At 36.3% G+C, this 57,671-nt stretch carries 52 protein-coding genes, 2 pseudogenes and 1 riboswitch (2 of these 55 running past the window's edge); of the genes and pseudogenes, 22 read left to right on the top strand and 32 right to left on the bottom strand.

The window, feature by feature from the left end:
- A protein-coding gene (locus GQS55_RS00935) for a hypothetical protein (RefSeq protein ID WP_159817087.1) crosses the window boundary here: on the top strand, nucleotides 1-240 show its 3' end. 375 nt of this gene lie to the left of the window's left edge; 240 of the gene's 615 nt are visible here — the last part of the coding sequence; its start codon lies beyond the left edge, outside the window; the stop codon is at nucleotides 238-240.
- Between the two features lie 68 nt (nucleotides 241-308).
- Here the strand turns inward: GQS55_RS00935 and ilvA are convergent, their stop codons facing one another.
- The 5 genes from ilvA to ilvG all read right to left on the bottom strand — a co-directional run bounded on the left by ilvA (nucleotide 309) and on the right by ilvG (nucleotide 7,026).
- Nucleotides 309-1,862, bottom strand: a complete 1,554-nt coding sequence (gene ilvA, locus GQS55_RS00940) for a threonine ammonia-lyase, biosynthetic (RefSeq protein WP_159817089.1) — start codon at nucleotides 1,860-1,862, stop codon at nucleotides 309-311.
- Between the two features lie 88 nt (nucleotides 1,863-1,950).
- Nucleotides 1,951-3,813, bottom strand: coding sequence for a dihydroxy-acid dehydratase (gene ilvD / locus GQS55_RS00945; protein ID WP_159817091.1), 1,863 nt, complete (start codon nucleotides 3,811-3,813; stop codon nucleotides 1,951-1,953).
- A gap of 248 nt (nucleotides 3,814-4,061) precedes the next feature.
- The gene (locus GQS55_RS00950; RefSeq protein WP_159817093.1) at nucleotides 4,062-4,988 is read right to left on the bottom strand and encodes a branched-chain amino acid transaminase; all 927 of its coding nucleotides are present in this window, start codon (nucleotides 4,986-4,988) and stop codon (nucleotides 4,062-4,064) included.
- Nucleotides 4,989-5,102: 114 nt separating this feature from the next.
- Entirely contained in the window at nucleotides 5,103-5,360 is a 258-nt protein-coding gene (gene ilvM / locus GQS55_RS00955; protein ID WP_159817095.1) for an acetolactate synthase 2 small subunit, read from the bottom strand.
- A 1-nt stretch (nucleotide 5,361) separates the two neighbouring features.
- The gene (ilvG, locus tag GQS55_RS00960; protein WP_159817097.1) at nucleotides 5,362-7,026 is read right to left on the bottom strand and encodes an acetolactate synthase 2 catalytic subunit; all 1,665 of its coding nucleotides are present in this window, start codon (nucleotides 7,024-7,026) and stop codon (nucleotides 5,362-5,364) included.
- 493 nt (nucleotides 7,027-7,519) lie between these two features.
- Between ilvG and GQS55_RS00965 the strand changes: the two genes are divergently transcribed.
- Nucleotides 7,520-9,043 (top strand): YifB family Mg chelatase-like AAA ATPase, encoded by a 1,524-nt coding sequence (locus GQS55_RS00965; RefSeq protein ID WP_159817099.1) that lies wholly within the window; start codon nucleotides 7,520-7,522, stop codon nucleotides 9,041-9,043.
- Nucleotides 9,044-9,129: 86 nt separating this feature from the next.
- Here GQS55_RS00965 and ilvY read toward each other — a convergent pair whose 3' ends face one another.
- The gene (ilvY, locus tag GQS55_RS00970; RefSeq protein ID WP_159817101.1) at nucleotides 9,130-10,023 is read right to left on the bottom strand and encodes an HTH-type transcriptional activator IlvY; all 894 of its coding nucleotides are present in this window, start codon (nucleotides 10,021-10,023) and stop codon (nucleotides 9,130-9,132) included.
- Nucleotides 10,024-10,212: 189 nt separating this feature from the next.
- Here ilvY and ilvC point away from each other — a divergent pair, with 189 nt between their 5' ends.
- The 5 genes from ilvC (at nucleotide 10,213) to GQS55_RS00995 (ending at nucleotide 14,693) form a co-directional block, all read left to right on the top strand.
- A complete protein-coding gene (ilvC, locus tag GQS55_RS00975) occupies nucleotides 10,213-11,694 on the top strand; it encodes a ketol-acid reductoisomerase (protein ID WP_159817103.1) in 1,482 nt (493 codons plus the stop codon).
- 154 nt (nucleotides 11,695-11,848) lie between these two features.
- Nucleotides 11,849-12,166: a pyrimidine/purine nucleoside phosphorylase gene (gene ppnP / locus GQS55_RS00980; protein WP_159817105.1), complete on the top strand. Its 318-nt coding sequence runs from the start codon at nucleotides 11,849-11,851 to the stop codon at nucleotides 12,164-12,166.
- 12 nt (nucleotides 12,167-12,178) lie between these two features.
- Nucleotides 12,179-12,940: a sulfite exporter TauE/SafE family protein gene (locus GQS55_RS00985; RefSeq protein ID WP_159817107.1), complete on the top strand. Its 762-nt coding sequence runs from the start codon at nucleotides 12,179-12,181 to the stop codon at nucleotides 12,938-12,940.
- A gap of 257 nt (nucleotides 12,941-13,197) precedes the next feature.
- Nucleotides 13,198-14,172: an SPFH domain-containing protein gene (locus GQS55_RS00990; protein ID WP_159817109.1), complete on the top strand. Its 975-nt coding sequence runs from the start codon at nucleotides 13,198-13,200 to the stop codon at nucleotides 14,170-14,172.
- Between the two features lie 62 nt (nucleotides 14,173-14,234).
- Nucleotides 14,235-14,693 (top strand): NfeD family protein, encoded by a 459-nt coding sequence (locus tag GQS55_RS00995; RefSeq protein ID WP_159817111.1) that lies wholly within the window; start codon nucleotides 14,235-14,237, stop codon nucleotides 14,691-14,693.
- 106 nt (nucleotides 14,694-14,799) lie between these two features.
- On the opposite strand, the pseudogene GQS55_RS01000 reads toward GQS55_RS00995, so the two are convergent.
- The 4 genes and pseudogenes from GQS55_RS01000 to yegD all read right to left on the bottom strand — a co-directional run bounded on the left by GQS55_RS01000 (nucleotide 14,800) and on the right by yegD (nucleotide 18,681).
- Nucleotides 14,800-15,068: pseudogene (locus tag GQS55_RS01000) on the bottom strand (type II toxin-antitoxin system RelE/ParE family toxin).
- A 69-nt stretch (nucleotides 15,069-15,137) separates the two neighbouring features.
- Nucleotides 15,138-15,608 (bottom strand): hypothetical protein, encoded by a 471-nt coding sequence (locus GQS55_RS01005; RefSeq protein WP_159817113.1) that lies wholly within the window; start codon nucleotides 15,606-15,608, stop codon nucleotides 15,138-15,140.
- Between the two features lie 503 nt (nucleotides 15,609-16,111).
- A complete protein-coding gene (locus tag GQS55_RS01010; protein WP_159817115.1) occupies nucleotides 16,112-16,819 on the bottom strand; it encodes a hypothetical protein in 708 nt (235 codons plus the stop codon).
- Nucleotides 16,820-17,325: 506 nt separating this feature from the next.
- Nucleotides 17,326-18,681, bottom strand: a complete 1,356-nt coding sequence (gene yegD / locus GQS55_RS01015; protein WP_159817117.1) for a molecular chaperone — start codon at nucleotides 18,679-18,681, stop codon at nucleotides 17,326-17,328.
- A 130-nt stretch (nucleotides 18,682-18,811) separates the two neighbouring features.
- Here yegD and GQS55_RS01020 point away from each other — a divergent pair, with 130 nt between their 5' ends.
- Nucleotides 18,812-19,204, top strand: coding sequence for a Fis family transcriptional regulator (locus tag GQS55_RS01020; RefSeq protein ID WP_159817119.1), 393 nt, complete (start codon nucleotides 18,812-18,814; stop codon nucleotides 19,202-19,204).
- 30 nt (nucleotides 19,205-19,234) lie between these two features.
- Here the strand turns inward: GQS55_RS01020 and GQS55_RS01025 are convergent, their stop codons facing one another.
- Entirely contained in the window at nucleotides 19,235-20,491 is a 1,257-nt protein-coding gene (locus GQS55_RS01025; RefSeq protein ID WP_159817121.1) for a glutamate-5-semialdehyde dehydrogenase, read from the bottom strand.
- A gap of 61 nt (nucleotides 20,492-20,552) precedes the next feature.
- Nucleotides 20,553-21,656: pseudogene (proB, locus tag GQS55_RS01030) on the bottom strand (glutamate 5-kinase); the annotation flags it as partial.
- A 222-nt stretch (nucleotides 21,657-21,878) separates the two neighbouring features.
- Here proB and GQS55_RS01035 point away from each other — a divergent pair.
- On the top strand, nucleotides 21,879-22,796 hold the full coding sequence (locus tag GQS55_RS01035) for an acyltransferase (RefSeq protein ID WP_159817125.1): 918 nt from the start codon (nucleotides 21,879-21,881) through the stop codon (nucleotides 22,794-22,796).
- Nucleotides 22,797-22,799: 3 nt separating this feature from the next.
- On the top strand, nucleotides 22,800-24,056 hold the full coding sequence (locus tag GQS55_RS01040; protein WP_159817127.1) for a mechanosensitive ion channel family protein: 1,257 nt from the start codon (nucleotides 22,800-22,802) through the stop codon (nucleotides 24,054-24,056).
- Between the two features lie 122 nt (nucleotides 24,057-24,178).
- Here GQS55_RS01040 and ahpC (GQS55_RS01045) read toward each other — a convergent pair whose 3' ends face one another.
- The 4 genes from ahpC (GQS55_RS01045) to ahpC (GQS55_RS01060) form a co-directional block, all read right to left on the bottom strand.
- Nucleotides 24,179-24,742, bottom strand: a complete 564-nt coding sequence (ahpC, locus tag GQS55_RS01045) for an alkyl hydroperoxide reductase subunit C (RefSeq protein WP_201294546.1) — start codon at nucleotides 24,740-24,742, stop codon at nucleotides 24,179-24,181.
- Between the two features lie 484 nt (nucleotides 24,743-25,226).
- Entirely contained in the window at nucleotides 25,227-27,449 is a 2,223-nt protein-coding gene (gene katG, locus GQS55_RS01050) for a catalase/peroxidase HPI (RefSeq protein ID WP_159817129.1), read from the bottom strand.
- Between the two features lie 310 nt (nucleotides 27,450-27,759).
- Entirely contained in the window at nucleotides 27,760-29,325 is a 1,566-nt protein-coding gene (gene ahpF, locus GQS55_RS01055) for an alkyl hydroperoxide reductase subunit F (protein ID WP_159817131.1), read from the bottom strand.
- An 88-nt stretch (nucleotides 29,326-29,413) separates the two neighbouring features.
- Nucleotides 29,414-29,977 (bottom strand): alkyl hydroperoxide reductase subunit C, encoded by a 564-nt coding sequence (gene ahpC / locus GQS55_RS01060; protein WP_201294546.1) that lies wholly within the window; start codon nucleotides 29,975-29,977, stop codon nucleotides 29,414-29,416.
- Nucleotides 29,978-30,264: 287 nt separating this feature from the next.
- On the opposite strand from ahpC (GQS55_RS01060), the gene GQS55_RS01065 reads away from it, so the two are divergent.
- Complete coding sequence (locus tag GQS55_RS01065) at nucleotides 30,265-31,698, top strand: catalase (protein ID WP_159817133.1); 1,434 nt, start codon at nucleotides 30,265-30,267, stop codon at nucleotides 31,696-31,698.
- Nucleotides 31,699-31,846: 148 nt separating this feature from the next.
- Nucleotides 31,847-32,761, top strand: coding sequence for a hydrogen peroxide-inducible genes activator (locus tag GQS55_RS01070; protein WP_159817135.1), 915 nt, complete (start codon nucleotides 31,847-31,849; stop codon nucleotides 32,759-32,761).
- A gap of 275 nt (nucleotides 32,762-33,036) precedes the next feature.
- On the opposite strand, the gene GQS55_RS01075 is transcribed toward GQS55_RS01070, so the two are convergent.
- From GQS55_RS01075 to GQS55_RS01095, 5 genes are all read right to left on the bottom strand, one after another.
- Nucleotides 33,037-33,519: a hypothetical protein gene (locus tag GQS55_RS01075; RefSeq protein WP_159817137.1), complete on the bottom strand. Its 483-nt coding sequence runs from the start codon at nucleotides 33,517-33,519 to the stop codon at nucleotides 33,037-33,039.
- Between the two features lie 41 nt (nucleotides 33,520-33,560).
- Nucleotides 33,561-33,719 carry a hypothetical protein gene (locus GQS55_RS01080; RefSeq protein WP_159817139.1) on the bottom strand — a complete coding sequence of 53 codons (159 nt, stop codon included), beginning with the start codon at nucleotides 33,717-33,719 and terminating at the stop codon, nucleotides 33,561-33,563.
- A gap of 220 nt (nucleotides 33,720-33,939) precedes the next feature.
- Nucleotides 33,940-34,797, bottom strand: a complete 858-nt coding sequence (gene tesB, locus GQS55_RS01085) for an acyl-CoA thioesterase II (RefSeq protein WP_159817141.1) — start codon at nucleotides 34,795-34,797, stop codon at nucleotides 33,940-33,942.
- A gap of 242 nt (nucleotides 34,798-35,039) precedes the next feature.
- Nucleotides 35,040-36,884 (bottom strand): hypothetical protein, encoded by a 1,845-nt coding sequence (locus GQS55_RS01090; protein WP_159817143.1) that lies wholly within the window; start codon nucleotides 36,882-36,884, stop codon nucleotides 35,040-35,042.
- A gap of 156 nt (nucleotides 36,885-37,040) precedes the next feature.
- Nucleotides 37,041-37,123, top strand: a riboswitch (cyclic di-GMP riboswitch).
- 98 nt (nucleotides 37,124-37,221) lie between these two features.
- Nucleotides 37,222-38,991, bottom strand: a complete 1,770-nt coding sequence (locus GQS55_RS01095; protein ID WP_159817145.1) for a DUF885 domain-containing protein — start codon at nucleotides 38,989-38,991, stop codon at nucleotides 37,222-37,224.
- A 226-nt stretch (nucleotides 38,992-39,217) separates the two neighbouring features.
- Here GQS55_RS01095 and GQS55_RS01100 point away from each other — a divergent pair, with 226 nt between their 5' ends.
- Nucleotides 39,218-40,180 (top strand): GGDEF domain-containing protein, encoded by a 963-nt coding sequence (locus GQS55_RS01100; protein WP_159817147.1) that lies wholly within the window; start codon nucleotides 39,218-39,220, stop codon nucleotides 40,178-40,180.
- A gap of 6 nt (nucleotides 40,181-40,186) precedes the next feature.
- Here the strand turns inward: GQS55_RS01100 and GQS55_RS01105 are convergent, their stop codons facing one another.
- Nucleotides 40,187-40,648 (bottom strand): DUF523 domain-containing protein, encoded by a 462-nt coding sequence (locus tag GQS55_RS01105; protein WP_159817149.1) that lies wholly within the window; start codon nucleotides 40,646-40,648, stop codon nucleotides 40,187-40,189.
- Nucleotides 40,641-40,946: a DUF3630 family protein gene (locus GQS55_RS01110; protein ID WP_159817151.1), complete on the bottom strand. Its 306-nt coding sequence runs from the start codon at nucleotides 40,944-40,946 to the stop codon at nucleotides 40,641-40,643. The genes GQS55_RS01105 and GQS55_RS01110 overlap by 8 nt, the downstream gene beginning before the upstream one ends.
- Before the next feature lie 196 nt (nucleotides 40,947-41,142).
- On the opposite strand from GQS55_RS01110, the gene GQS55_RS01115 reads away from it, so the two are divergent.
- On the top strand, nucleotides 41,143-41,442 hold the full coding sequence (locus tag GQS55_RS01115) for a c-type cytochrome (protein ID WP_159817153.1): 300 nt from the start codon (nucleotides 41,143-41,145) through the stop codon (nucleotides 41,440-41,442).
- A gap of 139 nt (nucleotides 41,443-41,581) precedes the next feature.
- Here GQS55_RS01115 and recQ read toward each other — a convergent pair whose 3' ends face one another.
- The gene (gene recQ / locus GQS55_RS01120; RefSeq protein WP_236559715.1) at nucleotides 41,582-43,405 is read right to left on the bottom strand and encodes a DNA helicase RecQ; all 1,824 of its coding nucleotides are present in this window, start codon (nucleotides 43,403-43,405) and stop codon (nucleotides 41,582-41,584) included.
- Between the two features lie 151 nt (nucleotides 43,406-43,556).
- Between recQ and GQS55_RS01125 the strand changes: the two genes are divergently transcribed.
- From GQS55_RS01125 to GQS55_RS01140, 4 genes are all read left to right on the top strand, one after another.
- On the top strand, nucleotides 43,557-44,012 hold the full coding sequence (locus tag GQS55_RS01125) for a thioesterase family protein (protein WP_159817155.1): 456 nt from the start codon (nucleotides 43,557-43,559) through the stop codon (nucleotides 44,010-44,012).
- A 109-nt stretch (nucleotides 44,013-44,121) separates the two neighbouring features.
- Entirely contained in the window at nucleotides 44,122-45,033 is a 912-nt protein-coding gene (gene rarD, locus GQS55_RS01130; protein WP_159817157.1) for an EamA family transporter RarD, read from the top strand.
- A 206-nt stretch (nucleotides 45,034-45,239) separates the two neighbouring features.
- Nucleotides 45,240-45,914 (top strand): single-stranded DNA-binding protein, encoded by a 675-nt coding sequence (locus GQS55_RS01135; protein ID WP_159817159.1) that lies wholly within the window; start codon nucleotides 45,240-45,242, stop codon nucleotides 45,912-45,914.
- Between the two features lie 123 nt (nucleotides 45,915-46,037).
- A complete protein-coding gene (locus GQS55_RS01140; protein ID WP_159817161.1) occupies nucleotides 46,038-48,158 on the top strand; it encodes an SHOCT domain-containing protein in 2,121 nt (706 codons plus the stop codon).
- A 146-nt stretch (nucleotides 48,159-48,304) separates the two neighbouring features.
- On the opposite strand, the gene GQS55_RS01145 is transcribed toward GQS55_RS01140, so the two are convergent.
- The 3 genes from GQS55_RS01145 to ccoG form a co-directional block, all read right to left on the bottom strand.
- Nucleotides 48,305-48,952 (bottom strand): DsbA family protein, encoded by a 648-nt coding sequence (locus GQS55_RS01145; RefSeq protein WP_159817163.1) that lies wholly within the window; start codon nucleotides 48,950-48,952, stop codon nucleotides 48,305-48,307.
- Between the two features lie 87 nt (nucleotides 48,953-49,039).
- Nucleotides 49,040-50,017 carry a serine/threonine protein kinase gene (locus GQS55_RS01150; protein WP_159817165.1) on the bottom strand — a complete coding sequence of 326 codons (978 nt, stop codon included), beginning with the start codon at nucleotides 50,015-50,017 and terminating at the stop codon, nucleotides 49,040-49,042.
- Between the two features lie 40 nt (nucleotides 50,018-50,057).
- Entirely contained in the window at nucleotides 50,058-51,497 is a 1,440-nt protein-coding gene (gene ccoG / locus GQS55_RS01155) for a cytochrome c oxidase accessory protein CcoG (protein WP_236559716.1), read from the bottom strand.
- A 104-nt stretch (nucleotides 51,498-51,601) separates the two neighbouring features.
- Between ccoG and GQS55_RS01160 the strand changes: the two genes are divergently transcribed.
- Nucleotides 51,602-51,958 (top strand): hypothetical protein, encoded by a 357-nt coding sequence (locus GQS55_RS01160; RefSeq protein WP_159817167.1) that lies wholly within the window; start codon nucleotides 51,602-51,604, stop codon nucleotides 51,956-51,958.
- A 71-nt stretch (nucleotides 51,959-52,029) separates the two neighbouring features.
- Here the strand turns inward: GQS55_RS01160 and GQS55_RS01165 are convergent, their stop codons facing one another.
- From GQS55_RS01165 to flgA, 5 genes are all read right to left on the bottom strand, one after another.
- A complete protein-coding gene (locus GQS55_RS01165) occupies nucleotides 52,030-53,424 on the bottom strand; it encodes a formimidoylglutamate deiminase (protein ID WP_159817169.1) in 1,395 nt (464 codons plus the stop codon).
- A 36-nt stretch (nucleotides 53,425-53,460) separates the two neighbouring features.
- Nucleotides 53,461-54,249, bottom strand: coding sequence for an N-formylglutamate deformylase (gene hutG / locus GQS55_RS01170; RefSeq protein WP_159817171.1), 789 nt, complete (start codon nucleotides 54,247-54,249; stop codon nucleotides 53,461-53,463).
- Nucleotides 54,250-54,851: 602 nt separating this feature from the next.
- Nucleotides 54,852-55,280 carry a flagellar export chaperone FlgN gene (gene flgN / locus GQS55_RS01175; protein ID WP_236559717.1) on the bottom strand — a complete coding sequence of 143 codons (429 nt, stop codon included), beginning with the start codon at nucleotides 55,278-55,280 and terminating at the stop codon, nucleotides 54,852-54,854.
- Nucleotides 55,277-55,579 (bottom strand): flagellar biosynthesis anti-sigma factor FlgM, encoded by a 303-nt coding sequence (gene flgM / locus GQS55_RS01180; protein ID WP_159817173.1) that lies wholly within the window; start codon nucleotides 55,577-55,579, stop codon nucleotides 55,277-55,279. The genes flgN and flgM overlap by 4 nt, the downstream gene beginning before the upstream one ends.
- Before the next feature lie 126 nt (nucleotides 55,580-55,705).
- Nucleotides 55,706-56,464: a flagellar basal body P-ring formation chaperone FlgA gene (gene flgA, locus GQS55_RS01185; RefSeq protein ID WP_159817175.1), complete on the bottom strand. Its 759-nt coding sequence runs from the start codon at nucleotides 56,462-56,464 to the stop codon at nucleotides 55,706-55,708.
- Between the two features lie 106 nt (nucleotides 56,465-56,570).
- On the opposite strand from flgA, the gene flgB reads away from it, so the two are divergent.
- The 3 genes in view from flgB to GQS55_RS01200 are tightly spaced (at most 11 nt apart) and all read left to right on the top strand, a layout consistent with a single transcriptional unit that may run on beyond the window.
- Complete coding sequence (gene flgB, locus GQS55_RS01190) at nucleotides 56,571-56,942, top strand: flagellar basal body rod protein FlgB (protein WP_159817177.1); 372 nt, start codon at nucleotides 56,571-56,573, stop codon at nucleotides 56,940-56,942.
- Nucleotides 56,943-56,945: 3 nt separating this feature from the next.
- Nucleotides 56,946-57,362 (top strand): flagellar basal body rod protein FlgC, encoded by a 417-nt coding sequence (gene flgC / locus GQS55_RS01195; protein ID WP_159817179.1) that lies wholly within the window; start codon nucleotides 56,946-56,948, stop codon nucleotides 57,360-57,362.
- Between the two features lie 11 nt (nucleotides 57,363-57,373).
- Nucleotides 57,374-57,671, top strand: the beginning of a protein-coding gene (locus tag GQS55_RS01200; RefSeq protein ID WP_236559718.1) for a flagellar hook assembly protein FlgD. The gene runs 359 nt beyond the window's last position; only the first 298 of its 657 coding nucleotides appear in the window; the start codon lies at nucleotides 57,374-57,376; its stop codon lies off the right edge, out of view.

Consider the following 57,671-nt stretch of genomic DNA (forward strand, 5'->3'; position numbering starts at 1 on the left):
ATGTTGATAAAAGGCCGGTTACATTATGTGTTACTTATTGATGAAGTGCAGTTGGGTAATCTCGGTAATTTTGATGAAAGCCAATTTAATACGGCTGTTGTCTACCGCTCTGAAGGCTTTCATTATGTTAACAAGAAACACGAAGATCTGTTACCCGGATTAGTTCAAGGACTTCAGTTGGCAATTGAAAAATATGGGCCTTTAGTTAATCCTAATAAATCATCGCTTATAAAACTTTAAGTATTACCTTTAATTTTATAAACGATTGATATTTTAAATCAATCGTTTATTTTTTATTGGTATAGTAATTAGTTGAGAAATACTTGATAAGCCAGATTTTCTGTCGCTTCTTCAAATTGGTAACCTAAAGCATTCAAGTGCTCAAAGAAGTCATTTTCTTTGTCTGTATCCACATCAAAACCTGCAAGCACCTGCCCAAATGCAGCACCATGGTTGCGATAATGAAATAATGTAATATTCCAATGTTCACCCATGGCATCTAAGAACTTTTCTAATGCACCAGGATGTTCTGGAAACTCAAAACTAAAGATTCGCTCGTTATCATTATCAGCACTACTTTTACCGCCTATCATATAGCGAACATGTAACTTTGCTAATTCATTATCGGTAAAGTCGTTCACTTGATAATTTTCACTTGCCAATTCACCAAGGAGTTGTTGTCGCTCTGTTTCGTTACCGCCTAATCGAACACCCACAAAAACATTCGCATCTTTTTGACCGTTATAGCGGTAATTAAACTCGGTAATTGCTCTATTACCTAGCGTTTGACAAAAACGTTTAAAGCTACCTTTTTCTTCTGGGATAGTAACCGCAAGTACCGCTTCTTTATTTTCACCAAGTTCGCAACGTTCTGAAACATAACGTAAAGTGTGAAAATTCATATTGGCACCGGATAATATGGCCGCCAAGGATTCTTCGCCTTTACTTGTAGCACAGTATTTTTGTAAACCGGCTAAAGAAAGTGCACCAGCGGGCTCGGCAATGACGCGCGTTTGCTCAAAAATATCTTTTATTGAGGCACAAATTTCATCAGTATTAACGGTGATAACACCATCACAGTAGCGTTTAATCAAATTAAAAGTATTTTCACCAATACGTTTAACGGCAACACCATCAGCAAATAAACCTACTTGATCAAGATCTACAGGTGTTCCCGCGCTAAGTGCGGCTTTTAAACAGGCTGAATCTTCGGCTTCAACACCAATGATTTTAGTATTTGGACTCAGTTGTTTTAAATATACCGACATCCCAGCAAGTAAACCGCCACCACCGACAGGTATAAAAACTACGTCTGCATGAGGTAATTGTTGTAATAATTCTTTAGCAACAGTACCTTGACCGGCAATAACGTCGACATCGTCAAAAGGATGAATAATTGTTTTGTTTTCGGCTTTAGCATATTCGACAGAAGCGATTTGTGCTTCGTTAAAGCTATTACCGACTAAACGAACTTCACCACCAAAACGTCTAACATTATCAACTTTAATATCAGGTGTTGTTTTAGGCATAACAATTGTTGCTTTGATACCTAATTTATTTGCTGCTAGGGCTAAGCCTTGAGCATGGTTTCCTGCTGATGCGGCAATAACGCCATGAATACATTGTTCTTCGCTTAAACCAGACAGCTTATTATAAGCGCCGCGTAGCTTGAAAGAATGTACAGGCTGTTGGTCTTCACGTTTTAAGTATATTTGATTATTTAAACGTGCAGATAACTTTGTTAACGGAGTTAACTCTGTTTCTACCGCAACATCGTAAATAGGGGCAAGTAAGATACGTCTTAAATAATCTAGTTGTTCGGCATGCTCTGATAATAGCGCTTGGCTTTGTTTTTCGGTCATTGGATCTATACTTCACTTGCTGAGTTAAGTAAAAAACGCCATAACTAAATATAAGACGTTCTTTACTGTAGTACTTAAAAATTAATCGTTATTTATCTTCTAAACCATCTAAAAGTGCACGGTTACGTACCGCACCTTTATCAGCACTAGTTGCTAACATGGCATAATTTTTCAGGGCGTAGCTGATAGGACGAATACGATCAACAGGCTTCCAAGCGTCTTTACCTTTCGCTTCCATCGCAGCACGACGAGAGTTAAGCTCTTCTTCAGGAACTTGTAAGGTGATTTCACGCGTAGGAATATCAATGTGAATAATGTCGCCTTGCTCAACTAATGCGATAGTACCGCCATCGGCTGCTTCAGGAGACACATGACCGATAGATAAACCTGACGTTCCACCTGAGAAACGGCCATCAGTTAACAATGCACAGGCTTTACCTAAACCCATCGATTTTAAGTAAGTGGTTGGGTAAAGCATTTCCTGCATACCTGGACCGCCTTTAGGGCCTTCGTAGCGAATAACTACAACTTCACCTGCAACAACTTTCTTATCAAGAATTGCAGCTACTGCAGCATCTTGGCTTTCGAAAATGTGTGCAGGACCAGTAAATATTAAATTATCATCACTTACGCCTGCTGTTTTCACTACACAACCGTCTATAGCAATGTTTCCTGAAAGTACGGCTAAGCCGCCTTCTAAAGAAAATGCATTTTCAATACTACGAATACAGCCATTTTCTCTGTCGTCATCTAATGTATCCCAACGACAATCTTGGCTAAAGGCTTTAGTGGTACGAATACCAGCAGGGCCTGCACGATAGAATTTTTTAACATCTTCATCATCAGTAACTTTAATATCGTATTTAGCAATAACATCAGCAAGCGTTGTACCGAAAATATTTGGTACATCAGTATTTAATAAACCAGCACGAGCCAATTCACCTAAAATACCAATTACACCACCAGCGCGATGCACATCTTCCATATGATATTCTGGTGTAGAAGGTGCTACTTTACATAATTGAGGTACGATGCGAGATAGTTTATCCATGTCTTCCATGGTGTAATCTATTTCAGCTTCTTGTGCTGTCGCTAATAAATGTAAGATGGTATTTGTTGATCCACCCATGGCAATATCTAAGCACATAGCATTGTGTAAAGCTTCTTTGCTTGCAATATTACGAGGAAGGGCAGATTCATCGTTATCTTGATAATAACGCTTAGTTAACTCAACAATCTGTTTACCAGCATCTAAGAATAATTGCTCTCTATCAGCATGTGTTGCTAACATTGAGCCATTACCCGGTAAAGCTAAACCTAGTGCTTCTGCTAAACAGTTCATTGAATTTGCGGTAAACATACCAGAACATGAACCACAAGTAGGACAAGCAGAACGTTCAACTTTATCAGAATCTTCATCAGATACCGTTGGATCAGCGCCTTTGATCATCGCATCAACTAAATCAAGTTTGATGATTTGGTCAGAAAGTTTAGTTTTACCTGCTTCCATCGGACCACCTGAAACAAAAATTACAGGGATATTTATACGCATTGCTGCCATTAACATACCCGGAGTAATTTTGTCACAGTTTGAAATACAGACCATGGCATCAGCACAATGTGCGTTAACCATGTATTCAACTGAATCAGCAATAAGATCACGTGATGGTAAGCTGTAAAGCATGCCGCTGTGGCCCATAGCAATGCCATCATCAACAGCAATAGTGTTAAATTCTTTCGCAACACCACCGGCTTCTTCAATTGCGCCAGCAACTAACTGTCCCATGTCTTTTAAGTGAACATGACCAGGTACGAATTGCGTAAATGAGTTAACAACAGCAATAATCGGCTTGCCGAAATCACCATCAGTCATTCCAGTTGCACGCCAAAGCGCACGAGCACCGGCCATATTACGGCCTTGAGTTGAAGTTGCAGATCTTAATTTAGGCATGATGTTATGTTCCGTTTGAAAATAGTGAAGTAAATCTTATTTTGAAAACATATTAAAAGAATAGTGTCAGATAATAGGTTTTTAAAATCGAACTTTTGTACATTACTAACTTTTATTTTTTATATGTGACGGTGCAACTTACAGTCAGTGAATACTGTTGCGGCAAAGGAAATATAGCGCTTATGCTATAAGTGAATCTTCCTATACCGCTACAGCGTAAAATAACAATGAATAATCTTGTTATTAAACTATTTTACTGGGGCTAACCAAGTATCAGGTACTTCAGTTGAACCGTCAAAAATACCAAAGAAGGCTTCTTGAATCGCTTTAGTAATAGGACCACGTAAACCATTACCCACCGGTAAACCGTCTATCGATTTTACTGGTACAACTTCAGTGGCAGTACCACACATAAAGAATTCGTCAGCAAGGTATAATCCTTCACGAGCAATTGACTCTTCGCGAACTTCATAGCCTAATTGTTTGGCTAAATAGAATACCGCATCACGTGTTAAACCTTGTAAAATAGAAGCTGTTCCCGGCGGTGTGTAAATAATATTATTACGGATTAAAAATAAATTTTGTCCAGCACCTTCACTCACCATATTATTTATATCTAAGGCAATACCTTCAGCGTAGCCGTGGCGGGCTGCTTCTGTAGAGATAAGTTGTGAAGAAAGATAATTACCACCGGCTTTGGCGGCCGTAGGCATTGTGTTTGGTGCTAATCTATTCCAGCTAGAAACACCTACTTCAACGCCATTTTCTACAGCATCAGCACCTAAATATGCTTCCCAACTAAATGCTGCAATCATAAGATCGGCTTTTGCATCAATAGGCGGACGAAGACCCATACCAATATCACCCAAAAATGCTAATGGACGAAGGTAGGCCGATTTTAGGTTGTTTTTCGCAACAGCATCTTTACATGCTTGTATCACTTCCTCTTGTGTATAAGGAATATTCATACGATAAATTTTTGCTGAATCAAACAAGCGCTTGATATGCTCTTCTAAGCGGAAAATACATGTACCTTTATGTGTTTCATAAGCACGAATGCCTTCAAAAACCGAAGAGCCGTAATGTAAAGCGTGACTCATTACATGTACGGTGGCATTTTTCCACGGCATAAGCTCACCGTTGAACCAAATTAAATCTGCATTTACTTTTGCCATTATTTTTTCCTATGTTTTCTGTCGTTTTATTTATATTGAAATAAAACGACCTAAATAATAATTAAATTTTTTGTAAGGTAGTGCTTGGCTAACAATAAGTTAAACGCTACAACGTTAAGTGTTAGATAGCTGCGACGCGTTATTGTCTACCTTGACACTCTTGATGTCGACCAGTTTATTAATTTGATCAATTAACAACGTAATAGGGCGATCACTACTCACTAATAATTCAATAGTAGCAATATTATTCGTATTATTAACGCTGGCAGTAATGCCGTCGATTAAAAACCCTCGATAACGAGTAACTTGTAAAATTCGTTCAAGTACAACCTGCTTATCGTCGGTCATGATGATTAGTGTATAATTGTTCATGTTAAGTGCTCTCCATCATTTCGTTGTTAGCACTGTTTGGTGGTACTAAAGGCCATACGTTATCTTTGGCATCAATTTTTACTTGTAAAAAATAAGGACCGTCGTGATCTAGCATTTCTTTTATTGCAGCAGTCACTTCACTTTTTTGCGTGATTTGCTTGGCTTTTATGTCAAAAGCACGAGCTAACATACAAAAATCAGGGTTATCAGCTAAATCAGTTTCACTTAGTCGACCTTCAAAGAATAGGTCTTGCCATTGGCGCACCATACCTAGCTTCGCATTATCGATTAGTAAAACTTTTACTGGGATTTGATAACGCTTAATTGTCGCTAATTCTTGTACATTCATCATGATAGAACCATCCCCAGATACTGTGATAACTGTATCATGAGGACGACTGATTTGTGCACCAATGGCAGCAGGCAAACCAAAGCCCATGGTGCCCATGCTGCCACTAGTTAAGAAGTTACTTGGTTCATCAAAAACCATGTGCTGAGCAGCCCACATTTGATGCTGGCCAACATCTGTTGTAACACAGGTGTTTTTAGGCATTAAATCACTTACTTCTTTTAATACTGCGGGAGCAAAAATACTGTCACCTGGGTGATCGTAACGCCATACACAATCAGCTTTCATTTTTTGAGCTTTTGCTTGCCACTCTTCAATGTTTAGCGTCATAGTTAATAAAGGTAGGTTTTCTTTTAAGTCACCTAGAATAGGGGCGTCAGCCTCTCTACGTTTATTAATTTCAGCAGTATCTATGTCAAAATGAATCACTTTAGCATCAGGTGCAAATTGATCCAGCTTACCCGTTACCCTATCATCAAAACGTGCACCTACAGCAATCAATAAATCACAGTCGTGAACCGCTAAATTAGCTGCTTTCGTACCGTGCATACCTAGCATACCTAAATAGTTTTCATCAGTTGCATCAAGTGCGCCTAAACCTTTTAAGGTTGATACTGAAGGGATGCCTGTTTCACGTGCAAAGTTTCTTACTTCTTCAATGGCGTTTGCCATACCTACGCCGCCGCCAACATATAAAATAGGCTGTTTAGCATGAGTAAGTAAATCGAGTGCTTTACTGACATCAGCAAGTGGTAATTTTACTTTATTTTTAAGTGGTGCTGCCAATTTGAAATTTTGCACTACTGCGGCCATTTGTACGTCTTTAGGAATATCTACAAGTACCGGACCTTGTCTGCCTTCTAGAGCAATTTCAAAGGCTTGATGTAAAACTTTTTCTAAATCATCTACATGGGTAACTTGGAAAGAATGTTTAGTACAAGCGAGTGATAAACCGAAAATATCAGTTTCTTGGAAAGCATCACTACCCATCGCAGCGGTAGGTACTTGACCTGTAATAGCAATCAATGGAATTGAATCTGCAAGCGCATCAGCAAGGCCAGTAATTAGGTTTGTTGCACCTGGTCCAGACGTTGCCATACAAACACCAATTTTACCGGAAGCTCGGGCATAACCAACAGCTGAAAATGCAGCGCCTTGTTCATGTCTACAAAGAAAATGCTGAACATTGCTATCATACAATGCGTCATAAATAGGCATAATAGCGCCGCCCGGATACCCAAAAACATGATTAACGCCATGCTGTTCAAGTACATTAAATAGTAATCCGCCGCCAGTTAACGGTTTGCTGTCAGTCATGATAATTCCAAAGTTGTTTAGTGTTTTAAATTTTTCCCCAAAAACACAAAACCCTCGGTTCTTTCGAAGCGAGGGTTTATGTTTCTGTATTGCTTTTCTTTAGCTCAACGAAAACCCCCGAGATGATTTTACCACCACGACGAGCACGTTTATAATAATGAATAAAAAGTTAAAGTGTTGCATTATTGTCTAGTTTACTTTTCTTTAAGTGAAATATAAAGGATCATTTAGCTAAAAAGTGATGATTTATATTCTTATAGTGAATTTTTATTCACAGTTTTTATCTTCTATTTAAATTAGTACCATAGCTCTAATGTTTGGAGCAAGCTTTTTCTCCCAGTTTTTAGCTCTATCGAAAGAAGTAAAAGTTATATGGAAATTTTGATTTAACATCTTAAGCAACAATATGAGACAAAAACTTTGTGACTAAAAATTAGAATAACAAAGGATACTTTCCTACACTAAACAAGAGGAATCACTAAATGGAATTAATATGTCACTTGCCTGTGTTTATAGTCGTGCTCGTGTTGGTTTAGAATCACCGCTTGTTACCGTTGAAGTTCATCTTGCGAATGGTTTACCTGCTTTTCATATTGTAGGTTTGCCTGAAGCTTCCGTTAAAGAATCAAAAGACCGTGTTCGTAGCGCCATTATTAATTGTGGTTATGAATTTCCTGCAAAAAGAATAACCATTAATCTTGCTCCTGCAGATTTGCCAAAAGAAGGGGGGCGTTTTGATCTACCCATTGCCGTTGGAATATTAGCTGCTTCTGAGCAAATCCCTCAAGTTGACTTAGCACAATATGAATTTGCAGGTGAATTAGCTTTGTCAGGTGAGCTAAGAGCCATTATCGGTGAAATTCCTATGGCGATGGCTTGTTGTCAAAGCAAAAGAACCTTAATTGTTCCAAGGCAGAATAGTGAACAAGCGAGCTGGGTGAAAGAAGCCAAAATTCATGCTGTCGATCATTTAAGTCAACTGTACGCTCACTTTTCAAGACAAATGATATTACCTTTTGTGGAAGAAAAGGAACTCGAACAGTTTACGGATATTAATGAACTAGATATTAGTGACGTTATTGGGCAGCCTCTTGCTAAACGTGCACTAGAGATCGCCGCAAGCGGTAATCACAATTTGCTTTTTATTGGACCACCCGGCACAGGGAAAACTATGTTAGCGAGTAGACTGGCAGGTATTTTACCTCGCATGACTGAGCAAGAAGCGTTAGAAGTAGCGGCTATTCAATCAATAACGAATCAAAGGATTAATGCAAAATCATGGTTAACTCGGCCATTTCGTGCGCCTCACCATACTGCTTCATCGGCAGCTTTAGTGGGTGGTGGTGGTCAGCCTCAACCAGGAGAGATCTCGTTAGCACACAATGGCGTTTTGTTTCTTGATGAGCTCCCAGAATTTGAACGTAAGGTACTTGATGTACTTCGTGAACCGATGGAATCCGGAGAAGTGACTATATCTAGAGCGATGCACAAACAAAGTTTTCCTGCCAGATTCCAGCTTATTGCGGCCATGAACCCAAGCCCAACTGGCTTTTACAATGATAATCGTAGCACTCCCGAACAAGTTTTGCGTTATTTGAATCGTTTGTCTGGACCTTTTTTAGATCGAATTGATATTCAAATAGAAGTTGCGCGTTTACCTCGAGGCACCTGGGCCGGAGATACTGATATGAATGAAACCAATGACATTGTTCAGGCGCGTGTGCAGGCTTGTAGAATGAAACAATTAGCACGGCAGAACAAGGCCAACGCGCATTTAGGCACCAGTGAGTTAAAAAGTTATTGTCACTTATCCGTTGAAAATAATGAATTTCTTGAATTAGCAGTCGAAAAGTTGGGACTTTCTACTAGGGCTCATCATAAGATTTTAAAAATAGCTCGAACCTTGGCAGATATGGCCGATGAGAATGATATTACACATGCACATATTACTGAAGCCTTGTCATATCGAGCTATGGATCGTTTATTACGTCATTTAACTAGTTCGGTATCGTTATGATAACAGGATAGCAATATTTTTCGTTATTCCGTTGGTGACTTAATATAGAATCTCATGAGTTGTGTACTTAGAGTTTGACAAGCCTTTTAACTAATTGACGCAAAGAAAGCTTTAATTAACGGTTGTGATTTCGATTGATTTAAACAACACACGCCGATATCGAATGGTTCTATTTCACCAACATCTGCTAAATATTGAACGCGATCCTTTACTGGACTGTTCTCGACCACTACTTGCGGTACTAAGCCAACGCCACAGCCAAGCGCGACCATACTCACTAAGGCTTCATGACCAGAAACTGTCGCGTAAATATTAGCTTTACCTTGTTGCTTTTTTCTATACCAATATTCAAAACGTTTACGGGCGGTGCCGTGCTCTGGCAGTATAATTGGTACTTCTGACCAAGGTATTGTTTTGTTTTTTTGTTGATCAATCTGTAATAGTTGTAACACCCTACACTGCATTGTTGGTGCAATAACAGCTAACGGAATGGTGGCAAGGTGATGAAAGTAAACACTTCTGGGTAAATGTTCTGGGTAAGCAGCAATGGCAAAGTCGACTGATTTATTTTGTACGAACTCCAAGCCGTCGGCAGCATCGCCGGTTGTTAACATAATTTCAACTAACGGATGCTGGCTTCTGAAACGTTCAAGCAAGGGAGGTAAGTGACTGTAAGCCGCGGTAACCGAGCAGTAAATATGTAACTTTCCGGTTAGTAGCTCTTTTTTTTCATCTAAAGAGTTTTTGAAAAACTGCCATTGTTCCAATTGCTGTTCAGCATAAAGTTTAAATTTTCTACCTGCATCAGTTAACTCGACACTACGATTATCTCTATGGAGTAAATCGCTGTTAACTTCTTGCTCTAGGCGCTGAATCACTCTACTCAAGGTTGAAGGACTGACATGAAATGCCAGTGCTGTTTTACCAAAATGTAATGTTTGGCTCAAATGCACGAACATCGATAATGTTTTTTGTTCCATCATTTTCCCTTAAATAATTAATAACCTTGGCGACCATAAAATACATTGTTGCATAATATGAAACGTATGGATGCAAATATATCATTTTATGCAATGATGTATTTGCGTTATGCTCTATTCAACTTAAAACTATCGCTTAGCAACCTAACGATAGTTGACCATTATTTAGAAATACGAATAGGAAGAATCATGAGCAATTATTTTAATACATTAAGCCTACGTGAAAAACTTGGCCAATTAGGCAAATGTCGTTTTATGAAACGTGAAGAGTTTAGCGATGGCTGTAACTTTATTAAAGATTGGAACATTGTAATCGTTGGTTGTGGTGCTCAAGGTTTAAACCAAGGTTTGAACATGCGTGATTCTGGTTTAAATATTTCTTATGCTTTACGTGATGCAGCAATTGCTACAAAACGTCAATCTTGGCAGTGGGCTACTGAAAATGGTTTTACAGTTGGTACTTATGAAGAATTAATTCCTCAAGCTGATTTAGTATTAAACCTTACGCCTGATAAGCAACATACTGCAGCAGTTACAGCAGTAATGCCTCATATGAAGCAAGGTTCAACGTTAGCTTATTCACATGGCTTCAATATTGTTGAAGAAGGAATGCAAATTCGTTCTGACATTACCGTTGTAATGGTTGCGCCTAAATGTCCTGGTACTGAAGTACGTGAAGAATACAAACGTGGTTTTGGTGTTCCAACACTTATTGCTGTTCATCCAGAAAATGATCCACAAGGTAACGGTTTAGCTATTGCTAAAGCTTATGCAAGTGCTACTGGTGGTGATAGAGCGGGTGTTCTAGAGTCTTCATTTATTGCTGAAGTTAAGTCTGACTTAATGGGTGAGCAAACTATTCTATGTGGTATGTTGCAAACGGCAGCTGTATTAGGCCATAAGCAATTACTTGAGCAAGGTGTTGACGCAGCTTACGCACGTAAATTACTACAGTATGGTTTAGAAACTACCACTGAAGGCTTGAAGCACGGCGGCATCACTAACATGATGGATCGTTTATCAAACCCAGCTAAAATTAAAGCGTTTGATATGTCTGAAGAATTAAAAGTTATCTTACGTCCATTATTTGAAAAACACATGGATGACATCATTGAAGGTCGTTTCTCAGAAACTATGATGGCTGATTGGGCTAATGATGATGTGAACTTATTAACATGGCGCGCAGAAACTGCTGAAACGTCTTTTGAATTAGCACCTGATTGCGATACAGAAATTACTGAACAAGAATATTACGACAAAGGTATCTTTGTTGTAGCAATGATTAAAGCCGGCGTAGAGCTAGCATTTGAAGCAATGGTTGCTGCTGGTATTATTGATGAATCTGCGTATTATGAGTCTTTACATGAAACACCATTAATCGCTAACTGTATTGCACGTAACAAATTATACGAAATGAATGTAGTAATTTCTGATACTGCAGAGTACGGTAACTACTTATTTACTCATGCGGCAGTACCTTTATTAGCTGACTTTACTAGCAACTTAACATTAGAAGAGTTAGGTGGTGGTATTACTGATACATCAAATGGCGTTGATAACGTACGCTTAATTGAAGTGAATGAAGCTATTCGCAGCCATGGTGTTGAAGTGATTGGCAAAAAGCTTCGTGGTTACATGACTGATATGAAGATAATTGCTAGTGCTAAATAAACCTTGCGATTAGTTCTTATCTCTAATTATTAGTGATAAGTAAAAAACGGCATTTGGGCTTATTACTTGAATTCAAGAGTTAGTTCAGTGCCGTTTTTTATTTATAGCCTTTTCATTTTATTTAACAATTAACAAATTTAATAAGGAAGACATTATGTCTGATTTTAAAGAAGTAAGTATTAACAGAGCAGCAAACGTCTATTTCGACGGTAAAGTTGTAAGCCGCACTATCACTTTTAAAGATGATAGTTTTAAAACATTAGGTGTTATGCAAGCGGGTGATTACCGTTTTGATACTAAAGAAGCCGAGTTAATGGAAATTACTGCCGGTGATTGTGAAATTTTACTTGAAGGCGCTACTCAGTGGCAAACAATCAAAGGTGGTGAATCATTTAACGTTGATGCTAATAGCTATTTTGACATAAAAGCAAAAACGATCATTGATTACTGCTGTACTTATATCAGCGAGTAAGTATGAGTCATTATGTTTAATAGCATCGAATTATATCAAGCCATCGTTCTTATTGTCATTGGATTAATGGCTGGTGTTATTAATACACTCGCTGGTGGAGGTTCCAATTTATCTTTACCAGCGTTAATGATGACAGGTTTACCGGCCGATGTTGCGAATGCAACCAATAGAGTTGCTGTATTAATGCAATCTATAACCGCTTCTCGCGGTTTTTATCAACATGATAAAATTGACTCAGCGTCAATTAAAGACAGTTTCCTTCCTTTATTTATCGGCGGCTTAGTTGGCGCAATAACAGCCTCTTACCTTAATGTCGAATTACTGAAGCCTTTATTACTTGGCACCATGATTGTTGTTTCTTTGTGGGTGGTTTTTAAAAGTGACACTAAGATTGAAGGTAATGATAAGCGAAAAAGTTGTTATGACAGTAAATTTGCACTGTTAACTACTTTTGCCGCTGGTTTTTATGGTGGCTTTATACAAGCAGGGGTTGGCTTCGTATTAATTGCTACTTTTGTTGGTGTATTAAACTATGATTTATTACGCGCTAACGCCATGAAGGTTGTTGCTACCGTTATATTTACTAGCATAGCATTGCTCGTTTTTATAGTTCGAGATCAAATTGCTTGGCTCCCTGGTATATTATTAGCTGTAGGCAGTATTGTTGGTGCACAAATCGGAGTTAAATTTGCGATTGAAGTTAAAGCGAAAACATTGAAGATTATGGTTTTAGTGATGACTGTTTTTGCCAGTATAGCAGCATTCATACAATAATATTTGAAGATTTTAACCATAACATGAGCGTTAGATCTACATCATAGGTTAATTATATAGCCTCTATCTACTCTTTTTAACCCCCTTCTTTCAGTAGTTACGCTTAAGTGACTGCTGTTATGAATATTCAAAACTGTCAAAAAAGCTGACAGTGATTCCGCTTGATGTTCTAATGGGGGTTCTGATTTATTTCATTTCAATTTGAATGCTATTAATACTATTGTTGGTAGCGTAAATAATAAAAGGACTACATTTACATGCCTATACTTGAAGAACTACTCACTAATCCTATCATTTGGCTTACCATTGTTATTTTATACACACTGAAAAAAGGGATTTATTTTGTTCCGCAAAACCGTGGTTATGTTATTTACACACTAGGGAAATACAATAAAACGCTTTCAGCGGGATTAAACTTTATTGTTCCTTTCGTACAATCAGTGGCCGCTGATCGTAATTTGAAAGAACAATCATTAGAAATTATTTCACAAGCAGCGATCACGAAAGATAATATCACCTTAGAAATTGATGGTATTTTATTTTTAAAAGTAATAGATGCTGCCGCCGCAACGAACAACATAACTGATTATAAATTATCAGTTACACAACTAGCGATGACAACAATGCGTAATGCTATCGGTTCGATGGAATTAGATGAGTGTTTTCAAAATCGCGATATGATTAATGCACAAATCTTAAATGCGATGACTGAAGCGACAGCACCCTGGGGTGTTATGGTGACTCGTTACGAAATCAAAGATATTATGCCACCACAAACAATCCGTGAAGATATGGAAAAACAAATGACAGCTGAACGTGAAAAACGTTCTGTTATTTTAACTGCCGAAGGGGTGAAAACTGCAGCAATAACTGAAGCAGAAGGGCATAAACAAGCGAGAGTATTAGATGCAGAAGCCGCTAAAGCTGAGCAAGTATTAGCAGCAGAAGCTTCGAAAGAGTCACAAGTTCTTATGGCAACAGGTAAAGCGGAAGCCATTCGTTTAGTTGCAGAAGCTGATGCTAGTGCATTAGAAGTGGTTGGTAGTGCAGCTAATACAGATCAAGGTAAGGCCGCAGTAACTTTAACCTTAGCCCAAGACGCTATCTCTGCCCATCAAGCCATTGCGAGTGAAAGTACAGTAGTACTGACCGACGGTAAAACAGGTGATAATATTGCGAATACGGTTGCACAAGCTATTGCTGTTTCAAGTAGTTTGAAGTTAACGAGTTAGTTATATATTTTAGCCTAACATTGAAAATATTAGGCTTACTCTTTCTATATTAAAGAGGCATTATGGAATATTTTTTAGAAAACCCCGACCACTTATGGTATTTAATTGCGGGTATAAGCTTTGTTATTGAGCTGAGTATTATGGGGCTGAGTGGTCCGTTATTATTTTTCGCTATAGCAAGTTTACTCACTGGTATTCTAGTTAGCATAGGGGTTATTAATGGCTGGCAAAGTGAAGTTTTTAGTGTTGGTTTATTAACAGCATTAATTGCTTTTATTCTGTGGAAGCCATTAAATAGATTTCAAAATACAAAAAGCAAGACCGATAACTCTAGTGATATGATTGGTTTGAAGGTACCTGCAAGTAGTGAAATAAATACTAGTGGCGGTACTATTCGATATTCAGGTATCAACTGGCCGGCACGTTTAGCTGATGAAGCAGATGTTGAATTCATTAGCGAGAAAAGCTTTTGTCAAATTGTTGCTATTACCGGTAATACTATGTTGGTTAAGGCGATATGATTTATCAATAAAGCTTGATATTAACGCTAATAAAAACGACGCATAAGCGTCGTTTTTTTATGTCTAGAATAAAAAATAAAAGGAAATAAAGAGGGCCGAGGCGAATTTAACTCTTTAGAATAAACCTACGCAGATCTCGTTCTTGACGCATGACATGTAAACTTTGTTGCCATCAACTTTATAGAAAATACGACAAGGGTTAACATGAACTTCACGGTAATTTAAGTTAATTAACTCCAGTGGCCTTTTATCTGATGCGAGATGATTTTCTAATCTGGATATAGTATCAAATATTTTTTGAGTCAACATTTTAGCCGCAGGAATATTACTTAAGGTGATATATTCCGCGATACTATTTAAATCATCGAGCGACAGTCCTTGTTAGTTTTAAGCCGGTCCAATACCCGAATAAGGTGTCGGCTTCGCGACACCTATTCTTATTTGTTATATTTTTACTTCGCTAATTTGAATAGGTGTTTTTCCAATAATTTGGCTAGTATTCTTACCTGTTCGTTGATGAATTGCTACAAAATATTCAAGTGGATACTTGATATTAGATAGCTGCTTTTTAGAAGGGGAAAATGTTTTATCTAGTATAGTAGGCCAAGTAATTGATATTTCTCCTTTGTCTTTATTTAACTTACAAGGTGATTGCTTACCTGCTGAAATGGAAGTTGTAGTTCCATCCAAAGCTGAAAACTGTACCGTACACTCGTATAAATCAGCTCCATCGGTATATTCAGATATTTGATAATCAAAAGATAATTTAAGTTTATGTCGCCTTTGCTTTAAATTATAAATTTCATCAACTACAAGGTTTGATATAGATGCTTCTCCCACCTTGAAGTCCGAGTAATTAGTTGATGTGCAACCGGCTAAAGCTAAAAAAGTAATTGAAGTTACAAGTTTTTTCATTTCATTTTCCTTAATGATTAAGTTACGCCTAACGATGTGATAAAAAATAAAAATTTAGTATTTATGCGATGGGGATTTGCTTTTTATAACGTTAGTTACATCAAGCCGATTTAATGGAGTTGCCGATCATTTTTAAACTATCCCAGAATCACTCAGTGTTTACTATTCACTCATTACACCTAATTTTCACATAATAAGCAAACATTGTCACAAGCTAAATAATTTGAGCGATTGTCCCACTTAATTTCATAGATTTAACGGCCCGTAAAATACGAATTTTGAAATATAGGAGGCTGTATTGGTGAAAAAAGAGTTGGTAACTTACTCATATAATTCCTTTGATTTAATCGGGGATATTACAATACTTAATCAGTGTATCTAATGACTCACTTCCATATGATTTAACAACAATATATAAAAGTAATAGTGTTATCAATACCTATTTTTTAACAAGAGTCAAAGCATAATTTGAGTGACTAATTTGAGTGACTGTCCCACTTAATTTACTTAATTCTTTTTCTCGATACTGCCATTTTAGAATTAATTTCATTGGAATCACAGGATTGCGCGATATCCTCAATATTGCCAACTTCTAGCTCAAATGCCTCGTCCCCCTGTGTATCGGTATCTATATATATCCTATATTCACTTTGATGAGAATATTCATCTCTTTTTCTAAACACGACATCTTGTTCACTAAAATGACCATGGAACTCGTCAGGATTATAATATTCAACTAATTTTGCACCACCGCCATTACCGGTGTTTTCCATGGCTGATGTAACACGGCGTAGAAACTCTTTTGGGTTATGAATGACAACCCCAAATTTACCTAATTTCAAACACTCGGAATCTAACGCTAATTGTTCGAGTAGAGCAGTAGATGCACTTTCATTGATATCTTCAATACTCCCTATATGACCAGCATATAGACAGTAAACGTTGTATCTTTTATGAAAATTCATTTGAACCATTATTGGTTCAACAAAATCTTCTCCTTTGATCTCAATATCATTTATTTTCATCAATATTTTGTTTGGTTGAAGCCAGGCTAGAGCACCTTCATGCCGATCACCCCGATTCGCCGTGGCATCTTCTTCTACTTTCTGAAAATAAGAAAGGCGATTCATATACAGTTTTCCACTTAAAAAATCGTCTCTATACCTTTCGTTTTCAAAAATTTTTACGAACATAATAATTTCATTACGCATTCTTATTAACCCCTTATATAACAGTATTTTATGTACGCATTTCAGTAATATTCCTTACATAACTTTTATTTAATTAGTATTAATATCCCATAATTATAGGGTGTTAGGAAATATATATTCTTAACTATTGTGATCACTTGGAGATTACTGAGAAGTCTCGGTAATATGACTGTCTGTTTTGTTGGATAAGATTAATGTGGAATTGATTAGCAAGAATAGTCTTCGTCAAACCATTCCTAACAAAAACGACGCATAAGCGTCGTTTTTTATTGGGAGAATATTTTACTATATATACCCGTAATCAATGAAGATGCAGGTTTTATGTTGGGCTAAAAAGTCAGTTACTGCGTTGTGCTCAATCCCAATAGCAAGCTATTGGTCAATCACACGCCTTGTCTCTAACATTTTATCCTTACCCTAAATTCCAGCACTTTCAATGGTCACGGATATAAGCCGTTGTAGCGTAGGCGAATAACCTATGCACTTATACCAATTTCATTATTTGGTTACTTAAAAACCTTATCCGCCCAACGGGCTAATCCTGACGTTACACTGCCAAAATGGTCACCGACAATAATAGGAATATTGGGCATTTGTTCTTGGATAAATTGACTTAATACAGGTGATTTTGCTGTGCCACCGGTCACAAAAATGACTTCAGGTTGACACTGTGCTTGGTCAACGGCTGACTTCATTAACTCACCAATACTTTCTAATGTGCGATTATTTGCTAAGCGTAAAGTTTCTTTAGTGACTTCAGCATTGAGTCCATCAGTAATATCGTTTAAATTAATCGTTTGTGTATCTTGCTCAGACAAGGCAATTTTAGCTTGCTCAGCCGCATTAACTAACTGATAACTTAGCTTATGATCGTGCACTGTAATTAAGCGTTCAACGATGGCAGTTTCTTTTGCATCACGAGACAACTGAACTAATTCACGTCGGTTTTGCGCACTATAAAAAGCGGTTTGTTCGTTAATATTATTAATGGCTAAGGCTTGGTAAAAACTACTCGTTGGCATAGGCTTGCCTGTTTTTAATAAGCTATTCATGCCCAAGCTCGGCATAATACCTTGCAGTGCTAATTGAATGTCAAAGTCATTACCGGCCACACGTACACCACTATGAGCAAGTAAGTGCTTGGTACGGTCATCATTATTACTTAGTTCTGGTCCCATTAATAACATCGAGCAATCACTAGTTCCGCCACCAATATCTACCACTAATACGCGTGTTTCTTTGGTTAAACTCGCTTCAAATTCAAAGCCTGCAGCAACAGGTTCAAATTGAAATTCGACCTCTTTGAAGCCAATACGTTTAGCCGCATTTGTGAGCACATTAATTGCTTGTCTATTGCTTTCTTCACCATGTAAACCTTGGAAGTTAATAGGGCGACCAATGACAGTTTTTGTTATTTCACGACCCAGCGTTGCTTCCGTTAGGCTCTTAACATTACTCATCATAGCCGCGACAATATCTTCAAATAACTGTATTTGTAATGGTGCAAGACCACTGGCACCAAGGAAAGATTTTGGTGACTTTATGTAATAACCTTCTTCGGGATCTTCTAAATATTTTTCAAGTGCCGATTTACCAAAAACTAAATCTGTGTCTATGCCATCAAAAGCTAACTCTCGAAGTGCTCTTTGGCTTTTCTGTAGCTGAACTTGACGCTCTTTTTGAAAGTTACTTTGTTGCTCACCTTTTAATTGCTGATTTAACCAATGAGTGATGATGTCACGATCGGGAGCGTATAAATTGGATGCTATTGTATTCTTATTTAGTAGAGGAACTATTTGGGGTTGACCATTATCCATAACAGCAACACTACAATTAGATGTGCCGTAATCAAAACCTATCATTTACTACCTACTTAATCTCTACCAAAAACGGCCGCATAGCATACTGAGTTAATGTCTTAGGTACAAGTGCTGTATTAAGTTAAAATAGGTGTGTTAAAAAATAATATTTAAAATATAGGTAGTGATTAATATGAAGTTAAATAAAACGAGTCAAAAAATTGATAATAATATTTGTAAAGCGTTAACGATTGCCTGTGAGTCTTCTTTGCATGAAGTACCAGGATTTGCATGGCTGACTCATAGAGCTAATTACACTAATTTTCCTGCTAGTTTGGTGATTACCTGTGTTTTTGAATTAGAGTCTGAAATTGAAGTAATGAAAGAGCAACAGCAAGATGAATTATTGCGTAATGCAATTTTAAAGCAGTTAGTGAAGGTTGGTGTTGTTTTGAAAAATATTAAACAACAAGTACACTTTGATAGCGAAGAGGCTTGCTTAAAATATCATCAAGGTGAATGGCCAAATAGATTAGCATTACCTAAAACGAAACAAAAACCTAATGCAGCCAGAAGGCCACATTAGGTAATTTTAATGAATCAATAAAGAGATTAATTAGTCTCTAACTTGTCCATCACCATAAACAACAAACTTTTCTGTCGTTAATGATTCAAGCCCCATTGGGCCGTATGCATGAAGTTTACTGGTCGATATACCAATTTCTGAGCCAAGGCCTAATTGGTTACCATCAGAAAATCTAGACGAAGCATTTATCATTACCACAGAAGAGTTTATCTGACGAATAAATCGTTGAGAACGCGAAGTATCTTGCGTTACAATGACTTCAGTATGATCAGAAGTAAACTCATTGATATGAGCCACAGCATCATCATAGCTAGCAACTACTTTTACAGCAATTTCTTGCGCTAAATACTCTGCGTGATAATCATCATTAGTTGCTTGTTCTGCATTATCAAAATAACTAAGACTATTTTCACAAGCGTGAATTTTTACATTGGCAGCATCGGCTAATGCTTTAGCTGCTAATGGTAAAAATTGCTCTGCAATATCACTATGTACTAAAACAGTTTCTAGTGAATTACAGGCACTTGGTCTTTGTGTTTTACCATTAACTAAAATGTTTACTGCTTTAGTTAAGTCGGCATATTTATCAATAAATAAATGACAAACGCCTTTAAAATGCTGAATCACTGGAATACGGCTGTTTTCAGTAACATAACGAATCAAACCTTCGCCACCACGAGGAATAACTAAATCAATGGTTTCACTTTGTTTTAATAATTCTTCAATAACGCTGCGACTCGTATCAGGAATTACGCTAACAATGTTTTTATCAACACCGTGATCGGTTAATACTTTATGTAAACAATTCGCTAATGCCAAATTAGAATGAATAGCTTCTGAGCCACCACGAAGAATAACGCCGTTACCTGACTTAATACAAAGCGCCGCTGCTTCAGCTGTTACATTTGGACGTGCTTCATAAATCATTGCAATAACGCCTAAAGGGATACGCATTTTACCTACTTGCATACCATTTGGACGTAGCGCTAAGTTAGCAATGTCGCCAACTGGATCTGTTAAGGCGACTATTTCGCGAATAGCACTGCTGATATCTTTAATACCTTGGTCAGTTAGTAGTAGTCTATCAAGCATTGCATCAGCTAAGCCTTTTTCTCGACCTGCCTCAATGTCTTTACTATTTTCGCTAATTATTTCAGCGCTATTGGCTTCAATAGCATCGGCTATTGCGTTTAATAATGCATTCTTTTCAAGTGTTGTTAGCTGTGCAGCTACTCTGCTAGCAGCTTTAGCGTTAGCCGCCATTGTTGCCATATTAAATTGGTGCATTTGATTTGTTTCCTTGTTCTTCACTGTTTTTAGGGGCTACTTTAGCAGGCTTAACTTCAACATTTTGTTCAAGTACAACCATGTCATCGCGATGTATAACTACATCACCTTCTTCGTGCCCTAAAATAAGTTTAATTTCATCACTGTGTTTACCTTTGATACGTTTTAACTCTTTATTGCTATATTGCGTAATGCCTTTGGCAATAATGGTTTTAGTTTGTTGATCAACTATATCAACACAATCACCAACATCGAAGGTTCTCGCGACGGATTTTATGCCAATAGGTAATAATGAAGCACCTTTATTGAGTAGTGCGTTAACAGCGCCTTTATCGAGTGTGATTCGACCTTGGCTTTTTACTGTATGTTTAAGCCAATGTTTTTTGGCTCTAATGGTGTTTTTATCAGCAGAGAAGCGTGTGCCCGGATTGATCTGTCTGATTAATGAGCTGAACACTTCACTTTTGGTACCATTAAGAATATAGGTATTAATACCATGTTCAGTCGCTTTTTCAGCGGCTTCTATTTTTGTTTTCATTCCACCTGTAGATAAATGGTTACGGCTAATGCCAGCCATTGCATATATCTCATCGGTAATTTCATCGATGATAGGAATAAGTACTGCGTCATCGTGGACATTAGGATCTTTAGTGAAAACGCCGTCTATGTCACTTAAAATAAATAAGCTATCAGCTTCACAAACTTGTGCCACTAAGGCCGAAAGGTTGTCGTTATCACCAACTTTTAGATCTTCTGTTGTTACTGTATCGTTTTCATTAACGATAGGGATAATGCCGTTTTCTAATTGAATTTGAATGGTATCTCTAATGGAAATATACCGTTCACGATCTTCTAGATCATCTTGCGTGATTAATATTTGGCTGCAAGGAATATCAAAAAAACGTTGCCAGTTCGCCATCATTTTCATTTGGCCAACACTCGACATGGCTTTTTTAACTGATGGAGATAGTTCAGGACTGCCGTGACGAATAACTGTTCTACCAGCGGCAACACCACCAGAAGATACGAGAATCACTTCTTTGCCTTGTTGATGGCATTTAGTGATGAATTGAGCAATGGCTAGAATATATTGCCCACTGCAACCTGTTTTTGATGGTGCTACTAAGGCGCTACCGACTTTAATTACAGCACGATTAAAATTCATTTTTCCTCCTTTTATGATTTTACTATTTACAGTATGATGAAAACGAGGTAGTCATTCAACTTATATAGTAAAAAAGGCACTATAATGTTAGACGTTATTGTGATCCTAAATACTAATAAAGCATATCTTCTTGCTATATCGTAATTAAGAATACAATTTACGGGCAAATCATGATTAAATATAGTTAATTTTTCTTTGGTTAACTGTTTATAATTTTTTAACATGCTAAATATATTACCTGCGCCATTTATTGGTCTACTTTCTTTTATTTTTTATGCCCTTAACACTATTTTTTGGGTTATTCCTATTGTTGTTTTTTCACTATTTAAAGCCTTAATACCGTTAAGTTTTTCTCAAAAGATTTTTAGTTATTTATTAGATTTAATGGCGAGTAATTGGGTTGCTGTTAATACGCTTAACCAAAAGCTATTTACCAGAATGAAACTTCACGTAACTGGTTTAGAAGAATTAAATACTAAAGACTGGTACTTAGTATTGGCTAACCATCAGAGTTGGGTCGATATTATTGTGCTGCAGCGAATACTGCACGGTGAAATACCTTTTTTGAAGTTCTTTTTAAAGAGAGAGCTGCTTTATGTACCTATTTTAGGATTAGCATGGTGGGCGTTAGATTTTCCTTTTATGAAGCGCTATAGCCAGTCATTTTTGAAAAAAAATCCTCACTTACGAGGTAAAGATTTAGATACTACGCGTAAGGCTTGTGAAAAATTTAAGCATAAACCAGTAAGCGTAATGAGTTTTATTGAAGGAACTCGTTTTACTCAAGTTAAACATGATAAACAAAATTCACCTTTTAATCATTTACTTAAACCTAAAGCGGGTGGCGTTGCTTTTGTGCTTGATGCTATGGGCGAGTATTTAACAACAATTGTTGATGTGACTATTTATTACCCAGAAGGTATTCCTAGTTTTTGGGATTTGCTTTGTGGTCGAGTTCATAATGTTCATGTTGAAATTCATACACGTAAAATTGACAGCGAACTGAGTGGTGATTACATGAACGATAGAGCGCATAAAATTGCTTTTCAAAAATGGTTAACACAGTTTTGGTATGAGAAAGATGATAGACTTGAAAAAATGAAAGAAAACTCAACAAAGCATTTAAATTACAAAGGGTAAAGTATGAATGAGTTGCTTGAAAATTGGTTATTAGATCAGGGTATTGCAAACCAATATATTGATATGAGTGTGACGGTTGTCGCTTTATTGATGATTATTTCAGTCGCTTTTTTTTCTTATTACATCGTTAAGTATCAAGTGCTGAATGTTGTCCATAAGTTGATTGTTAAAACAAATAACACTTGGGATGATGCATTGATTGATAATCATGTATTAACACGATTTACGTTATTAATACCCTTTATTATCATTTTATTTTTAACTCCGATTTTTTTCCCTAGTGACTTTTTAATCGCTAACTTATTGATAATTTTTTCAAAAATATTTTTAACGTTTCAAATAGCGCGAAGTATAAGTGCTGTGCTCAATATGAGTAAAATTTTATACGGTGAAACGGCTAAACAAAAATATTTACCCCTAAATGCCATTGTGCAAGTTTTTAAGTTAGCGGTGTATTTAGTTTCAATTATTATTATTATTGCTTTAATTTTAGATCGTTCACCTGTCTATTTACTTAGCGGGTTAGGGGCGTTAACGGCGGTATTGATATTAGTTTTTCAAGATACAATCAAAGGGTTAGTGGCGAGTATTCAAATTTCAGCGAACAGAATGGTAGTCGCAGGCGATTGGATTGAATTACCTAAATATGGTGCTGATGGTGATGTGATTGAAATTGGTTTGAATACAGTCAAAGTGCAAAATTTTGATAAAACGATTACGACAGTACCAACTTATGCTTTGATAAGTGATTCGTTTAAAAACTGGCGTAACATGTACCATACAGGTGCTAGACGTATTAAACGTACATTAATTATAGATATTAGCAGTATTGATTTTTATTCGTTAGAGAAAATAGATTTTTTAGCTAGCACTAGCTTATTAAAAACTTATTTAACCGATAAAAAGCAAAGCCTTGAAGATGAAAATAAAGCGTTGGATCAAGATGGTCGTTTAAATGACATTGATAGCCGACAATTAACTAATATCGGTACGTTTCGCGCTTATATTGAAATGTATTTACATCAAAATACAAATATTCGTAATGACTTAACTTGTATGGTTAGGCAGTTACCAGCGACTGAAAGTGGCTTACCTTTAGAGCTATATTGCTTTGCCAACTCAACTGATTGGAAAGTTTATGAAGGTATTCAAGCGGATGTGTTCGATCATTTATTCGCAATTGCCCCACATTTTGATTTACGTATATTTCAAAACCCTACAGGCCATGATTGGAAAAATGCATTAAATAATAACACCTAACAAGAACGTTATTTTTACCGCGAGCCTTTCTTAATCACGTGGTTAATGCGGCATAATAAGAAAAGGCGGAATAGTGTTACCTATATCCGCCAATCGCCTTTAGATTTTTTAGTCAATTTAGTTTAGATTTTACCTACTAAATCTAGGCTTGGTGTTAAGGTTGCTTCGCCTTGCTCCCATGCTGCAGGACATACTTCGCCATCGTTTTCACGGACATATTGTGCTGCTTTAACATTACGTACCATGTCTTTAGCACTACGACCAATACCACCCGCATGAATGTGTGCTACTTGAATGATGCCATCAGGGTCAGCTAAAAAAGTACCACGATGTGCCATATGGTCTTCTTCAATCATTACGTCAAAACCACGAGTAATGTTACCTGTTTGGTCGCCTAGCATTGGGAATTGAATTTTGCCAATTGCGTCAGACGAGTCGTGCCACGCTTTATGAGAGAAATGTGTGTCAGTTGATACAGCGTATACTTCAACACCTAATTTTTGTAACTCTTCATATTGGTTTGCCATGTCTTCTAATTCAGTAGGACATACAAAAGTAAAGTCTGCTGGGTAAAACAAGAAGATAGACCATTTACCTTTAACGCTGTCAGTTGTTACTTCAACAAACTCGCCGTTGTGAAATGCTTGTGCTGTAAATTCTGGGATTGCTTTGCCTATTTGAGCCATGATGTATTCCTCTTTATATATTTAAATGTTTATTTAATTGTCGTATTAATTATTTAATAAAACGTTAATGAAAGTTTTGCTTCTGAAAGCTTGCTTGCTTTCGATGTATGTATAGTAGAGCTAATTTAATAATTGGTAAATTTGATTAAATTGATTTCTATATTCTAAATAACAGAACGTTAGTTACTTGCATTCTTTATTGGGATCTTAATTATAGCGAAGTGCTTTGAGTAATCGATGTCTTGAGCGCTTACTTCATCGTGTTATTTTGCCGAAGCTTATTGTTAGATAATAGATAATAGATAATAGATAATAGTTAAGGTTAGGCATCAATGTGAGGCCTGTAAATATATGTCAGAGTGGGACAGTAAAAACAAAAAAAGGCTAACACTGAGTATTTTCTACTGAGTATTAGCCTTGGTAAGTGAATTTAAATATTACTGATTTTCAAACTATTTTAGTGAAGCGCAGTAAGGTAGTTCAATTACTTTAAATCGAAGCGATCTAATTGCATTACTTTCGTCCAAGCGTTGATAAAGTCATTAACAAACTTAGTATCAGCATCATCAGAAGCATACACTTCAGCAATGGCTCGTAATTCAGAGCTAGAGCCGAAAATTAAATCGACAGGTGTTGCTTGCCATTTAAATGTACCGGTAGCACGATCATTACCGATATAAATGCCGTTATTTTTTTCGTCTTTACTCCAAACCGTTGACATATCTAATAAGTTAACGAAAAAGTCATTACTTAATACGCCTGGTTTGTCAGTAAAAACACCTAAGCTAGAGCCGTCGTAGTTGGCATTTAATGTACGTAAGCCACCAACAAGCACTGTCATTTCAGGTACATTTAAATCAAGCATATTGGCTCTATCAACAAGCATTTCTGCAGGAGACATGTAGCTATCTTCATTGTAGTAGTTACGGAAGCCATCAGCATTAGGTTTTAAATAATTAAAAGACTGAATATCTGTTTGTGCTTGTGTTGCATCGGCACGACCAGGTACGAAAGGTACTTCAACCTTATATCCACCTTTGCTAGCTGAGTTTTCGATTGCCGCAGCACCACCTAATACAATTAAATCGGCTAGAGATACTTGTTTTGTCGATGATTTCTTATTATATTTAGTTTGAATCGCTTCAATTTTATTTAAGGCTTTCTGTAACGTTTTAGGATTATTTACTGGCCAATTGACTTGAGGCTCAAGCTTAATTCGTGCGCCGTTTGCTCCACCACGCATATCAGTTACACGATGGCTAGAAGCAGAAGCCCATGCTGTTCTAATTAACTCTTCATTACTTAAACCTGAATTAAGTAATTGCACTTTTAGCATTTTTATATCACTACTTGTGATTAACTGATAATCAATTGCAGGGATAGGATCTTGCCATGTAAGTACTTCAGTTGGCACTTCATCACCTAAATATCTTGCTCTTGGCCCCATATCGCGATGAGTTAATTTAAACCAAGCTCTACCAAATGCTTTTTCAAAGTCAACTGGGTTAGCTCTAAAGCGTTCAACAATTTTACGGAATTCTGGATCTTCTTTTAAGGCAAGATCGGTAGTAAACATAATAGGTGCGTGACGTTTATTAGGAATATGTGCATCAGGTACTAAATTCGCAGCGGCTTTATTATCAGGTATCCATTGCGTGGCACCTGTAGGGCTTTTAGTTTGCACCCAATTAAAGTTCATCAGGTTATCTAGATAGTTTGTTGACCACTGTGTTGGTGTAACAGTCCAAGCGCCTTCCAAACCACTGCCACTAGCATCTGCGCCTACACCTGTACCACATTTGTTTTTCCAACCTAAGCCTTGCTCTTCAATTGGAGCAGTAGCAGGCTCAGCACCAATACAATCTTTTGGTTTTTTCGCGCCATGTGCTTTACCAAATGTATGACCACCAGCACTTAGTGCAACAATTTCTTCATCATTCATTGCCATACGGCCGAACGACAAACGTAGATCGTCAGCAGCTAGCAGCGGGTCAGGTTTACCGTGAGGACCTTCAGGGTTTACATAAATTAATCCCATTTCTACCGCGGCTAATGGTCCTTTTAATTGACCTTTTCCATCTCTTCGTTCGTCAGTAAGCATCGTTTTTTCAGGACCCCAATATACTAGGTCTGGTTCCCAATCGTCAGTACGTCCACCAGCATAACCAAAAGGTTTAAAGCCCATAGATTCAAGCGAAACATTACCTGCAAGCACCATTAAATCTGCCCATGATATTTGACGACCGTATTGTTGTTTTACCGGCCATAATAATCTACGGGCCTTGTCTAAATTAACATTGTCAGGCCAGCTATTTAACGGATCGAAACGTTGTTGACCACCAGATGCACCACCACGACCATCATGTACGCGATAAACCCCAGCGCTATGCCAAGCCATGCGAATCATCAGAGGTCCATAATGTCCCCAATCGGCAGGCCACCATGCTTTTGAATCAGTGAGTGTTTTTTGAATATCTTTTTTAAGTTGTTTTATATCTAGTTTTGCAAACTCTTCAGCATAATTATACTGCTCACCATAAGGGTTTGACTCTGCACCGTGCTGGCGAAGTGAGTTTAGGTTTAGTTGCTCTGGCCACCAAAATTGGTTTGTTTTTGCTTCACCATTTGCAAATGCTGTTGATGATAGTGTGATAGTTGATAGTGCTACTGAAATTGCAGCGGCTATCGATAATGTTGCCTTTAACATAATTATTTCTCTTTATTATAATGAACTCTTAAGTAGGTATGTATCATAAAATTAATAACGCCATTTTTATAATTGATTGATTTGAAGATAACGTTCTGTTTTATTGATGACTGTATTTGCCGAACAATAAGTGGGTAATATAGAGATTAGTGGTTGGCAGTGCGTTAATACTACGCAGAGTTTAAAGGGGGCCGTTAGCGTGTTACGAGAAGCATTAATCAATTATTTACAGGCAAAAAAATAGGTGAATTGAATAATTCACCTATTTACGTTAATAATTTACTTTTTATTAGTCAGTTAATTACCTGTATTAGCTTTCTCTAATCATGTAATCAAAGGCTGATAATGACGCTTTAGCCCCTTCGCCCATAGCAATAACAATTTGCTTATAAGGCACAGTAGTCACATCGCCCGCAGCAAAAATACCCGGTGTAGATGTTTGACATCTTTCGTCTATAATTACTTCACCATGCTGAGTACGGTCAACAACACCGTCTAGAAAAGTACTGTTAGGTAATAAACCAATTTGTACAAAAATACCGGCCAGCGGCTGTTGTTTAATATCACCGGTTAATCTATCTTCATAAGCAAGAGCAACCACTTTACCGTCTTCTGCTATCACTTCTTTAGTGGCAGCATTTTTAATGATAGTAATTTTACTGTGTGCTTCAGCTTTTTCTACTAAGACTTTATCGGCTTTTAATTCAGGTAAAAATTCAAATACCGTAACATGATTAACCATACCTGCTAAATCAAGTGCCGCTTCAATACCGGAGTTACCACCACCGACTACTGCAACATCTTTACCTTTGAAAAACGGACCATCACAATGTGGGCAGTAAGCAACACCTGAACCAACATTTTCTTTCTCGCCAGGAACACCTAGTTCACGCCATTTTGCACCGGTAGCAACAATAATAGTTTTCGTTTCAATCACCTCACCACTAGATAGGTGTAATTTATGCGCTGATTTGGTCTTGATATCAGCTTTTTCAATGGTATCTACACGTAAAAACTCTTTGATAGTGACATCGTAATCACTTAAATGCGCATGCATATTACCGGTTAGCTCAGTACCTGTTGTTTTAGGTACTGAAATTAAGTTTTCTATACCTACAGTATCTTTTACTTGACCACCAATTCTGTCGGCAATCATAGTAACGTTTAATCCTTTACGTGCTGCATAAATTGCGGCGGCAACACCAGCAGGACCACCACCAATAACGGTTACATCTTGTAATGGCAATTGTTCAGCATCATCGGCATTAACAATGTAAGGGAAACGTTCAATTAATTTATCGACTAATTGGGCTGTATCTATTTTGCCGTTGGCAAATAATTCACCATTTAAGTAAACGCTAGGTACACCTTGAATATTACGTTCATCAATAAGTTCTTGGAATAAGCCTCCATCAATCATTTCTGAGCTAATATCATCATTTAGCAAAGCAAACTGATTTAGTGATTGCACCACATCAGGACAGTTATGACAGCTTAAAGAAATAAATACTTCAAAGTGTAAATCGCCCTTAATTTTACTCACCATATTACTTAAGGTGTTATCAAGTTTAAGGGCGGTACCTGACGATTGTAAAATAGCTAAAATTAATGAATTAAATTCATGACCACTTGGTATACCTGAAAAGTGAATACCGTTATTTTTGCCATCTACCGACAAGTAAAATGTGATAGGGCTGCGTAAGTTATCATCACGCTCAATTAGACTTAAATTATCTGAGATTGAGCATAATTGTGTTAAAAATTCGACTAATTCTGGACGCTTCGCATGTTCACCAGTTTGTAAAACTAGTGCCACCTTGTTAGTCATATTTTGAGTGTATGTTTTTAGTGCGTTTAAAATATCTGTGCTTAACATAGTATTACCTTATTTAATCTGGTGAAAAAAGGCGGAATAATTTAGCCATTTCCGCCAATAGTTGGAAGATTTCTTTAGTTGATAGAGTTTAAATTTTGCCTACTAAGTCTAGGCTTGGTGTTAAGGTTGCTTCGCCTTGCTCCCAAGCTGCAGGACATACTTCGCCATCGTTTTCACGGACATATTGTGCTGCTTTAACATTACGTACCATGTCTTTAGCACTACGACCAATACCACCTGCATGAATGTGTGCTACTTGAATGATGCCATCAGGGTCAGCTAAAAAAGTACCACGATGTGCCATATGGTCTTCTTCAATCATTACGTCAAAACCACGAGTAATGTTACCTGTTTGGTCGCCTAGCATTGGGAATTGAATTTTGCCAATTGCGTCAGACGAGTCGTGCCACGCTTTATGAGAGAAATGTGTGTCAGTTGATACAGCGTATACTTCAACACCTAATTTTTGTAACTCTTCATATTGGTTTGCCATGTCTTCTAATTCAGTAGGACATACAAAAGTAAAGTCTGCTGGGTAAAACAAGAAGATAGACCATTTACCTTTAACGCTGTCAGTTGTTACTTCAACAAACTCGCCGTTGTGAAATGCTTGTGCTGTAAATTCTGGGATTGCTTTGCCTATTTGAGCCATGATGTATTCCTCTTTATATATTTAAATGTTTATTTAATTGTCGTATTAATTATTTAATAAAACGTTAATGAAAGTTTTGCTTCTGAAAGCTTGCTTGCTTGCTTTCGATGTATGTATAGTAGATTTAATCTTATGATTGGTAAATTTGATTAAATTGATTTTTACATTCTAAAAAATAGAATGTAAATTAATGGCTCTTTTACTAAAATAGACTAGGTTTATATAGGTAATAAAATTTAATCGATAAATAAGACATTCAGTCAATAATAACGAATAGGAATAAAATGATGACGAATAAGAAACTAACAACAGCCGCTGGTTGCCCTGTAGCGCATAACCAAGATGTAATGACTGCTGGGCCAAAAGGGCCGCAACTTTTGCAAGATGTGTGGTTTTTAGAAAAGTTAGCACATTTCGATCGTGAAGTTATACCAGAGAGACGTATGCATGCTAAGGGGTCAGCAGCATTTGGTAAATTTACAGTAACGCATGATATTACTAAATATACACGCGCAAAAATATTTTCTGAAATAGGGAAGGAAACTGAACTATTTACCCGTTTTAGTACCGTTGCTGGCGAACGTGGTGCAGCTGATGCAGAGCGAGATATTCGTGGTTTTGCTGTTAAGTTTTATACCGAAGAAGGTAACTGGGATTTAGTTGGTAATAATACACCGGTATTCTTTTTGCGTGATCCGCTAAAATTCCCTGATTTGAACCATGCCGTTAAACGTGATCCTAAAACCAATATGCGTAGTGCAACCAATAACTGGGATTTTTGGACATCGTTACCTGAAGCGTTACATCAAGTCACTATTGTGATGAGTGATCGCGGCCTACCTGCAAGTTACCGACATATGCATGGTTTTGGTAGTCATACGTTCAGCTTTATTAATGCAGACAATGAACGATTTTGGGTGAAGTTTCATTTAGAAACTCAACAAGGCATTAAAAACTTAACAGATGCAGAAGCTGAAGTACTTGTAGGTCAAGATAGAGAAAGCCATCAAAAAGACTTATTTGAATCGATAGAAAAGCATGACTTTCCTAAGTGGACAATGAAAGTTCAAATTATGCCAGAAGCCGATGCAGCAACAGTACCATATAATCCTTTTGATTTAACAAAGGTTTGGCCTCATAAAGATTATCCTTTAATTGAAGTAGGGGTAATGGAGTTGAATCGTAATCCTGAAAACTATTTTGCTGATGTTGAACAGGCAGCCTTTAATCCTGGAAATATTGTTCCGGGTATCAGCTTCTCTCCAGATAAAATGCTACAAGGGCGATTATTCTCATATGGTGATGCACAACGTTATCGTTTAGGTGTTAACCATAACCATATTCCGGTTAATGCCGCGCGTTGTCCTGTACATAGTTATCATCGAGACGGGCAAATGCGTACCGATGGTAATCATGGCGCTACAGTTGGTTACGAGCCGAATAACCAGGGTGAGTGGGCAGAACAGCCTGATTTTTCAGAGCCACCTTTAGCAATTGATGGCGCTGCAGCTCATTGGGATCATAGAGAAGATGAAGATTACTTCTCACAAGCAGGTGACTTATTCCGTTTAATGAGTCCTGAGCAACAACAAGTTTTATTTAGTAACACGGCTGCTTCGATGGCTGATGTACCAGATGAAATAAAATTACGTCATATTAAGCACTGCAGTGCAGCCGATGTAGATTATGGTAATGGTATTAAAACAGCGTTAGGCTTATAAGTATTAGCTTGCTGCTAAGGCTTATTTAATCGTAACTAACCCCTGTTATTTTAGGGGTAGTTACTATTTCACCTATATTAACGTGACAATATATTGAATTATTAATTAGAATGTCGTTGACGTTCAATACAACTGATTATAGAGACGAATGATTTCATTAAAACAATTACATTATGCATTAGCGGTTGAAAAAACATTACATTTTAAAAAAGCGGCCGAAGCTTGCAATGTGTCACAGTCAGCATTAAGTACCGCAATTAATGAACTTGAAAAGCAATTAGGGGTTACTCTTTTTGAGCGTAATAACAAGCAAGTGTTAGTGACAAATAAAGGACAGTTGATTTTAGCTAAGGCTAAGCAAGTTAAGCTGGAAGTGGATGAACTTTTACAAATTGCCAATGCGAACCTTCAGCCATTTTCTAATGGGATGACTATTGGTGTAATTCCGACTATTGGTCCTTATTTATTACCTAAAGTTTTACCTGATTTACGTAAGCAATATCCAGACTTTAAATTAAAAATCATCGAAGAACAGTCGCATGTGTTAGTTGATATGGTACGAAGCGGTGATATTGATGCTGCTATATTAGCGCTACCTTATGCTATTGATGGCTTGATGCAGTTTGAATTTTGGCAAGAAGATTTCTATTGGGTGAGTCATAAAGATGAATGCCCGAGTCAAATGAAAGAAATTACCAGTGAACAATTAAGTGCTGAAAAATTAATGTTGTTAAAGGAAGGGCATTGCTTAAAAGATCATGCCTTGGCCGCCTGTAGTTTACAAAATAACAAACAAGAATCAGATTTCGACTCAGCGAGTTTGCATACCCTTATTCAAATGGTTGCGGGTAAGCTTGGAACAACACTTGTGCCACAGATGGCGCTTGATCAGTTAATTTATAGTGAATCTGAGCTACGTGCTATTCATTTAAACGAGCCTGGTCCACACCGTAAAATATCATTAATCATTAGACCTAACTATGTAAGAACAGATGAAATAACCCTACTAAAAGATATTTTTAAGGCGCAGTTAACAAAGAAGGTCTCGGCTAAGGATAGTTGACTTCAAGGATGATCATCGAATAAATAGAACATAGTCCTCAATTTATTCGTATTTACTGAATTAATATATTTAGTCATTATAGTTACCACACAAACAAGAGGTAACTATTATGAAAAATATTATTCACAATTTAAAAGCTATATTAGGCACTAATGCTCGTAAAAATGCACGAGTTGACTGTAATTATTCAAATAATTATTATGGAGATCAAGTGTGTCAATGTAAATGATTTAACCTGAATAGCGGCCAGAGCCAGTTTACATTATTAGCCTAATTTAATAAGCGTATTTAGCGTCGGCTTTGCTTGCTAACTGGCTGCGAAGTTCATCTTGATATGAAAATGTATCGAAGCCATTATCAAATGCTTTTGCCGTTGGCCCGTATGAACTATCTAAAAGTGCTTTTACATCAACAATGTTTTTAAAGTTTTCTTGGGTAACATCATATTTTCCCCAATATTTTCCTTTTCCATCATATCCACGGTCATAGTCTTGACCTTTTATTAGAATGTCAGGTAACTCTTTCGCTAACGCTACTATAGTTTCGTTAGCATTTAATTTGCCCTCAAGATAGCTTTTTTCATCTTCAGTAATATTACCTGAAACAACTAATTTATCATTATTATCAATAGAAAATCCCCAACTTTTTTGCGCTAACGATGGAGATGATAATTCTAAATCATGCATAAAACTTTCGTATTCAGGCCTTATTTGAGCAAGCTTCATTGGTAGTTCGCCAAAATCTATCGTCTGTTCCATTTTAACTAAAAGTTTAGATTCAGATTTATGCGCTGAGATACTTAGAGGTTTATCGTAAGTGTTTGTTGTTTATTAATATCTGTAATTAACTCGCTATCAGACAATTCACCTACTATAGTCGGCTCTACTATAGTCGCTTCTACATTATTTTTAAGTTGTTTTGTTACCGTATCGGTTAAAATATCGTGAGTTATTTTCATAGTTAATTCCATTTATAATGAATAGTAGTTTAATGTATTTATCGGTAAAATTAATAAAAACTTGAGCATTTTTTATTAATTTCACCTTATTCATATATAAATTATTTAGCACAACTGCTTGTATTATAATCGTTATTTATTGTAATTTTGGTATTAACTACTTATCCTGATAATTTTTAACTAGGTGAAGCTTGAATCTATTAGATTTTGTTTAACTCAATTATCTTTGTCTGATAACGCCTTCTTGCATAGTAGAAGCGACAAGCTCGCCTTTACGGTTATATATTTGTCCACGCACTAAACCGCGTCCGTTGCTAGCTGAAGGGCTATCGATACAATATAACAACCAATCATCAAAACGGAACGGACGATGAAACCACATAGCATGGTCGACGGTAGCTATTTGGAAGTTAGGGCTAAAATGACTCGCACCGTGTGGCATTAAAGAGGCGGGTAAAAATTGAAAATCTGAAGCATAAGCAAGCATGCAGCTATGATGGCGTAAATCATCAGGGAGAGTACCATTGGTTTTTAACCAGGTTTGACATGTAGAATCAGTTTTTTCAGGTTTAAGCCAATTATATTGTTGCACTGGGCGTATTTCTATCGGCATTTCTGCTAGTAACTTGTCACGCATTGGCTGCGGAAAGGCATCTTTATGCTTGATAATAAAATCACTATAAGATGCCAAACCATCAGGTCCTGGAACTGTTGGCATACTATCTTGATGGTCAAAACCTTGTTCAAATTTTTGAAAAGAAGCTGTCATGTAAAAGATAGCTTTACCATTTTGGATCGCTTTTACTCGACGAGTGCTAAAACTATTCCCGTTACGAATATCTTCTACTTCATAAACAACAGGTTTTGAAGCGTCACCGGCAAGTAAGAAATAAGAGTGGAGTGAATGTATGAAACGATCTTCATCAATAGTTGCTTGGGCAGCTGATAGTGCTTGTCCCATTACTTGACCACCAAATAAGGCTCTAAAGCCTAAATCTTGGCTTTGACCTCGGTATATTCCTTTCTCAATGACTTCTAATTTTAGTAAAGCTAGTAATTCTTTTAAAACAGAACTCATGTCTTAATACCCAATGTGTTGATAGTGTGGTGAGCTTATTAAACATCTTGGTTATAAGCTCGTTATGATTATGCATTTTAGTTATATTAGCAGTTTTTTCTATTGTATAAGTATTGATCTATAAAAAAATTAAGATATTTTTTGTCTTAGTAATGCAGTTTAATTCTGATGAGAGCTTAACGGTTAATTTAATATTATTATCGTTTTTGATTGAGTATAGATTCTGGATACTAAGCTTACATTTAAAGCATTTTTGTTGGTTCAGTTAATTGCGCTAGAAAAATGTAGGGATCAATATCTTGAAAATTTGGGCTGTCGAAAGAATAAGTTATCATAACTGAAAAATCCCCTAAATTAGCAAAGAAGCGTAATTTTAACGCTGACACTATAGTCTCCATAATTACCATTACTTCGTCTTTATTTTGGTGTGGGAAAATTAATAAGTATTCTCCTTCGTGAATCAGGCCGGCATTTTCAAATTCATTAATGTGTTTAGTGATAACACTCGCTATTTCATGGTTCACTTCAGCCACTATTTTTTTGTTAAATTGGCGCGTTAATTCTTGCCAATTATTAATAGAAATATAGCCTAAGGTTAATGGATAGGAATACTTTCTAGCCATGTTAAAACTCTTTTGATAAATATACTTTGTATGCCTTGGTGTGGTAATTATTTCGTTTGATTTTTCTACTGTCTCGTCATCTTTAAGTTTTTTTATTAAACGATGTTTTAACCATAAATATATGACTAAGCAAAACAGTAGTATAATTATGCTAGATAATACAAATATCAGAATATGTTGTTGAATATAATTAAAAAGAGAAGGAGGCGCTAGTTCACTTTCATCTGAGAGGTCTTCAGCTTGTTGTTGTATTTTTTTGTCCGCAGAATCATTTTCTAGTTCAAGATTATTGTTAATAATTTTTTTATTTGATAGTTGAATATTTGCCGGTGCTATTTGTTGCTTTAAGGCATTGCTATATTTTTCTTGCCAAAAGTAAGCTAACGCCATGTTTTTATTATCATGATAAAAATCAGCAAGTAACGAGTATAAAATATTAAAATCATTGGTTAGTTCAATGCTTATTAACATTTGCTCTGCTTCTAATAATAAATCACTCGTGGTTTGTGTTTTATTTATTAATTTATTAAGTATTACCAATGAGGTGATGGTTTCTAAATAAGGTTTAGTTAAGTTATATTGATAAAAGAGCGCTTTTGCAGCGAGTGTTTCACTTTGTGATTTAGCGTAATACTTTTGTTGCAATAGGGTTAGTCCTAACCCTTGCTTAGCATAGGCTGAATATGCATTTCCTGGTTTTTTTTCTGCATATCTTTCAGCTTCCCAATAGGCATTGTAAGCATCGTTAAATTGATTTAAGCGATAATATGCATTTCCTAAATGGTAATAAGTGTGTTCAATATTTTCTAATTTATTCAAACTAAAACGTAACTTTAATATATTAAGGTATATTGTGAGTGCTTCAGAGGAATTTCCTAAATGAAAATTTGCATTAGCTAGACTAGTTAATAACGTTATATTTTTGGTAATGCTTGGATTTTTCTTGAAAATATATTCAACTTTTCCGAGATCCATTAACGCCTTATTATATTGATTTGATAAGGAAAATGCAGTGCTCCGATAACTTAAAGCAAGTAATAAGCATTTGATATCTTTTGTTTGTTGTGACAAATATACTGCTTGTTTAGACTCTATTAGCAGTTGTTTGTAATTTTTTGTATCTAAAATAATGCTTACTATTTTTATTTGTAATAGTAGCTTTATTTTACTGTCTTTAGCGCTTGCTAAGCCATCTTGGGCAAATTGATAGGCGTTTTCAAGGTCTCCTGCATTGCTTGCTACATTGGCAAGTAATAAATAAGTTTTAGCAATGGTGGCTTTTGGGTATTGTTCTCTATTAAGTATGATTTCATTACTTAACTTTATAACTTCGTTGTAATCGAGTTTTTCAGTATCTTGTTGAAAAAGAAGCGCTACTTGGTTAATCATTTGCTCTTTGGCTGAAAATGTATTTTCGGCAGATAATGCATTGAAATTTAGCGTTAATAGAAAAAATAATAACATTAGAGTTCTTAACGTAAATTTTATTTTAATAATTAACATGAATAAAAACACAGTGTTAGCAAAGTAATGGTTGTCATTTTAACGTGATTAGTTATGCTTTGTCTGTTTTTTGTTTATAACCAAAAACAGTACTTATAATGCAATTGAGCTTCTAAAGCTCAACAAACGCAAATTTAGCGAAAGCTAGAGACGCAAAGTAACTGCCCTAAAGGGAAACCTATGACCGCGGGATTGCCAAATTTAGATGTAGTGGGGGCTCTTCTATTTTTGAACAGTCTACTGTTATTCCGCCGGTTTACTTTGCCTGGCTTCTTTGTTTCTCATTATTTAATCTATACTAATTACTTCTTTGCTCAATTATATATTTATCAATAACTTTTTCTAACATGCTTAACGGCATCGAACCATTCTTTAAAATTTGATCATGAAAATCACGTAGATCAAACTTTTCTCCTAAGATGTCTTCTGCACTTTTTCGTAAACGCTTTATTGTTAATTCACCAATTTTGTAAGATAACGCCTGCCCAGGCCATGAGATATATCGGTCTATTTCGGTTTGTACGTTGTGTAACGAGAGCGCGGTGTTATTAGCAAGGTAATCTATAGCTTGTTGTCTAGTCCAACCTTGTGCATGCATACCGGTATCAACTACAAGACGGCAAGCCCGCCACATTTCGTAGGTTAAACGTCCAAAATCTTGATAAGGGGTTTCATATATTCCTGCTTCTATCCCAAGGAACTCTGAATATAAGCCCCAGCCTTCACCAAAAGCAGATATATAGGTGCGATTTCTGAACTGAGGAACATTTTGCATTTCTTTAGCAATAGAGCCTTGTAGGTGATGCCCAGGTACAGCTTCATGTAAAGTTAGTGCAGGTAATGCATATAATGGACGTCGGTCTAATCGATACGTATTCACCCAATAGTTACCTGCTTGATCATCACGAGAGGGCCCAGAGTAACGCCCTGTCGTGTATTTTGGTGCAATATTTTCGGGTACTTGAATGACACCGTAAGGTGTTCTTGGTAATGTTTTAAATAATGAAGGAAGCTTTGCGTCCATCCTTTTAGCAATGTATGAAGCTTCTTTTAATAAGTCTAGCGGAGTCTTCGCGTAGAACTGTTCATCAGTGCGTAAAAAGTTAATAAATGCTTTGAAATCCCCGTTAAAACCAATTTTTGTTATTATTTCATCCATTTCAGCGCGTATACGTTTGACTTCAGCTAAGCCTTTTTGATGAACCTGTTCAGCAGTAATACTAATAGTGGTGTAATGCTCAACGCGGTTTTGATAATAATTTTTACCATTAGGCAGCGAGGTTGCTGCAATGTTATCTCTTGCATTGGGTTGGTAACTATTGACCATAAAGTCATAGTATTTTTGGTAAGCAGGCATCACTTGTTCAGCCAGAATTTTTTTTGCTTCCTTTTGAAGGGTATTTTGCATTTCTGGGGAGATATAAGCCGACATTTTTTTAAAAGGTTTATAATAGCTACTCTCGGAAGTATCTTCTTTTATAAACGCTAATATTGATTGCTCAAAGCCTTTTAAGACAATTTTAGGCTGGGTGATTTTTTCATTTATTCCTCGGTTCATCCAGAATATTTGTTGCTCAAAGTAGTGTGGAATAGCACGTAATCTTGATAAATAATCCTGATAATCTTGCTCACTTTTTAGATTAACTTGTTGGCTAATATTCGCAATCCACACATGAAATCCAGATTCTGCTGTAAGCGGCATGTAGTGTTCTTTATTAATGTAGCTATCGAGCTTATTTTTTAGCACATAAGATAAAACCGCATGGTTAATTTGATTGTCTAAACTAAGTTTATTTACGTCAATATTAATAATTTTATTGTATATATTTTGACGCTTTATATTCTCTTGTGCTAAAAACGCGGGTGACAAATTTGGTAACTTTGCGTTATTTTCACCTGCTTGAGGTTCGTTAAAAGGGCTGCTTTTTTGATAAAATTGTTGATACGTTTGTACTAACTGTAGCAGTTGTTGATCACTGGTAGTCATTTCTACATGATTTTGAATAGGTGCTATGTGGCTACAACTCAGTAATAGAAGTAAAAAAAGCAAGGTAAATAGATTTTTCATTATGATCAACTCAATTAAAAATACGATGTACAGTAGCTGTATTCTAACTGAAATTAATAATAAATTTAGTAGATATTTAAGTATAAATACTTCAAAATAAATTTACTTTAATTGAAATAACTTTTTGTTTAATGAGCAATTTGTTAGTTTAGTTGGTATAACAGATGCGCTAGGCTTAAATTAGTAGTTTCATAGAGGTAAACCGTTGAAATATCATGACTCCATAATGCAAGCAAACACAACTATGTCGCAGGCAGTTATTCAACTGAACCAGTGGGATTTACCTGTGAACCCGGTCAACTATGCTGTTAGCTACGAGTACTGTAAAAATAATAATCAATTGCTTATCGCTAACATCAAACACTTACGTTTATCTGGAAAAGTGTTAGATAACTTTTTTATGGAGCAACTGTTTAAAGACTATTTACTTGAACAAAGTAAATTTCGTGATGAAATCATTTCAGACCTATCACATCTCTTTACTGAAATTAATTCAAGTTGCGAAAAGTCCATCACTGGATCACAGCGTTTTATTGAAGAACTTGACGATAGTATTCCTGCATTAATGTCGAGTAATAAAAATAGTGTGAGGTTGGCAATTGCTAAGCTTCATCAAGCATCAATCACCTTCAAAAATCAGCAAAAAAATTTAGTAGAACAAGTTGAAATATCTAAATTAAAAACACAAAAATTAGAAGCTGAACTTGAAGAAGTTCGTCGAGAAATATACCTAGATCCCGTAACAGGATTACATAACAAAAAAGCGATGTCTAAGCACGTTGATACTTGGTTAAGCGAAGATGCCAACAGAAAAATTGCCGCTATTGTGATTAGTGTTGATCATTTTAAAATATTTAGTGATCGATTTGGTGCTTTAATTGGTGATGTTATTCTGTCAAAAATAGCGAAAAAAGTCGCTAGTTATGTTGATGTTAGTGGTTTACCTGTTCGCTCTGCCACCGACGAGTTTATTCTTTTAATGCCCGATGTCGATGGTAGTATAGCAAGTGAAGTGGCAGAAAAAATAAAACAAGGAGTTGATAAGCTTCGCTTTATTAGTATTCAATCAGGTATTCGATTGCCAAAGATGAGTATTTCATGCGGTATTACTGAAATGAGAAATCAAGAATCTTTATCCCATCTTATCAATAGAGGCCGTAAAAATATAACCACGCAAAATAATTGCTAGTTGTTATTATTTATCTAATAAATTTGCCAGCTCTTGCAGATTATTCTCAGAAAAAACCTGAATACCTTCTTGAGTCAGTATTTTACTGGTTACTCCTTGTCCTGATATTTTTTTATTTGAAAATGAACCGTCATAAATAAGTGTGCTACCACAAGATGGGCTAGATTCTTTCAGGATCGCAAATCGAATATTGTGTTGTCGGCATAATGTTAATGCCAGCTTTGCACCAAGGTTGAACTCCTTAGTAACATCCGTCCCTGAAACTGTAATAATTTGATCACTATTGGGCTGTTGTTCTGCTGGCTCTCTAGGAACAGACAAACCACCTGAAACTTCAGGGCAAATCGCAATCAATCTATTTTGTTTTTGCCATAGTGCTAGCAGTGAATATTCTAATTGTATAATTTCACTATTATAGCGAACCTTATCACCTAAAAAGCACCGGCTAATTAATATATGATCAAACATGGTTTGTTAAGACACTATGTAATGGTTGAATTTGTGCAGAACTTATTTCATTGTGGGCGCTAAACCAGCATGATTGGCTGTAATAATCAAAATTTAATATAAGTTCAGCGCTTGACCACAAGAAACGAATATTTTCTCTGTCTGCGCCTATGGTTGCTTCCTTTATGGAATGGTCTGGTATTTTACTTAATAATAATTGACTAAGCGTTACAATATCTTCTTGAAACCAAGTTTTTTCAAATAAAACACTTATTTGTTCATCAATTAATTCAATTGATTTTATTTTTAGCTGTGTCATTAAGTTCTCATAGAATGAAATAAAGTTAATTTATTTAGGTGGTTATAACTTATCTACGTATTATAAAGCAGCAGATATAACCGTCGACCTTTGATATTGATTATATGATTAAACCAAAAAAACAACGACATAATAGCTTATTTTATTTATACTGAATCCAGAATATAAATTTAATATTTAAAGAGAGAGTATTACTATGAAAAAACTTATCCTCGCACTTTCTACTACTGTATTGATGGCATCTCCTGTTTTTGCTGGTGATGCGGCTGCTGGTAAAGGTAAATCAATGATGTGTGCTGCATGTCATGGTGCTGAAGGTGTTTCAGCTATTCCTATTTACCCTAACCTTGCTGGGCAAAAAGAAGCGTACCTTGCAAAGCAACTAAAAGCTTTTAAATCAGGCACGCGTGATGATCCTACAATGAAAGGTATGTCTGCTGCATTAAGCGATGAAGATATAGCTGATTTAGCTGCTTATTATGCTAGCTTAAAATAAAATATTCTATTAGATACAACCTGTCCTTAGTATATTAAAAAGCGCTTTTGAGCGCTTTTTCTGATCTTAAAACATGATGATAGGTACTGTACAAGCTTAATTAAACCGAGTTCAGGTTAACTAGGTTAAATTCGGGAAGCTAAGTGTTTTCTTTAATGAGCTCAATAAAGGCTTTACCGTATCGTGACAATTTGACATCACCAATACCGCTAATGGTTAGCATTTGTGTGGACGTTGTTGGTTTTGCTCTTGCTAATTCCGACAATGTTGCATCATTAAACACAATGAAAGGTGCAATGTTTTCACTATCGGCGATACTTTTTCTAAGTTCACGTAATTTACTGAACAACGCTTTATCATAAGGTTGAGTCTGATTTTTACTTTGCCAGTAACTGGCTTTTTGTAAGCGAGGACTCGCGAGCATTAATGGCTCTGTTGCCTTAAGTACGCTTCTTGATGCTTCGGTTAAACAAAGGGCTGATTGTTGCTCTATATCTTGTTGTAGATAGCCTAAGTGGATTAACTGGCCAATAATTGCAAACCAATAACCGGGTGACTTACCACTACCAATACCAAATGTTGATACTTTATCGTGTTCTTGGGTTAATACTTTACTATTCTTTTCACCGCGTAGTACATCAACTACATGGTTGATATCACCTTGCTGCTTAATACGAAAAACACAAGACAATACCTTTTGAGAGGCTTCCGTTGCATCGAATTGGCTAGGTGGATCTAAGCAAATATCACAATTACCACAGCCTTGTTGTGTATATTCAGCAAAATAGTTTAGTACAACTTGTCTGCGGCAAGTTTGCGCTTCTATAAAAGCATTCATCGCTCCAAAACGTTGCATTTCTACATTAACGCGTTGAGAGTTATCACCTTCGCTAATACGTTTTTTAATACGACTTATATCTTTATCGGCCACTAAAAATAATGCTTCAGCAGGTAAGCCATCACGGCCTGCTCGGCCTATTTCTTGATAGTATGACTCTAATGTACGTGGTGGTTCAAAATGAATAACATAGCGCACATTAGGTTTATTAATCCCTAAACCAAAAGCAACGGTAGCAATAACTATTTGAATGTTGTCTTTAGTAAAGCCTTCCTGCACAAGTGCTCTAATGTCAGTTTCTAATCCGGCATGATAGGCCGCACAATTAATACCACAAGCAGCTAAATATTTTGATAGTTTCTCTACTTGCCAGCGACTATTACAATAAATAATACCAGAATCATCGCCTTGCTTTCTTACATAACCTAATACTTGTTTTTCACCATCGTATTTTGGCGCTAATGTAAAACGTATATTGGGTCTATCAAAACTGTCTAAGTGAATATAAGGGTTATTTAATGATAATTGCGTGAGTATATCTTTGCGTGTAGTGACATCTGCTGTAGCTGTTAACGCCATTACAGGCACATAAGGAAAGTGTTGTTTTAAAACGTGTAACTGCGTGTAAGCAGGGCGAAAATCGTGTCCCCACTGAGAAATACAATGCGCTTCGTCTATAGCAAACATACTTAGTTGTAATTCGCTTAAACCTTGTAAGAAATAACGATTTGTTAATCGTTCAGGCGCAACATAAAGCAGTTTTATTTTACCTTGTGATAACTTTAAAAATATCTCGTTAATTGTGGTTTGATCTAGAGATGAATTAATAAAGGCTGCCGAAATTCCTTGATGTGTCAGATTATCTACTTGATCTTTCATCAAGGCGATTAGCGGTGATACAATAATAGTAACGCCTGGTAGCAACACTGCTGGTAGTTGATAACATAACGATTTTCCGCCACCAGTGGGCATTAGCACTAAAGAATCTCTTCCCTGCATAAGGTTGTTGATTATTTCTGCTTGGCCTGAGCGAAAGCTGTCGTAACCAAAATAGTGCTTTAACGTGCTAAGCAATAAATTTTGTTGATCAGATTCAGTGGCAGTAGGCAGGGTAACAGTATTCAACAGATAGTCTTTAATAAGTGATATTAGCCCTTATTTTACCTGAGAGACGAGGGCGTGACATCATTATTTTTCAATTTTGTAAAAATGATGATAATCTGATTCAAACAAGTCAGACCAGAATGTGTTTGAATGAACTGTAAGGTGTATTTGAATGAATCGAGAAGACATGTATCAACAAGTCACTGCTTTTTGGAATGGTAATATGCCATTTAACCAACTGTTAGGTCTTGAAATCACCCGTTTTAATGCACAAAAATCTGAAGTCCGTTTTCCATGGAATGATAAGCTGATTGGTAACCCGATACAGAAAATCCTGCATGGCGGTGTAACAGCGTCGGCACTTGATCTTGCCGGTGGTGCAGTTGTAGTTGCCAATATCATAGAGCAACTTCCTGACGTTACGCCGGTCACTATTCAACAAAGTTTAAAAAAAATTAGCACGATAGATTTACGTACAGATTACTTACGACCAGGACGAGGTGAAGAATTTATTGTAACTGCACATATTATTCGTAGTGGCAGTAAAGTTGCTGTTGCGCGTATGGAAATGCACAATGAACTCGGCGACCATATTGCTTTTGGTACGGGTACTTATATTGTTGGCTAGTTTACAAAACTTTAAACGTTGGCAATGTTAATACACTTACCTGACACTGATTTCTTTGATGTTGTGCTATGATGCTGTTCTAGCTAGTTATTATCACAAAAAGAAATCTATGGCTCTTTCACAACCAAAATCATCAACAGGCAGTGGCGTAACCAATGCACTAGCAGCTTATTTTATGTGGGGACTTGCGCCAATATATTTTAAGTTGTTGATTGATATTGGCGCGGGCGAAATCTTAATGCACCGTGTTGTTTGGTCAAGTGCCTTTCTATTGTTATTAGTATTACTAAGCAAAAAACGACTGGTACTAATTCAACTATGCAAGCAACCTAAAGTTATAGCCAAACTGAGTTTGTCAGCGTCGATATTAGCGGTTAACTGGTTGTTATTTATATGGGCAATCAATAATAATCATTTACTCGATGCGAGTTTAGGTTACTTCATTAATCCTCTATTTAATGTTGCTCTTGGTATGATGTTTTTTAATGAACGTTTGCGACGCAACCAGAAAATTGCCGTAGCTTTGGCCGGATTTGGTGTCTTTGTGCAACTTTTTACTGTTGGCTCGCTTCCTTTGGTTTCTTTAGTACTAGCAAGCACTTTTGCTATTTATGGTGTATTAAGAAAAAAAATGCATGTTGACTCTTTTGTTGGCCTGCTTATTGAGTCTTTATTAATGCTACCTATTGCTTTGCTTTATTGGTTCTATTTTATCGACAGTGCAACAGCCGATTTAACCTCGAATAGCGCCTCATTAAACTTTACCCTAATAATGGCGGGTATTGTTACTACTGCGCCTTTATTGTGCTTTACCGCTGCTGCTAAACGTCTAACCTTATCAAGCTTAGGTTTTTTCCAATATATAGGGCCAAGTATCATGTTTTTACTTGCTACTTTTTATTATAAAGAATCAATGCAATTAGCGGAGTTTGCGACGTTTATTTTTATTTGGTTGGCCTTAGCGCTTTATAGTATTGATGCTTACCGTACTATGAAAAAAACTCAAATACCTAATACCTAATACCTAATACCTAATACCTAATAGCCTAGCGAATACTAGGTTATTATTGTGTAGGAAAGTTTGTGGTTGATTTGATTAATATAATTGTTATTATTTTGGTATTCTCTTGAGATATTAGTCTCAGCTCTTATTAATTGAAGGGCAACGTAAAAGCACAAACTTATTGATAATAATACTTCTTCTAACAGGCTATAAGCGCTATTTTTATGCATAAAATAAAATCATCTACCGTAAGCCAACAATTATGTGCTGTTACTCTGCTAGGAAATTTAGTTGCCGATCCTGATATTCGTTATCGAGCTAATCCTATCTCCGCAATAACTGAAATTACGCTTGCCACAAGCTCAAAATGGTTAGACAAAAAAACAAATCAATTTAAAGAGTGGACTAGCTACCATAGTATTAAAGTTGAAGGTGATTTGGTTGAGCAAACGCTACTAACCGCTAAAAAAGGTGATATTCTTCTAGTTCACGGTTACTTGAGTCATATAAAATCAAATGGCGATGCAAAAAGTACGGACTTATCTATTGTGCATGCTAATTTTATTCAAAAGTTTAATAAAGGCTATACTCAAACAATTAATCAAATTTTATGTAGTGCTCAGCTTACTTCTATTCCTAAACTGATAACTACGCAAAATAATAAAAACTTAGCGCAAGCGACTATAATTATTAATCAGCAAAATTATTCTGTGGACAAGCAATGCTGGTTAAGCCATCAGGTAGAGCTGGAATTGCATGTGTGGGGTAAACAAGCACAGTACTTAGTTGAGAATGCAAAAGTGAATGATAATGTCATGGTAGAAGGTAAATTGAGTTATTTAGCTATGGCGGATAAAAAACAATTTATAGACGCTAAAACAGTACACATATTGTCTTAATCTAAAGACCAAACAGCTTATATTCTAAAAATTTAAGCAGAAACTCTTACAATATTAAAATAAAGTGAAAAAATTATGAGTAGTATCTATGATTTCTGTAATTTAATTAGGCATAGGGTGTATGTGGTTATATTGATTAGTAATTTAACCTTATTATCAGTTAATGCCTTTGCAGCAAACAATAATTATCAATTAAAAGAAGTGATACAATTAGAGCATAGCCAACATGAAGCATCTAAATGGTTACAATTAGCAGTACACCCAACTAATACCAATCAATATTTTATCATTAACAAAACGGGGCAAATGTACTTTGTTGATGAAATGGCTGAGTTACGTCAAGTATTAAGTCTACAAGGTAATGATGACGATATTACTTCTTCAGTTAAGTTAACTGCTATGGCCTTGCATCCTAATTTTGCTTTGCGAGATCAGTTAGGTTATGGCACCTTTTATACTGCCCATATTGAACCTTTCGATAAAAATGCTGCAACTAAGCGTATACAAGAGCGTGATGACAACTTAACTCTTACATTCGATACAGTCATTACAGAATGGCAATTTCACTCCAGCAAATATCAACAAGTAAATTTAAGTACTCAACGTGAAGTATTACGAATAGCGGTGCCAGATGAGAGCATAAGGATTAAACAAATGTCATTTAATCCTTATGCTAAATCATGGAATGATGGCTTTGGGTTGCTTTATATTGCGTTAAATGGGCAGTCTACATGGCAAAAACCGCTTTATTCAGGGACTATTTTACGTATAAATCCTGCAAAGTTTGGCTTACGAAGCTTTACTGTACCAACGAGTAATCCTTATTTAGAAAAAAGTGAAATTGCAGACGAAATTTACTTATTTAATGGGCAAGATATAAAGCACTTTATTTGGCCTGATAAAGGAAGTGATGATATTTTGCTTTCTCATCGATATAACAATCAACCCGTACTATCTTTAACCAATATGAACAATAATTTGCGTGATAATGATGCGACAAATATTATTTATCAAGGTGAGGGTATAGTTGAAGGTGTAATGTTGTATAGGGGAGGCGAGCTACCTGCGTTACGTAACCACTTACTAATATTGACGAAAGCAAAGAATCAAAATTGGCTCATTGAGTCTTTAAATTTAGCATCGTCTGTTAACAGCACCGACGCGGAAACAATCGAACCTAAGCAAGAGTGGCAATTTACCGTTGAACAGTTACCTTATGATAGCGACATTGCCGTGATTAATAATAGCGACGGCGAAGTGCTTATTATAGATAAAACGTTAGGCAATATTTCTCAAGTATTTAAAGCGATCGCATATACAAATTTACCAGTAGAGCAGGAGGTTATTTCTGTGGAAATTGAAACTGAAAGCAGTAGTCGTTTTTATATTCTGTTATTTATACTATTGACTGCTATAGGAAGTATTTTGTTCTTGCTCAAGCGTAATAAAATATCAGCAAAATCGATCGTCCGAAAACAGTTTGCACAGTTAGAGTTAAGTGAATCGAAACAACAAATAGGTTTATATCATCGCCATCAGAAGGCGGTGGATACCATTATTAATATCATTGATATTGCTAGTTTTGAAGTCAAATTAAATGAAGAGACGGTTAACAGTATTAGCCGAGAAGTTGACGGTGGTTTTAATGATGATAAAGAGCAAGATTTACGCGTTACATTGAATAAAGAAAAAACAGATAAAATGATAGATGATAAAATTAGACAGGTTACTTTGTCTTTTACCGATATTCATACAAAAAATTATGTTGTTTGTTTATATATGCGTAAAGGTAGCAATCGCGTTACCAAGAAAGCCTATTCAGCTGTTATTGACGATTTAATTGATTGGTGTTGGTTAATTGCCTCCACACTTAACCCTGATGATACAGGGATAAGAAAGAAAAAGTCAGCCATATCTCATAGACAAAGAAAAAATATTGTTGATCAAAAGTCTCATATAGCTTCATTACATGAGCAAGCAGCTTCAAATCGCTTGTCTGCGTATAAAAATATACAAGCGCACGACACCTCAGATGATGATGTTAAAGAAAATAGTGACACACCTGAGCCAGTGGCCTTGAATAACAACATAGAAACTGTTGATAAGATTCAGCAAAATAAAGTCGTAGACACCGAGTTGGTCAATGCTCTAGAGAAGCTAGTAGAGTTAAGAAAACAAGGGTTTTTAACACAAGAAGAGTTTACTGAAGCGAAGAAAAATGTACTGGGCAGTTTATCTTATTAGTATTAATCCGTTTATTATTGAGCAATCAGTTTATTAGTAAGTGATCAGCTTGCGCTGTTGTGATTAATACTTGGTTTGGCGTTTCTTGAGTATTAGTAAAAAAGAATAACGAGTAACTTTATGATGACTCGTTATTCTTGTTTATGTTACTTAATCGTTAGTAGATAATTAATTAAGTTTTTATAATCTTCTTTTGGGTTACTTTTATCTAAAGCACCTGAATTAACACGATATTTACCATTTACTATTACCGTTGGAACGCCAGTTAATGCACGCTTTTGAGACATAGTATCTTGATGCTTTTTCATTGCTTTAGCGTGAGCGTTTACGCTAAAGCTTTTTGATAACTTATCAAATTGTTCACCGTCAGCACCGTTTAAAACAAAAATATTACGCAGATCTTTTTCAGTTGTAATGGTAGCGCGTTGAATATGGATGTAGTTAAATATCGCGCCAATGTACTTATCGCCATTTTCTAACTGCTCTGCAATCGCAATACTTTTTGAAATCATTTGTTGAATTGTTGGTGAGATACCACCAAGGAAATCAACGTGATTACGTTCAAATTTCACATTATCAGGTAACTGTTTTTTAATTTCATGCATGATAGGTTCAAACTGAAAACAGTGACCACAATAAACAGAAAAATACTCACGAACTTCTACATTAGTTGACGCAGTTTCGCTCACTTTAGTGTATTGATCACCTTCAGTGTACTTTGCCGCATTAGCAGTTATCGAGAAGGCTAAAAGTGGCATTAATAACACCATAAATAAGAGGTGGATTTTTTTCATTACTGTATTCCTAATTTATTATAGTTAATCTAGCTCAACTCAACAGAGAATCTTCTGTCGGTAAGCTTTGAATTCTAACAAGTTGTATTAAATGGGTAATAAACTTAATGGTGGCTGTTGTAGTGCCCACATTTGTTCTTTAAGCATGAGTATTTGCTGCTCCCAATATTTTTCTGTATTGAACCAAGGAAAGTTTCTTGGGAAAGCGGGATCTTGCCAACGTTTACACAACCATGCCATATAATTAACTACACGCATAGTTCTTAATGATTCTATCAAAGTAAGTTGTGAAGATTCAAATGAAAAAAACTCTTCATAGCCCATTAATAGGGTATCAATTTGTAACAATTGTTGTTGTCGGTCTCCTGACAGCATCATCCATAAGTCTTGAATCGCAGGCCCCATGCGGCAGTCATCTAGATCTACAAAATGTGGACCTTCATCACGCCATAAAATATTACCAGCATGACAATCTCCATGTAAGCGTATTTGCTGCTTTACTTGGTATTGGTTTGCCGCAATATCAATAACTTGTTCTAATATGGTAAAAAAGGGCTTAATTAAACCCTGTGGCACAAAGCCACTTTGCTTAATAATGTCACTAGCTTGATAAAGCATCTCATCAGTATTAAAACTTGGTCTATGCTCAAAAGGCTTTAGTGCGGCTACTGCATGAATACGCCCAACAAAGCGTCCCATCCATTCTAATTGGTCTAAGTTATCAACTTCAAATATTCGGCCACCTCGGCAGGGGAATACAGCAAAATGATAACCCTGATGCTCAAATAAGCTTGTGCCATTTTTTTTCAGTGGTGCAACGATGGGGAGTTCTTGCTCATCAAGTTCAAAAGAGAAGGTATGTTCTTCTTGAATTTGTGCTAATTCCCAACGTTGCGGACGATAAAATTTAGTAACATACTTAGTTAAATTTTCATCATGAAATTGATAAACACGATTTTCATAACTGTTAAGTGCCAATAAACCGCTGTCTACGCTAAAACCTGCACTCTCTAAACCATCGATGATAGTGTCAGGAGAAAGCGATTTAAAATCAAATTGTGCCATGAGTACTCATTTATCTATATATTATTACTTAAGTGAGCTTTTACCGTTTATTAAAAAATCGGCTTTCACTTTCAATTTTTACATCACCTTCAGGCGAAATTTGTTCAACCGTAAAGCTGATGTCAGTCATAAAGCCTTTCAACTCATAAGGGTCAACAGAAATACTAATTGGCAATGTATACACAGTGGCGGCTTTAACAAAAACCTCTTGTTTACCATGCCACTGAGTATTTTCAATACCATTAATAGAAAGCTTATAGGTATTGTCTGTTTGTGACATATTAAGAATTTTTAACGTAAATACGTTTTCTATTTCGCCATTAAAATTTTCTTTTGCTAATTCAGTTCTATCTCTAGTGATGTCGAGAGATAATGGTACGCGATTGACTATTTCTAGCACTAACATTGTACTCATAATGACTAATACAATGGCATAACCAACTAATTTTCCCCGTATAAAATTAACTTTTTTACCTTTGAGCTCATGCTCTGTGGTATACCGTATTAGGCCTTTTTTATAGTTCATTTTCGCCATAACACTGTCACATGCATCAACACATGCACCACAATTTATACATTCATATTGTAAGCCGTTACGTATATCTATGCCGGTAGGGCAAACTTCTACACATAAGTTACAATCAATACAGTCTCCTAATCCTACCTCTTTAGGATCTTGTTTTCTTGCTCTTGCACCACGATTTTCACCTCTCGCTTTATCATAAGAAACGGTTAACGTATCTTTGTCAAACATAGCAGATTGAAAGCGCGCATAAGGACACATATGCAAACACATTATTTCGCGCATCCAACCAGCATTACCGTAGGTCGCAAAAGTAAAAAAGGCTAATATTATCGCCATTGTTACCGTGGTATCTAGTGTGAATATATCGACAAATAATTCACTCATTGGTGAAAAATAACCAGCGAATGTCATCGCTGTGAATAACGAAAATAAAAGCCAGCTAGTGTGTTTCAGCGTTTTTTTCCAGAACTTATTAGCATTCATTTTTTGCTGGTCTAGTTTTCTTCGCTGATTAGCCGTTCCTTCTATTTTTTCTTCAAACCAAATAAATATGAAGGTCCACACTGTTTGGGGACACATATGTCCACACCAAACTCGGCCTAAAAAGGTGGTGACAAAGAAGAGTAAAAAGGCACCAAAAATAAATAACCAAGCTAATAAGGTTAAATCTTGTGGCCAAAGTGTAAGGCTCCACAAAGTAAAGCGTTGCTCACTAATATCAAATAGGACGGCTTGATGACCATTGTATTGTAGCCAAGGAAGTAGTGCGAAAAAAGCAAAATAAATCAAGTTCGTTCGTTGCCTAAGCTTCTGAAAAAAACCGGGACTTTTTCTAACGTAAATTTGGTCGCCGGGCTTATAGCGCTCTTTACTATTCTTAGCTGGGTGAATTTTTACATTGGTAACAGGTATTTGAACAGAGCTAGGTGATGCTGGCTTTTCGTCAATGCTCACGATAAATCCTTAGAAGAGAGGTTTGAATTAGTCTAAAAATAATTATAATGTTATTGTCTCTACGATAATAACATAAATTAGCTCATACTAATATACGGAATCCTATGAAAAATATATTGATCTTGATCGTAACTGCGGCAGTTTTTTTGCATTTTTATCCGCAACCTGAGGTAACTAAATTCTATAATGACACCAAAGAAACACTATTAGATAGTTTTGCAGAATTTAGCGACACCAATGTGCGTTTAAAAGCGGATAAGATATTAATAGACTTACAGCCAGAATTAAATAGTTTTTCGGTTGAAGAGGTTACCTCTTTAAAAGAGATCACATCCTCTAGAAGCCGTGTGAATGACTTTTATCAAGACTACTGTAAAAATACCAAACGCAATGCTGTGTTTCATCCTAATAACCAAGCTAAAGTATGTAAGACAATAAGCAAGTATGAAAGCATGCTTTAATGCTTTAATAGCAAATCAGGAATGACAAGCTAGGAATGACAAACTAAGAATGACAGTTTAGAAATGAAAAATTAGGCTGATAATGTTGTTAATAGTTGTGCAAATTTTTCAGCGCTAACTTTTTCGTGTTGGTGCTGGCCATTTAGCACAACCCAATTCCCATTAACCATAACATCTGTAATTGTGTTGCTCTGGCTAGCAAAAATAATACTATCAAGTAAATATTGGTTTTTATTGGCAAATAGAGCTGTTTTTTTATCGTCAATCACAAGTAAATCAGCTTGTTTACCTATCGATAATGCACCTGTATTTGAATTTGTACTTTGTGCACCACCTAAAGCTGACTCTTGCCATAAATTTTGTCCTACAGAGGCAACGTTAGCTGAAGCAAGAAGCGCTCTTTGTTGCTTCGTTAACCGTTGGGCATATTCTAACCAACGCAACTCTTCAATAGGGTTGACAGAAATATGGCTATCAGAGCCTATGGCAAAGGAGCCACCTAACGCCAGGAAATCTGTTGTTGGGAAAATGCCATCACCTAAATTTGCTTCTGTAGTAGGACATATGCCGGTGATAGCTTTACTGGCTATAATACCTTGTTGCTCTTTCTTGTTTATATGTGTTGCATGAATTAAGCACCAACTTTCATCTAGTTGCATATTATCTAATAACCACTCAACTGGACGCTTTGCATAGTGATTTAGGCAATCGTTTACTTCTTGTTGTTGCTCCGCAATATGAATATGGATAGGTGCTTTAGGATCTAATGAACGCACATGTTCAACTGCAATTGTCATTGCCTCTTTATCAACAGCACGTAATGAATGAGGTGCTATACCAATATTACTATTTTGATATTGTTGGCTTAATTCATAACAATCACTTACTAATTGATTAAATTGTGAAGTGGAATTAATAAAGCGTTTTTGCCCGTCGGTCGGTGCTTGCTGACCAAAGCCTGAGTATTGGTATAAAACAGGTAATAAGGTTAAACCTATACCTGAGTATTGAGCAGCATTAAAAATAGCTTGCGCCATTGTTGCTAGTTTTTCTTGTGATTGATTATTATAAGTGCTGTTACAAGAACTGCCATTAATATCGTGATGTAAATAGTGAAATTCAGCAACGCGTGTATAACCCATTTTTAACATTTCAATATACAATTGTTGAGCAATTATTTGAGTGTCTTCAGGAGTTAATTGTGACAGGAACTTGTACATTATTTTACGCCAAGTCCAAAAGCTATCTTTACCTTCGCTACCTTGTTCACTAAAGCCTGCAAAAGCACGTTGAAAGGCGTGAGAATGGCAGTTTATCATTCCTGGAATTACCGTGCCTTGAAATTCTTCTACTTCATTTACTTTACCTGAGGTGATCGCTGTAATAACGCCATCTTCAATGGTAAGTGTTTTATCTGTCGCCCAACCGTCGTTTAACAGAATGTTTTTCGCATAGTATTTTTTCATTTTCACTCTCACTTTTAATCCCATTTTACCTTGCTATTACTCTTGTATTGTATAGTCGGCTAGGCATTGAACAAATTTCTTCAGTTGAACTTTTACTTGATTAGCTTTTTGTTCGTTATAGTGATTACTGGGCTCATCTAAATAAGTACTTTGTGATAACTCTAATTGAATAGCGTGAATATTATTATTTGGATCACCGTATGCACGGGTAATATAGCCACCTTTAAAGCGACCATTAAAAATAGTGCTATAAGGAGTTAAATCCAGATTTTTTAGTCTATCTAGCAGTGCTTGGTCGCAACTGGTTCCATCGGCGCTGCCAAAATTAAAATCGGGTAACTGTCCTTCAAAAAAACGAGGAACCTGCGATAAAATTGAATGGGCATCTAACAATACTACTCGCCCATATTTACGTTTAAGGTGTATTAAAGTATCTGCTAGCGCTTGATGGTATGGCTGCCAGTAATCCTCGACTCTACCTGTAATCTCTTCTGGGGTAGGATTTTTACCGTCAAGGTAAAGAGGCGATAAGTCAAAAGCGGTTGTTGGACATAATTCGGTATTATCGGCACCAGCGTATAAAGCGACACCACTTGGACTTCTATTTAAATCAATAACGTAGCGACTGTACTTTGGGACCAATGTGTAAATGCCCATTGCTGTGGCGAAGTCATATAATTTATCAATATACCAATCAGTATCGGCAACATTGTGTCCATTTTCTGTCATGCTATCGGCAATATGCTTAGGGATCAGTTGACCATTATGCGGCATACTAATTAGCATACCTATATTACCTGATGTTAAGGAGTAACTAGCGTTCATTGCTGCTCTTTTTAAATGTGAATTAGTTGTATATACAAGTCGTTGTTAATTTATCATGTAAAACTGGCGATAAGCAAATTATTTGGCTTTTGGAGTGTAATTACAATGTAAGTGTGGGATTACTAGGCAAAGAGCTTAATGATGAAATGGAGTGGCTAGCTTTAAGGCTTGAGCTTAAAGTACTGGATTTTTATCGTGATCAAGCCAACGCCTGACGACCCAACAAATATTATTTAAAACTAATACCGGTTTCATTAATTAAGTGAACAATTTTATAGGCAGAAAAAATTGTCAAATACAAGGCGTTTATTTCAATAACTAGTTGTTCTAATTATTAAATAAATAACGATGTAGTTGGTGAGTTTAGCAAGTAGAAATGATCACATAGCTAGTGAGATTAGTATAAAGTCAAACAGGGGGGAATAAATAGTAGTGACTGGTGCGGAATACTTGCATTAGCAGAGCAAATGACAAGTTTGTATGACACCTGATTAGGCGGCAAAAAATACTATTAGCTTAATATTGAATAAGATCATCGTTCTAAAGAATATGTGTTTAGCTAATTTAGTGAAGCTAACAGTTCAGTTGAAAGCTTAGTAAAGCTAAAAATTCATTTCTGGATAAGAGCTTTTATTTTTACCACCAGTTAAACGTTGCATTAGTTGGCGTTGGTTTGCTAATAATTGGCCAGAGCGTTCATTTAATGCTTTACACAATTTAGACTTCATCGTTAACTCTTGAAGTAATTCTGTCGTCATTTTTTTTACAGGTGCTGGCAATTTATTACAAAGTAAATGTAATCCTTCACTGTTACAAGGTAAGCCTAGACTATTCAAAAAATCATCTCTTTGCTGGTGTGTTGTATTCAGGTTACTAAGAATTAGCAGCATTTTTTTATTGTGGCTCTCTAATCCTGAGTCTCGTTGACTTAATAACTCATACTGAGACTCCAACGCATTAATTAACACATCTAGCTTGCCAATGTCATTTTTCAGACTGGTAATAAATGATTTTATGCTGTCTATTATCATTGTCTATGAAGCTCTAACAGTGCATTGATTAGGGTTTCTTCATCTAATATCAGTTCGCCATTAGCTATTGCCGCTTTAACCTCGGCAACTTTTTCCATATCTACATCAGTTTGGCTAGATAAGGTTTCAAAAGTTGAGTCAATAGATTTACTTAATTCACTAACTTGGCTTGTTGAACTCGTTGCTTTATCGGCCTGTTGGCTTTGGGTCGATTTTTTTTGCAACTGCGAATGCTCTAAGGTATTGTTCACCTTGTTGTTTTGTTCAACAGGTATGCTTGGTTTGTTACTTATATTCATTGCAAGATTTACCTAGGTAATTTGTTATGTTTGCTATTACCCTCAAGAGAGCGACAATACAACGACGGAACTTAAATATAATTAGTGTTTTTTTACATTTTATTCATAAATAATTTATGAATAAAATTAAAGAAATATTTTTACTGTTCCTTTTCCGATAACTTGCCCTTCAACTATTTGACCTGAAGTAAGGTTTTTAACTTTAATTCGCTGCCCTAGCTGACCATCCTCTAAAGCAATTGCGGTAACGCTGGCATTAAATGTTGGTGTCGAGACTTGTAAATCGATATGCTGGTCACGATTAACCAAATATTGTTTCTCTAACAAGCGACGATTTATCACGTCACCGCTATTTATGTTACGACGAACCTGCATACCAACTAAATTATTGATATTAACTTCCATGCCGTGTAAATGGCTAGCAATATTTAGTGAGCGAGTCTCAAGTAAGTCAGCAGTGAGTATTTCACCGCGTTGTAAATCACGTTTTGCTACGACTAAATTCATCCATAGATCTACCTTCGCACTCGCTCTAAAGTGCCATTTGGGTGAATCACACTTTATGGTTAATCTTATTCTACCTGCAGGCACTGACGACGGCTTCGAACGTGAAATTTGTAAGTTAGCACAATGTAAATCTTCGCTGCCTTTTGGAATGAATAAATCAATTTTTTGTTGTTGGCTTGTTGCTCTATGATAGCTTAAAAATCGTTCTATTTCTTTGTTGATGTAGTGTTTAGATTGTTGCTCAAAATTAATGTCGTTCGCTTGCGCAGTTCCTATAAAGCAACCTAGCATAAAATAGAGGAAGTATAAGTAGTTCCTATGCGGAAGCCTAGCTTCCGCTTGTTGGTTGTTTTTTAAATGGTATGAATAATAAGTCATTGAATTTAAAGTTCTTTAAATGTTGGCATAAAGGTTGTTATATAGGTTGTATCGTAATGCTTTTATTTTCAAATGAGCATACAAGAATCAAACAGTAGAGGCAACAATGGCATTATTTGATCAATCCCTAGGCGTGCATCCATTTTCGATGCAATTAAGGATGGATAGAGCTGAAATTATTGCGGGCAACTTGGCTAATGTGGAAACGCCAGGGTTTAAAGCGCGTGATATCAACTATAAGCAAATCATGGAAAGTGTCTCTAGTGATCTTTCACAAAACCATCTAGTTGGATTTTCTGGAATTGAACAACATCAACTTCAATACCGTGTTCCTTATCAAGCTTCAAGCGATGGTAATAGCGTTGAACTAAACGTAGAGCAAGCTAAATTTTCTAGTAATAGCATGGATTTTCAAACAAGCATGACATTTTTGAATATGAAAATAAGTGGTCTACATAAAGTTATCAAGGGAGATTAAAATATGTCTTTTAATTCTATTTACGAGATTAGTGGAAGCGCTATGCGAGCGCAGGTAATGCGTTTAGATACTATTGCTTCAAACTTAGCTAACTCAGATACCGCAGCATCAAGCGAAGCAGGTGCTTATAAAGCATTAAAGCCTGTTTTTTCAGCTGCATACAGTTCAAATCTTGATGATCGTTCTATTTCTGCTTCGGTTGATATGCTTGGTATTACTGAATCGGACCGAACCGTTGAACAGCGTTACGAACCAAATAACCCACTCTCTAACCAAGATGGTTATGTGTTTTATTCTAACGTCAATGTACTTGAAGAAATGGCAGACATGATGTCGGCAAGTCGTAGTTATCAAACCTCAGTAGAAGTAATGGGGCGTGTTAATAGCATGCAACAAAGCATTCTGAAATTAGGTCAATAAGGATAAATAACGTGGATATAAATAGCTTAACTCAAAGTACAACTGAAGCAGCAGCTTTAGAGAGTAATGTCACTGGTAATGGCCAGTCAGCACAAGAAATGTCAACCATGTTTTTAGAGTTATTGGTTGCCCAAATCAGTAATCAAAACCCATTGGAACCAATGGATGGTACTGAATATGTGAGCCAGCTTGCTGAGTTTGCAAACGTTGAGTCGTTACAAAGCATTAATCAAAACACCAGCAGTAGCCTTAGTTATATGAATAGCTTGATGGTACTTGAAGCCACTAACATGGTGGGTGAATCAGTTG

The sequence above is a fragment of the Colwellia sp. 20A7 genome, from assembly GCF_009832865.1.
Classification (GTDB): Bacteria; Pseudomonadota; Gammaproteobacteria; order Enterobacterales; family Alteromonadaceae; genus Colwellia.

Excerpts from the sequence above, each read along its gene's own strand:
- GQS55_RS01135 (WP_159817159.1), top strand. The coding sequence starts at position 45,240 with ATGCATAAAATAAAATCATCTACCGTAAGCCAACAATTATGTGCTGTT.
- GQS55_RS01110 (WP_159817151.1), bottom strand. The coding sequence starts at position 40,946 with ATGACACAGCTAAAAATAAAATCAATTGAATTAATTGATGAACAAATA.
- GQS55_RS01115 (WP_159817153.1), top strand. The coding sequence starts at position 41,143 with ATGAAAAAACTTATCCTCGCACTTTCTACTACTGTATTGATGGCATCT.
- ilvY (WP_159817101.1), bottom strand. The coding sequence starts at position 10,023 with ATGGAACAAAAAACATTATCGATGTTCGTGCATTTGAGCCAAACATTA.
- GQS55_RS01025 (WP_159817121.1), bottom strand. The coding sequence starts at position 20,491 with ATGCACCAATTTAATATGGCAACAATGGCGGCTAACGCTAAAGCTGCT.
- GQS55_RS00985 (WP_159817107.1), top strand. The coding sequence starts at position 12,179 with ATGTTTAATAGCATCGAATTATATCAAGCCATCGTTCTTATTGTCATT.
- ilvA (WP_159817089.1), bottom strand. The coding sequence starts at position 1,862 with ATGACCGAAAAACAAAGCCAAGCGCTATTATCAGAGCATGCCGAACAA.
- GQS55_RS00950 (WP_159817093.1), bottom strand. The coding sequence starts at position 4,988 with ATGGCAAAAGTAAATGCAGATTTAATTTGGTTCAACGGTGAGCTTATG.
- GQS55_RS01150 (WP_159817165.1), bottom strand. The coding sequence starts at position 50,017 with ATGGCACAATTTGATTTTAAATCGCTTTCTCCTGACACTATCATCGAT.
- GQS55_RS00990 (WP_159817109.1), top strand. The coding sequence starts at position 13,198 with ATGCCTATACTTGAAGAACTACTCACTAATCCTATCATTTGGCTTACC.
- ahpF (WP_159817131.1), bottom strand. The coding sequence starts at position 29,325 with ATGTTAAGCACAGATATTTTAAACGCACTAAAAACATACACTCAAAAT.
- GQS55_RS01010 (WP_159817115.1), bottom strand. The coding sequence starts at position 16,819 with ATGCGTAATGAAATTATTATGTTCGTAAAAATTTTTGAAAACGAAAGG.
- ahpC (WP_201294546.1), bottom strand. The coding sequence starts at position 29,977 with ATGGCTCAAATAGGCAAAGCAATCCCAGAATTTACAGCACAAGCATTT.
- GQS55_RS01145 (WP_159817163.1), bottom strand. The coding sequence starts at position 48,952 with ATGAAAAAAATCCACCTCTTATTTATGGTGTTATTAATGCCACTTTTA.
- rarD (WP_159817157.1), top strand. The coding sequence starts at position 44,122 with ATGGCTCTTTCACAACCAAAATCATCAACAGGCAGTGGCGTAACCAAT.
- GQS55_RS00965 (WP_159817099.1), top strand. The coding sequence starts at position 7,520 with ATGTCACTTGCCTGTGTTTATAGTCGTGCTCGTGTTGGTTTAGAATCA.
- hutG (WP_159817171.1), bottom strand. The coding sequence starts at position 54,249 with ATGAACGCTAGTTACTCCTTAACATCAGGTAATATAGGTATGCTAATT.
- GQS55_RS01065 (WP_159817133.1), top strand. The coding sequence starts at position 30,265 with ATGACGAATAAGAAACTAACAACAGCCGCTGGTTGCCCTGTAGCGCAT.
- GQS55_RS01090 (WP_159817143.1), bottom strand. The coding sequence starts at position 36,884 with ATGTTATTATTTTTTCTATTAACGCTAAATTTCAATGCATTATCTGCC.
- flgM (WP_159817173.1), bottom strand. The coding sequence starts at position 55,579 with ATGAATATAAGTAACAAACCAAGCATACCTGTTGAACAAAACAACAAG.
- ilvM (WP_159817095.1), bottom strand. The coding sequence starts at position 5,360 with ATGAACAATTATACACTAATCATCATGACCGACGATAAGCAGGTTGTA.
- GQS55_RS01165 (WP_159817169.1), bottom strand. The coding sequence starts at position 53,424 with ATGAAAAAATACTATGCGAAAAACATTCTGTTAAACGACGGTTGGGCG.
- GQS55_RS01020 (WP_159817119.1), top strand. The coding sequence starts at position 18,812 with ATGAAGTTAAATAAAACGAGTCAAAAAATTGATAATAATATTTGTAAA.
- GQS55_RS01080 (WP_159817139.1), bottom strand. The coding sequence starts at position 33,719 with ATGAAAATAACTCACGATATTTTAACCGATACGGTAACAAAACAACTT.
- GQS55_RS01070 (WP_159817135.1), top strand. The coding sequence starts at position 31,847 with ATGATTTCATTAAAACAATTACATTATGCATTAGCGGTTGAAAAAACA.
- GQS55_RS01035 (WP_159817125.1), top strand. The coding sequence starts at position 21,879 with ATGCTAAATATATTACCTGCGCCATTTATTGGTCTACTTTCTTTTATT.
- GQS55_RS01075 (WP_159817137.1), bottom strand. The coding sequence starts at position 33,519 with ATGGAACAGACGATAGATTTTGGCGAACTACCAATGAAGCTTGCTCAA.
- ahpC (WP_201294546.1), bottom strand. The coding sequence starts at position 24,742 with ATGGCTCAAATAGGCAAAGCAATCCCAGAATTTACAGCACAAGCATTT.
- ilvC (WP_159817103.1), top strand. The coding sequence starts at position 10,213 with ATGAGCAATTATTTTAATACATTAAGCCTACGTGAAAAACTTGGCCAA.
- ilvD (WP_159817091.1), bottom strand. The coding sequence starts at position 3,813 with ATGCCTAAATTAAGATCTGCAACTTCAACTCAAGGCCGTAATATGGCC.
- flgB (WP_159817177.1), top strand. The coding sequence starts at position 56,571 with ATGGCATTATTTGATCAATCCCTAGGCGTGCATCCATTTTCGATGCAA.
- GQS55_RS01125 (WP_159817155.1), top strand. The coding sequence starts at position 43,557 with ATGAATCGAGAAGACATGTATCAACAAGTCACTGCTTTTTGGAATGGT.
- GQS55_RS01095 (WP_159817145.1), bottom strand. The coding sequence starts at position 38,991 with ATGAAAAATCTATTTACCTTGCTTTTTTTACTTCTATTACTGAGTTGT.
- GQS55_RS01160 (WP_159817167.1), top strand. The coding sequence starts at position 51,602 with ATGAAAAATATATTGATCTTGATCGTAACTGCGGCAGTTTTTTTGCAT.
- GQS55_RS01005 (WP_159817113.1), bottom strand. The coding sequence starts at position 15,608 with ATGAAAAAACTTGTAACTTCAATTACTTTTTTAGCTTTAGCCGGTTGC.
- GQS55_RS01040 (WP_159817127.1), top strand. The coding sequence starts at position 22,800 with ATGAATGAGTTGCTTGAAAATTGGTTATTAGATCAGGGTATTGCAAAC.
- GQS55_RS01100 (WP_159817147.1), top strand. The coding sequence starts at position 39,218 with ATGCAAGCAAACACAACTATGTCGCAGGCAGTTATTCAACTGAACCAG.
- flgC (WP_159817179.1), top strand. The coding sequence starts at position 56,946 with ATGTCTTTTAATTCTATTTACGAGATTAGTGGAAGCGCTATGCGAGCG.
- tesB (WP_159817141.1), bottom strand. The coding sequence starts at position 34,797 with ATGAGTTCTGTTTTAAAAGAATTACTAGCTTTACTAAAATTAGAAGTC.
- flgN (WP_236559717.1), bottom strand. The coding sequence starts at position 55,280 with ATGATAATAGACAGCATAAAATCATTTATTACCAGTCTGAAAAATGAC.
- ppnP (WP_159817105.1), top strand. The coding sequence starts at position 11,849 with ATGTCTGATTTTAAAGAAGTAAGTATTAACAGAGCAGCAAACGTCTAT.
- GQS55_RS00995 (WP_159817111.1), top strand. The coding sequence starts at position 14,235 with ATGGAATATTTTTTAGAAAACCCCGACCACTTATGGTATTTAATTGCG.
- yegD (WP_159817117.1), bottom strand. The coding sequence starts at position 18,681 with ATGATAGGTTTTGATTACGGCACATCTAATTGTAGTGTTGCTGTTATG.
- ilvG (WP_159817097.1), bottom strand. The coding sequence starts at position 7,026 with ATGACTGACAGCAAACCGTTAACTGGCGGCGGATTACTATTTAATGTA.
- flgA (WP_159817175.1), bottom strand. The coding sequence starts at position 56,464 with ATGACTTATTATTCATACCATTTAAAAAACAACCAACAAGCGGAAGCT.
- katG (WP_159817129.1), bottom strand. The coding sequence starts at position 27,449 with ATGTTAAAGGCAACATTATCGATAGCCGCTGCAATTTCAGTAGCACTA.
- GQS55_RS01105 (WP_159817149.1), bottom strand. The coding sequence starts at position 40,648 with ATGTTTGATCATATATTAATTAGCCGGTGCTTTTTAGGTGATAAGGTT.